The organism is Arsukibacterium tuosuense (assembly GCF_900215315.1).
Lineage (GTDB): Bacteria > Pseudomonadota > Gammaproteobacteria > Enterobacterales > Alteromonadaceae > Alishewanella > Alishewanella tuosuense.
The window spans coordinates 288,357-346,027 of the sequence record NZ_OBEB01000003.1 but is presented as its reverse complement, the minus strand read 5'-3'; the positions used below and the strand labels follow the sequence as shown (position 1 = coordinate 346,027).

48 protein-coding genes and 4 tRNA genes (2 of these 52 cut by a window edge) are annotated in these 57,671 nt (G+C 47.3%); 16 read left to right on the top strand and 36 right to left on the bottom strand.

What is annotated here, in order from left to right; translation table 11 throughout:
- On the top strand, nucleotides 1-247 hold the 3' end of the coding sequence (locus CRO03_RS08435; RefSeq protein WP_245861543.1) for an FAD-binding oxidoreductase. The gene continues 1,439 nt to the left of window position 1, outside the view; the window shows 247 of its 1,686 coding nt (coding positions 1,440-1,686); the start codon falls outside the window, past its left edge; the stop codon is at nucleotides 245-247.
- 53 nt (nucleotides 248-300) lie between these two features.
- On the opposite strand, the gene CRO03_RS08430 is transcribed toward CRO03_RS08435, so the two are convergent.
- The 4 genes from CRO03_RS08430 to CRO03_RS08415 form a co-directional block, all read right to left on the bottom strand.
- A complete protein-coding gene (locus CRO03_RS08430; protein ID WP_097111175.1) occupies nucleotides 301-1,077 on the bottom strand; it encodes a PEP-CTERM sorting domain-containing protein in 777 nt (258 codons plus the stop codon).
- A 248-nt stretch (nucleotides 1,078-1,325) separates the two neighbouring features.
- Nucleotides 1,326-4,088 (bottom strand): XrtA/PEP-CTERM system TPR-repeat protein PrsT, encoded by a 2,763-nt coding sequence (prsT, locus tag CRO03_RS08425; RefSeq protein ID WP_097111174.1) that lies wholly within the window; start codon nucleotides 4,086-4,088, stop codon nucleotides 1,326-1,328.
- 91 nt (nucleotides 4,089-4,179) lie between these two features.
- Nucleotides 4,180-5,424: a UDP-N-acetyl-D-mannosamine dehydrogenase gene (wecC, locus tag CRO03_RS08420; protein WP_097111173.1), complete on the bottom strand. Its 1,245-nt coding sequence runs from the start codon at nucleotides 5,422-5,424 to the stop codon at nucleotides 4,180-4,182.
- A 30-nt stretch (nucleotides 5,425-5,454) separates the two neighbouring features.
- The gene (locus tag CRO03_RS08415) at nucleotides 5,455-5,697 is read right to left on the bottom strand and encodes an acyl carrier protein (protein ID WP_097111172.1); all 243 of its coding nucleotides are present in this window, start codon (nucleotides 5,695-5,697) and stop codon (nucleotides 5,455-5,457) included.
- Nucleotides 5,698-5,859: 162 nt separating this feature from the next.
- Here CRO03_RS08415 and CRO03_RS08410 point away from each other — a divergent pair, with 162 nt between their 5' ends.
- The 3 genes from CRO03_RS08410 to CRO03_RS08400 are packed head-to-tail and all read left to right on the top strand — an operon-like array spanning nucleotide 5,860 to nucleotide 9,597.
- On the top strand, nucleotides 5,860-7,476 hold the full coding sequence (locus CRO03_RS08410) for an acyl-CoA ligase (AMP-forming), exosortase A system-associated (protein WP_097111171.1): 1,617 nt from the start codon (nucleotides 5,860-5,862) through the stop codon (nucleotides 7,474-7,476).
- Nucleotides 7,473-8,747 carry a pyridoxal-dependent decarboxylase, exosortase A system-associated gene (locus tag CRO03_RS08405; RefSeq protein ID WP_097111170.1) on the top strand — a complete coding sequence of 425 codons (1,275 nt, stop codon included), beginning with the start codon at nucleotides 7,473-7,475 and terminating at the stop codon, nucleotides 8,745-8,747. The genes CRO03_RS08410 and CRO03_RS08405 overlap by 4 nt, the downstream gene beginning before the upstream one ends.
- Nucleotides 8,748-8,796: 49 nt before the next feature.
- Nucleotides 8,797-9,597: a Stf0 family sulfotransferase gene (locus CRO03_RS08400; RefSeq protein WP_097111169.1), complete on the top strand. Its 801-nt coding sequence runs from the start codon at nucleotides 8,797-8,799 to the stop codon at nucleotides 9,595-9,597.
- 17 nt (nucleotides 9,598-9,614) lie between these two features.
- Here CRO03_RS08400 and CRO03_RS08395 read toward each other — a convergent pair whose 3' ends face one another.
- From CRO03_RS08395 to CRO03_RS08365, 7 genes are read right to left on the bottom strand one after another with little or no spacing between them, the layout of a single operon-like run.
- Nucleotides 9,615-10,502, bottom strand: a complete 888-nt coding sequence (locus CRO03_RS08395; RefSeq protein WP_097111168.1) for a hydrolase 1, exosortase A system-associated — start codon at nucleotides 10,500-10,502, stop codon at nucleotides 9,615-9,617.
- Nucleotides 10,495-11,319, bottom strand: a complete 825-nt coding sequence (locus CRO03_RS08390; protein WP_097111167.1) for an alpha/beta hydrolase family protein — start codon at nucleotides 11,317-11,319, stop codon at nucleotides 10,495-10,497. Before CRO03_RS08390 ends, CRO03_RS08395 begins: the two co-directional genes overlap by 8 nt.
- A complete protein-coding gene (locus tag CRO03_RS08385; RefSeq protein WP_097111166.1) occupies nucleotides 11,312-12,013 on the bottom strand; it encodes a hypothetical protein in 702 nt (233 codons plus the stop codon). Before CRO03_RS08385 ends, CRO03_RS08390 begins: the two co-directional genes overlap by 8 nt.
- 12 nt (nucleotides 12,014-12,025) lie before the next feature.
- Nucleotides 12,026-12,967, bottom strand: a complete 942-nt coding sequence (locus CRO03_RS08380; RefSeq protein WP_097111165.1) for a polysaccharide deacetylase family protein — start codon at nucleotides 12,965-12,967, stop codon at nucleotides 12,026-12,028.
- Nucleotides 12,957-14,780: an asparagine synthetase B family protein gene (locus tag CRO03_RS08375; RefSeq protein WP_097111164.1), complete on the bottom strand. Its 1,824-nt coding sequence runs from the start codon at nucleotides 14,778-14,780 to the stop codon at nucleotides 12,957-12,959. The genes CRO03_RS08380 and CRO03_RS08375 overlap by 11 nt, the downstream gene beginning before the upstream one ends.
- Nucleotides 14,781-14,808: 28 nt before the next feature.
- Nucleotides 14,809-15,777 (bottom strand): glycosyltransferase family 2 protein, encoded by a 969-nt coding sequence (locus CRO03_RS08370; protein WP_212682388.1) that lies wholly within the window; start codon nucleotides 15,775-15,777, stop codon nucleotides 14,809-14,811.
- Nucleotide 15,778: 1 nt separating this feature from the next.
- A complete protein-coding gene (locus CRO03_RS08365) occupies nucleotides 15,779-16,684 on the bottom strand; it encodes a polysaccharide pyruvyl transferase family protein (RefSeq protein ID WP_097111163.1) in 906 nt (301 codons plus the stop codon).
- A 270-nt stretch (nucleotides 16,685-16,954) separates the two neighbouring features.
- On the opposite strand from CRO03_RS08365, the gene CRO03_RS08360 reads away from it, so the two are divergent.
- Complete coding sequence (locus CRO03_RS08360; protein ID WP_097111162.1) at nucleotides 16,955-17,665, top strand: tetratricopeptide repeat protein; 711 nt, start codon at nucleotides 16,955-16,957, stop codon at nucleotides 17,663-17,665.
- 58 nt (nucleotides 17,666-17,723) lie between these two features.
- On the top strand, nucleotides 17,724-18,881 hold the full coding sequence (locus CRO03_RS08355; RefSeq protein ID WP_097111161.1) for a sugar-transfer associated ATP-grasp domain-containing protein: 1,158 nt from the start codon (nucleotides 17,724-17,726) through the stop codon (nucleotides 18,879-18,881).
- A gap of 27 nt (nucleotides 18,882-18,908) precedes the next feature.
- Here the strand turns inward: CRO03_RS08355 and CRO03_RS08350 are convergent, their stop codons facing one another.
- The 21 genes from CRO03_RS08350 to CRO03_RS08250 all read right to left on the bottom strand — a co-directional run bounded on the left by CRO03_RS08350 (nucleotide 18,909) and on the right by CRO03_RS08250 (nucleotide 45,784).
- On the bottom strand, nucleotides 18,909-19,979 hold the full coding sequence (locus CRO03_RS08350; protein WP_097111160.1) for a sugar-transfer associated ATP-grasp domain-containing protein: 1,071 nt from the start codon (nucleotides 19,977-19,979) through the stop codon (nucleotides 18,909-18,911).
- A 251-nt stretch (nucleotides 19,980-20,230) separates the two neighbouring features.
- Nucleotides 20,231-21,304: a sugar-transfer associated ATP-grasp domain-containing protein gene (locus tag CRO03_RS08345; RefSeq protein ID WP_170948972.1), complete on the bottom strand. Its 1,074-nt coding sequence runs from the start codon at nucleotides 21,302-21,304 to the stop codon at nucleotides 20,231-20,233.
- Nucleotides 21,294-22,388 carry a sugar-transfer associated ATP-grasp domain-containing protein gene (locus CRO03_RS08340; RefSeq protein WP_097111158.1) on the bottom strand — a complete coding sequence of 365 codons (1,095 nt, stop codon included), beginning with the start codon at nucleotides 22,386-22,388 and terminating at the stop codon, nucleotides 21,294-21,296. Before CRO03_RS08340 ends, CRO03_RS08345 begins: the two co-directional genes overlap by 11 nt.
- Nucleotides 22,388-23,395 (bottom strand): polysaccharide deacetylase family protein, encoded by a 1,008-nt coding sequence (locus CRO03_RS08335; protein WP_097111157.1) that lies wholly within the window; start codon nucleotides 23,393-23,395, stop codon nucleotides 22,388-22,390. The genes CRO03_RS08340 and CRO03_RS08335 overlap by 1 nt, the downstream gene beginning before the upstream one ends.
- Complete coding sequence (locus CRO03_RS08330) at nucleotides 23,395-24,300, bottom strand: hypothetical protein (RefSeq protein ID WP_097111156.1); 906 nt, start codon at nucleotides 24,298-24,300, stop codon at nucleotides 23,395-23,397. The genes CRO03_RS08335 and CRO03_RS08330 overlap by 1 nt, the downstream gene beginning before the upstream one ends.
- Complete coding sequence (locus CRO03_RS08325; RefSeq protein WP_097111155.1) at nucleotides 24,297-25,820, bottom strand: lipopolysaccharide biosynthesis protein; 1,524 nt, start codon at nucleotides 25,818-25,820, stop codon at nucleotides 24,297-24,299. Before CRO03_RS08325 ends, CRO03_RS08330 begins: the two co-directional genes overlap by 4 nt.
- A gap of 108 nt (nucleotides 25,821-25,928) precedes the next feature.
- Entirely contained in the window at nucleotides 25,929-27,374 is a 1,446-nt protein-coding gene (locus tag CRO03_RS08320; RefSeq protein ID WP_141397741.1) for a polysaccharide lyase, read from the bottom strand.
- Complete coding sequence (locus CRO03_RS08315) at nucleotides 27,349-28,716, bottom strand: phenylacetate--CoA ligase family protein (protein WP_245861541.1); 1,368 nt, start codon at nucleotides 28,714-28,716, stop codon at nucleotides 27,349-27,351. The genes CRO03_RS08320 and CRO03_RS08315 overlap by 26 nt, the downstream gene beginning before the upstream one ends.
- On the bottom strand, nucleotides 28,709-30,061 hold the full coding sequence (locus tag CRO03_RS08310; RefSeq protein WP_170948971.1) for a putative O-glycosylation ligase, exosortase A system-associated: 1,353 nt from the start codon (nucleotides 30,059-30,061) through the stop codon (nucleotides 28,709-28,711). Before CRO03_RS08310 ends, CRO03_RS08315 begins: the two co-directional genes overlap by 8 nt.
- The gene (locus CRO03_RS08305; protein ID WP_245861540.1) at nucleotides 30,054-31,169 is read right to left on the bottom strand and encodes a glycosyltransferase family 4 protein; all 1,116 of its coding nucleotides are present in this window, start codon (nucleotides 31,167-31,169) and stop codon (nucleotides 30,054-30,056) included. The genes CRO03_RS08310 and CRO03_RS08305 overlap by 8 nt, the downstream gene beginning before the upstream one ends.
- Nucleotides 31,156-32,409 (bottom strand): TIGR04063 family PEP-CTERM/XrtA system glycosyltransferase, encoded by a 1,254-nt coding sequence (locus tag CRO03_RS08300; protein ID WP_097111281.1) that lies wholly within the window; start codon nucleotides 32,407-32,409, stop codon nucleotides 31,156-31,158. The genes CRO03_RS08305 and CRO03_RS08300 overlap by 14 nt, the downstream gene beginning before the upstream one ends.
- A gap of 34 nt (nucleotides 32,410-32,443) precedes the next feature.
- Nucleotides 32,444-33,448, bottom strand: coding sequence for a hypothetical protein (locus tag CRO03_RS08295; RefSeq protein WP_141397740.1), 1,005 nt, complete (start codon nucleotides 33,446-33,448; stop codon nucleotides 32,444-32,446).
- Complete coding sequence (locus CRO03_RS08290; protein ID WP_097111151.1) at nucleotides 33,445-34,761, bottom strand: nucleotide sugar dehydrogenase; 1,317 nt, start codon at nucleotides 34,759-34,761, stop codon at nucleotides 33,445-33,447. Before CRO03_RS08290 ends, CRO03_RS08295 begins: the two co-directional genes overlap by 4 nt.
- Nucleotides 34,758-35,984, bottom strand: a complete 1,227-nt coding sequence (locus tag CRO03_RS08285) for a TIGR03087 family PEP-CTERM/XrtA system glycosyltransferase (RefSeq protein WP_097111150.1) — start codon at nucleotides 35,982-35,984, stop codon at nucleotides 34,758-34,760. The genes CRO03_RS08290 and CRO03_RS08285 overlap by 4 nt, the downstream gene beginning before the upstream one ends.
- A complete protein-coding gene (asnB, locus tag CRO03_RS08280) occupies nucleotides 35,981-37,900 on the bottom strand; it encodes an asparagine synthase (glutamine-hydrolyzing) (protein WP_097111149.1) in 1,920 nt (639 codons plus the stop codon). Before asnB ends, CRO03_RS08285 begins: the two co-directional genes overlap by 4 nt.
- A gap of 2 nt (nucleotides 37,901-37,902) precedes the next feature.
- Entirely contained in the window at nucleotides 37,903-39,801 is a 1,899-nt protein-coding gene (locus CRO03_RS08275; RefSeq protein WP_097111148.1) for an XrtA/PEP-CTERM system amidotransferase, read from the bottom strand.
- A 4-nt stretch (nucleotides 39,802-39,805) separates the two neighbouring features.
- Nucleotides 39,806-40,948, bottom strand: coding sequence for a TIGR03088 family PEP-CTERM/XrtA system glycosyltransferase (locus tag CRO03_RS08270; protein ID WP_097111147.1), 1,143 nt, complete (start codon nucleotides 40,946-40,948; stop codon nucleotides 39,806-39,808).
- Nucleotides 40,945-42,474, bottom strand: coding sequence for an exosortase A (gene xrtA / locus CRO03_RS08265; RefSeq protein ID WP_097111146.1), 1,530 nt, complete (start codon nucleotides 42,472-42,474; stop codon nucleotides 40,945-40,947). The genes CRO03_RS08270 and xrtA overlap by 4 nt, the downstream gene beginning before the upstream one ends.
- Before the next feature lie 6 nt (nucleotides 42,475-42,480).
- Nucleotides 42,481-43,509: a FemAB family XrtA/PEP-CTERM system-associated protein gene (locus CRO03_RS08260; protein ID WP_097111145.1), complete on the bottom strand. Its 1,029-nt coding sequence runs from the start codon at nucleotides 43,507-43,509 to the stop codon at nucleotides 42,481-42,483.
- A gap of 8 nt (nucleotides 43,510-43,517) precedes the next feature.
- Nucleotides 43,518-44,369 carry an XrtA system polysaccharide deacetylase gene (locus CRO03_RS08255; RefSeq protein ID WP_097111144.1) on the bottom strand — a complete coding sequence of 284 codons (852 nt, stop codon included), beginning with the start codon at nucleotides 44,367-44,369 and terminating at the stop codon, nucleotides 43,518-43,520.
- Nucleotides 44,370-44,374: 5 nt separating this feature from the next.
- A complete protein-coding gene (locus CRO03_RS08250) occupies nucleotides 44,375-45,784 on the bottom strand; it encodes a TIGR03013 family XrtA/PEP-CTERM system glycosyltransferase (protein WP_097111143.1) in 1,410 nt (469 codons plus the stop codon).
- 183 nt (nucleotides 45,785-45,967) lie between these two features.
- On the opposite strand from CRO03_RS08250, the gene CRO03_RS08245 reads away from it, so the two are divergent.
- From CRO03_RS08245 to CRO03_RS08230, 4 genes are read left to right on the top strand one after another with little or no spacing between them, the layout of a single operon-like run.
- Nucleotides 45,968-46,603: an XrtA/PEP-CTERM system exopolysaccharide export protein gene (locus CRO03_RS08245; RefSeq protein WP_097111142.1), complete on the top strand. Its 636-nt coding sequence runs from the start codon at nucleotides 45,968-45,970 to the stop codon at nucleotides 46,601-46,603.
- 46 nt (nucleotides 46,604-46,649) lie between these two features.
- Complete coding sequence (locus CRO03_RS08240; RefSeq protein ID WP_097111141.1) at nucleotides 46,650-48,242, top strand: XrtA system polysaccharide chain length determinant; 1,593 nt, start codon at nucleotides 46,650-46,652, stop codon at nucleotides 48,240-48,242.
- Nucleotides 48,239-49,129 carry an XrtA-associated tyrosine autokinase gene (locus CRO03_RS08235; protein WP_097111140.1) on the top strand — a complete coding sequence of 297 codons (891 nt, stop codon included), beginning with the start codon at nucleotides 48,239-48,241 and terminating at the stop codon, nucleotides 49,127-49,129. Before CRO03_RS08240 ends, CRO03_RS08235 begins: the two co-directional genes overlap by 4 nt.
- Nucleotides 49,104-50,720, top strand: a complete 1,617-nt coding sequence (locus tag CRO03_RS08230) for a TIGR03016 family PEP-CTERM system-associated outer membrane protein (RefSeq protein ID WP_170948970.1) — start codon at nucleotides 49,104-49,106, stop codon at nucleotides 50,718-50,720. The genes CRO03_RS08235 and CRO03_RS08230 overlap by 26 nt, the downstream gene beginning before the upstream one ends.
- 27 nt (nucleotides 50,721-50,747) lie before the next feature.
- Here CRO03_RS08230 and CRO03_RS08225 read toward each other — a convergent pair whose 3' ends face one another.
- A complete protein-coding gene (locus tag CRO03_RS08225; protein ID WP_097111138.1) occupies nucleotides 50,748-51,740 on the bottom strand; it encodes an XrtA/PEP-CTERM system-associated ATPase in 993 nt (330 codons plus the stop codon).
- Between the two features lie 376 nt (nucleotides 51,741-52,116).
- Here CRO03_RS08225 and CRO03_RS08220 point away from each other — a divergent pair.
- The 4 genes from CRO03_RS08220 (at nucleotide 52,117) to CRO03_RS08205 (ending at nucleotide 52,509) form a co-directional block, all read left to right on the top strand.
- A tRNA-Ala gene (locus CRO03_RS08220) sits at nucleotides 52,117-52,192 on the top strand.
- A gap of 13 nt (nucleotides 52,193-52,205) precedes the next feature.
- Nucleotides 52,206-52,281: transfer RNA gene (locus CRO03_RS08215), tRNA-Glu, on the top strand.
- A gap of 31 nt (nucleotides 52,282-52,312) precedes the next feature.
- Nucleotides 52,313-52,388: transfer RNA gene (locus tag CRO03_RS08210), tRNA-Glu, on the top strand.
- Between the two features lie 45 nt (nucleotides 52,389-52,433).
- Nucleotides 52,434-52,509, top strand: a tRNA-Glu gene (locus tag CRO03_RS08205).
- A 301-nt stretch (nucleotides 52,510-52,810) separates the two neighbouring features.
- Here CRO03_RS08205 and CRO03_RS08200 read toward each other — a convergent pair.
- Nucleotides 52,811-53,404 (bottom strand): arylesterase, encoded by a 594-nt coding sequence (locus CRO03_RS08200; protein ID WP_097111137.1) that lies wholly within the window; start codon nucleotides 53,402-53,404, stop codon nucleotides 52,811-52,813.
- Between CRO03_RS08200 and CRO03_RS08195 the strand changes: the two genes are divergently transcribed.
- Together CRO03_RS08195 and CRO03_RS08190 are read left to right on the top strand one after the other, a co-directional pair.
- A complete protein-coding gene (locus tag CRO03_RS08195; RefSeq protein ID WP_097111136.1) occupies nucleotides 53,403-54,119 on the top strand; it encodes an ABC transporter ATP-binding protein in 717 nt (238 codons plus the stop codon). The genes CRO03_RS08200 and CRO03_RS08195 overlap by 2 nt on opposite strands.
- Entirely contained in the window at nucleotides 54,109-56,595 is a 2,487-nt protein-coding gene (locus CRO03_RS08190; RefSeq protein ID WP_097111135.1) for an ABC transporter permease, read from the top strand. Before CRO03_RS08195 ends, CRO03_RS08190 begins: the two co-directional genes overlap by 11 nt.
- Before the next feature lie 52 nt (nucleotides 56,596-56,647).
- Here CRO03_RS08190 and CRO03_RS08185 read toward each other — a convergent pair whose 3' ends face one another.
- The gene (locus tag CRO03_RS08185) at nucleotides 56,648-57,541 is read right to left on the bottom strand and encodes a TIGR01777 family oxidoreductase (protein ID WP_245861538.1); all 894 of its coding nucleotides are present in this window, start codon (nucleotides 57,539-57,541) and stop codon (nucleotides 56,648-56,650) included.
- Nucleotides 57,542-57,609: 68 nt separating this feature from the next.
- Nucleotides 57,610-57,671: the final stretch of a dihydroneopterin triphosphate 2'-epimerase gene (folX, locus tag CRO03_RS08180; protein ID WP_097111133.1), read on the bottom strand. The gene runs 301 nt beyond the window's last position; only the last 62 of its 363 coding nucleotides appear in the window; its start codon lies off the right edge, out of view; it ends in the stop codon at nucleotides 57,610-57,612.

The window sequence follows — 57,671 nt, the reverse complement described above, 5'->3', positions numbered from 1 at the left end:
GGCCGATCCTGCCGCGGTGACGCAGGCACATGCCTGTCTGGAAGAGTTAGTCAGTGCGGGGTTAACACAAGGCTGGGTGCCATACCGGCTAAACCTGGCGCAACAAGCCAACTTACTTGAACCCGGCACCTCATTCTGGCAAATAAGCAGTAAAATTAAACAGGCGTTAGACCCTGACAATATTATCAGCCCCGGCCGGTATCAGCCCCGGCCGTTATCAGCCAAAGTACAACTGCCCGAAGCCTGATCCGCAGCCATAAAAAAACCTCCGTTAAGGAGGTTTTTATCAGACGCTACTGTTTACGCTTTACGACGACGTGACAGTGCACCCATACCAAGTAAACCTAAGCCCAGAATAGCCAGTGAAGCGGGTTCTGGTACAGTTACCGCGTTCATAGTTAAATTCTCTGGAGTGGCACGTACGCCAAAACGTGATGTCACCCGGGCATCAGCACCGAATAATTGAGAGTCCAGATCAAAATTACCAAAAGCAGCACCGCCCGTAGCATCTAAGAATGCCAAACCGGTACCATTGATAATTTCGTCAAACAGAATTGTACCCGTATCAGGATCATAGGCAATCCAGGCATTCGCAGTTAAGCTTGGACCAAATCCGGTATTTGGCGTCATAGACAGCCATAAATCACCGTTAGTTGAAGATGCGAAACTGGTATCAAAGTCAGGAGTATTATCTACCCAAAAATTAGCAAAACCGCCAGCAAACTGGAAGTCTATGTTAATTACCCAACCTGTTGATGAAAATAACGAGTCAGGATTGGTGTTACTTATTACACCTGGTGAAACACTACTGGCGTTAAAACCTCCAAACTCAAAGGTCAATTCACAACCAGAACAAAAACCGCTATTGGCATTCACTGAACCGATTTTACCCCAACCAGACAGTGTATCACCTGGGTTATTGATAATGCTCTGGGTGAAAAAGTCGGTATCTGCAGCAAAACTCAGTGGGCTAGAGGGATCCCAGGTTACGCCATTGATATTGACTGGTGCAGCTGAAGCGGCAAAAGCAGATAATGCAAATACTGATGCGCCTAATAGAGAGGTTAACTTCTTCATACTTCATTCCTTGTAGTTACTACGATAATTCGCAACTTACAACTATGGTTGCATTAATCGTGCCGAAACTCATATGTATTTATCTTGTTGAAATATATAGTGAAAAATTAATTGTTTAATATGGTTAGATAAATGTGTAAAAAAAACAGACAAAAAAGCCGGGTATCCCCGGCTTTTTTACAAAAGCAATGTCAGCTATTCTGACACTGAGTATTATCCCCATGACATCCGGGGTTAAGGTAAAGCCGCTATTGGTCCAACTGTTGTTGTATGGTTTTCGCCCGTTCCAGATACTCAATATTGTCAGTTTTAACGGTAGCCAGAATCTCACCGGCCTGTTGCTGCTCACCGTTGTTAATCAGCGCTTGTGCCAGGTTTAGCTGAACTTCAGGATGGCCCGGCCGTAATGCCAGCGATTGTTCAAACTGGGCTTTTGCTTTCGCAGGCTCACCTTGCTCAAGCAAGACTCTGCCGTAGGTATCCAGTACATCCGGATTACGGTCATTTATTTTTAAAGCCTGTTCAGCGTAAGTTTTAGCCTCAGCCACATTGCCAGCCTCTAATAGCACCCAGGCGTAATTATTTAAGGCGATAAGGTTATCCGGGGCTTGTTGCACAATCTCAGCGTATACGGTAACAGCTTTATTGACATCATCTTCAATCAATAGGTTGGCGTAGAAAGCATGCAGGTCAGTATTGTTTTTGCCGTGTTTAGCAAAATGCTCTTCAATAAAAGTGACCGCCCGGCGATACGACACATCTTTGGCATAAGCCCCGGCTATGGCGATGGCCGTTGCGGCATGGGGCGTAATACTGTAAGACTTATTCAGGGTGTCCAGGCCGGGACTGATTTGTTTATTCAGAATCTGAATGCGGCCTTTGTGGTACAACATTTCAGCGCTGTTGGCGATGTCTTCAGGCAATAGCTGATAGGTTGCCAGCGCGCCTTTATGATCGCCATTTTCCGACTGTGCCGCAATTTTGGTTCGCAATAAAACCGGCTCCTCTGGATGAACTTTAAGTTGTTTATCCAGCACGGCTATCGCATCTTTAAAGCGACGGGCATTGGCCAGCAGGTTCGAATAGGCTAAGCCTGCCCTGATATTTTTTTCATCCGAATTGAACCAGCGCTCCGCCAGAGTCAGCGCCTGATCGGCCTGGTTGGTTCTGACATACGCATTAACCATCAGGTTATAGAATGCCGGGGTGAACTGCTGCTGGGTATCGCTGATAGGTTTCAGAACATTGATCACTTCTGCAAAGTTATTGCGGCTTTGAAACAGGTTAGCCAGCAACATTCTGATCTGATTATTGTCCGGATGGGCTTTATGCGATCGCTCAACAACATCAAGCGCCACTTGCGGTGTACCTTGCTGCTGCATCGAGTTAAAATAGGCAATTAATGCTGGCACATAGTCAGAACGCAGTTCAATCGCCTGCTGCAATAACGCATCACTTTTCGCAATGTCGTCTTCATCACGGGCAACGGCGGCCAGCATATACAGGGTAAACACATTTTCATTGTCAGCTTTTTGTGCTTCCGCCAGCATTAATTTGCCGTTTTCCAGGTCTTGCTGTAATAAATAGGTCAGTGCTTTCAGGTTATAACCGGCATTGCGGGTTTCATCGGTTTTCAGCCATTCATCAGCTAATGCTGCCGCCTTGTCAAATTGCTTTTGTCTGATGTAGCTACCGGCTAAAACCAGGCGGGTATCATGTAAACCCGGGTCCATCATCAACGCCTGTTCAAGATTCTTAATGCCTTCAGCATTACGCTCTGGCAAGCCCAGTTTAATACTACCTAAGGTACTAAGTGACCTGCCATCCTGTGGCACCACCATATTCTCATATCGACTGACAATTTCTGCTGCCAGGCTCTCATCACCCTGGCTTATCAGCTTAAAAGCAGTACCTGCAACCAGCGATAAATCCTGCTCGGTAAGCTCGGCGCTACTCAGACTGCTTGCTGCATCGGCTGTTTCACCGGCGCGCAGTTGCAACAATGAATACAGGCGTTGCGCGGGTGGGTAAGTATGCAGACTGTTTTTAACAGCGCTGAGGTGGCTCAGGGCTTGCGATTCCAGCCCCAGCTGATGACTGACGATGCCTGCCAGAATACGGCTTGGTGTATTAGTAAAGCGGGCGCTTATGGCTTTATCGATATGCTCTTTTGCTTTAGCATAATCTTGCTTCTGGTATTCGATAGTGGCTTTAAGGTAGTTACTCAGGCCGTGTTCCGGTGCCCGCTTTAAAATAAAGCCGAGCTGTTCATCTGCCTCGGCAAATTTCTGCTGCTGCACATAAGTTTGCGCCAGCAACAACCTTACTTTTAACGCTCCAGGCACCTGCTCAATATATTGCTGCAAATTGGCTATGGCATTATCTGTTTGTTTATCAAGCAACTGCAGTTGGGCCGTTAACAACAGCGCTTCCTTGGCGATCTGGCTGTCTGGTGCTATCTGTTGCACCTTGCTCAGCGCGTCGGCGACGTTACGGGCGTTCAGCAGCAAAGCCGCTTCAGCGTAAGCTGCTAAATCCTGATATTCGCTGTTTACCAGTTCATCAAAAATCACAACGGCATTGTCGGCGGCACCGAGTTCAACCTCAGCCAGCGCCCGGTAGAACTTCAGGTAATTTTGCGTTTTCGGACTCAGCCCTTCCGTTTCACTAAACAGGCTTAACACATTTTGATGGTTCTCGGCCAGGTAGCTGGTTTGAATAACCTCTACGGCGATGGTTTCCGGATCTGCACCATTTCGTAGGGCACGATCAAATTCTTTTTCTGCAGATACACTATCACCGGCTTTCAGATAAACTCTGGCCAGCAATAAGCGGTAGTCGATATTTTCCGGCGCCTGAGAAATGGCAGACTTCAGTTCAATGACAGCCGCATTGTATTCATTGTTCTGGCTGTATTTAAGCGCGTCGTTATAATGTTCAGCGGCGTCTTTGCCGCCGCAACCGCTAAGTGCGGCTAACAGAATTACGGCAGTTAATGAGATTTTTTTCATGTTACTACACTCCTTTGCTGTGACAATGCTGGCTGTGGCAATTTATACAGTGACAGGCGATAAGCTGTCACTGCTTATAATGTAATGTTACTCAGCCAAAAATACCCCGGGTATCAATTACAACTTTTGTGGTGACATCTGCTGGCTGTAAGGTTTTAAATTGTTTATGGTCTACCAGTACCACTAAAATATTGGCTTTTTCCAACGCCTGGTTCAACGTGGTCAGTTCAGCGTTGTATTTGGCCAGTTTAGCAGGTAGTTGCTTAATATTCGGTTCTACTAATAAAATTTCACCAATATTTTCACTTAGCAGCTGTTTGGCAATATCCAGCGCCGGGCTTTCCCGTAAATCATCAATGTCAGCTTTAAAAGCCAACCCCAGGCAGGCAATAACCGGCTTTTTAAACTGATCAGCAGCCTGGCGTATTTTTTCAACCACATATAACGGCTTGTTATCGTTAATTTCCCGGGCCTTACGAATAATTTGCGCCTGTTCCGGGGCCGAGTCAACAATAAACCAGGGATCAACTGCAATACAATGGCCGCCAACGCCCGGGCCCGGGCTTAAAATATTTACCCGTGGGTGGCGGTTAGCCAGTTTAATCAGCTCCCAGACATTAATTTTCAGGGTATCGCAAATCACCGACAACTCATTGGCAAAGGCGATATTGACATCCCGAAAAGCATTTTCAGTCAGTTTCGCCATTTCAGCCGTGCGGGCGGTGGTACGCAGGCATTCGCCGCGGACAAACAACTGGTACAGCTCAATTGCCCGTTCAGCACAGCGGGGCGTAATACCGCCGATAATCCGGTCGTTGCTGACCAGTTCCTGCAATACCCGGCCTGGCAACACCCGCTCCGGGCAATGGGCAATAAATAAGTCCGCTTGTTCGCCCTCGTTGTGGGGCAGTTTTAAATCAGGCCGCATGTCGGCCAGCCACCGGGAAATCTGTTCAGTAGTTCCTACCGGAGAAGTTGACTCCAGCACAATTAAATTACCTTTTACCAGCACCGGCGCAATGGTTTCTAAAGCGGCTTTTATATAACTGAGATCAGGGCTTTTATTTTCCTTAAACGGCGTCGGTACCGCTATCATAAAGGCATCGGCGGGCTCTGGGGTAAGTGATGCTTTTAATTTGCCGGTGGTAACCGCCGCCTGCACCAGCATATCCAGGTCGGGTTCAACAATATGCACCTTACCCTGATTAATGGTGTTAACGGCGTGCTCTGAAACATCAACACCTAATACCTCAACGCCCCGTGAGGCGATAACGGCAGCGGTGGGCAAGCCGATATAACCTAAACCAATCACAGATACCCGGTTAAATGGCAACATAGTAAATCCTTTTTAAAATCAGGGGTTGCTTCAGGCAGCTTGTTTTTCAGCAACGAAAGCACTGAGCTGGCCAAAAGTCTCAAAAATTTCCGCTGAGATTTCATCGTCGTCAAACCCGATGCCAAGCTGATCTTCCAGTTCGGTAATAACGGCAATAATTGCCATCGAATCAAATTCCGGAATGGCACCCAGCAGCGGGGTGTCGGCGCTGAAATCTTTATCTATCTGTAGTACAGTGCGTAAAATGTCGGCGAGTAGTTGTTGATTGGGCATGCAGTGCGTCCTTTTAATACCTATATCCCGGCTGAGGTTAAACTCAGTTTGCGCTTGGCAAACCAAAAATTAATAACAACCTCAATTTTCTATCGGTTTTTTTATAAAACTGTTTTATTATTGCACACAAAGGGATTAAAAGTGAAAGGTCTAGAGGACACAATGACCAAAAATCTATATCAACTGCTGCAACAGGCTCAACAAACATTTCCTCAGCATACTGCGCTGTACTTTAAAGACAAAAGCTTAAGTTACACTGAACTGTATCAGCAGGTAAATGTGGTTGCCAGAACGCTGCAACAACACGGCATAAAGCGGTTTGACCGGGTAGCGGTATATTTACCGAAGCAGTTTGAAACGATTTACAGCATCTGGGGTACTAACGCCTGCGGCGGGGTGTTTGTGCCGGTTAATCCGGCGCTTAAAGCCGTGCAGGTGCAGCATATTCTACAGGACTGTAATGTCCGGCTGCTGGTCACCAGTAAAGACCGTTTAGCCACCTTAACTGAGGTATTGGCCGATTGTCCGGATTTACATACTATTTTATTAACCGATGAGGCGGAGCCAGGCCAGGTGGTTGGCCATCTGGCCATTAAGCCATTAATGCCGGCTACCAGCCAGAGCGAGCTTAGTGATGCTAAGCTGCAGGCTGCAGTAACTGACAGTGACATGGCGGCGATTCTTTATACCTCAGGCAGTACCGGTAAGCCGAAAGGTGTAGTGTTATCGCAGCGCAATATGCTGGTTGGTGCCAGTAGTGTGGCAAGTTATCTGCAAAACCGCTCAGACGATATCATTCTGGCGTTATTGCCGTTAAGTTTTGACTATGGCTTAAGCCAACTGACTACCGCCTTTTTAAGCGGGGCCAGTGTGGTACTACTGGACTTTTTCCTGGTGCAGGATGTGGTCAGAGCGGTAGCTCGGCACAAGGTAACCGGCATTGCCGCAGTGCCGCCATTATGGGCGCAACTTGCCAAAGCAAAATGGCCTGATGACAGCGCCGCGACTGTCCGTTATTTAACCAACTCGGGTGGCGCTATGCCGCAAGCGTTACTCAGCCAGTTACAAAGTATTTTCAGTAACGCTGCGCCTTACCTGATGTATGGCTTAACCGAAGCATTCCGCTCTACCTACCTGCCGCCAGCTGATTTAGCCCGCAAACCCGGTTCTATAGGCAAAGCCATCCCGAATGCTGAAATTTTAGTGGTACGTGAAGATGGCAGCCTGTGCGGGCCCAATGAGCCGGGCGAGCTGGTCCATCGCGGGCCGCTGGTCAGCCTGGGTTACTGGAATGCTCCGGAGAAAACCGCAGAACGTTTTAAGTTTGACCCGATAACCCCAGATGGCATTCAGATCACCAGTCCGGCAGTATGGTCGGGCGATACCGTCAAGGCCGATGAAGAGGGCTACTTATACTTTATTGGCCGGCGCGATGAGATGATTAAAACCTCGGGTTACCGGGTTAGTCCGACAGAGGTAGAAGAAGCGGTATACCGGCTGGACCCGGCGTTAGTCGATGTGGCAGCAATGGGTGTTTACGATGGCGTCGATCAGGCTATTTTAGTGGTGGTCGCGACATCGGGGTCAGCTCCGGATGTTAACAGCTGGCAAACCCAGCTAAAACGTAGTTTGCCGAACTTTATGCAACCCAGAACGATTTTAGTGCTGGATAGCTTACCGAAAAATGCCAACGGTAAAATTGATCGTAAAACCCTGGCCAGCCAGTATCAGGATTACTTTCTTGACAGTAATAACAGCATGACAGGATTGTCAACATGACCAGTACCAGCGCGGACAATACCAGCACTAACTTTAACAAGAATAGTGCGCCGCAACATGAACAAATGAGTCAGTTCAGGGTAAAACAGGGCGAACTGGTGGCGGCCGGTTACAGCATGACTGAAATCAGCCAGTTGTTAAACCGACCGGCATTTTATGTGTATGACCGCAGCGTTATTAATCAGCAGGTCGCCAGTTTCCGACAGCATATTCCGGCGCGGATAAAACTGCATTATGCGGTAAAAGCCAACCCTTACTGGCCAGTGGTTGAACATTTACGGCCGTTAGTCGATGGCTTTGATGTTGCATCCCAAAAGGAAATGTTGCTGGCACTGCAAAGTGGTATGCCGGTTGCCGACATCAGTTTTGCCGGGCCGGGTAAAGGCGATGCCGAGCTGCTGTCAGCCATTATTGCCGGGGTTACCCTGAATGTAGAGTCGCTGGGCGAATTACAGCGTATTTGCCAGCTGGGTGCGCAAACAGCCTATACCCCTCAGGTGGCGTTGCGGGTTAACCCGGCGTTCGAGCTAAAAGCGTCCGGTATGAAAATGGCCGGTGGTGCCAAGCCATTTGGTATCGATGAAGAGTTAGTGCTGGAAACGCTGGCTAAAATTGCCGATATGCCGGTTAGGCTGCGTGGTTTTCATATCTTTTGTGGTTCGCAAAACCTGAAAGCAGAAGCCTTAATCGAAGCCCATCAGCATACTTTCGGCCTGGCGGCGAAACTGGTGGCCGCCTGTCCTTACCGGCCAGAGATGGTTAACCTCGGTGGTGGCTTTGGTATTCCGTATTTTGCCGGTGAGCGCCGGCTCGACTTAGCCCCGGTAGGAGAGTCACTGCAGGGCTTGTTACAAAAGTACGACGATGAACTGGCCGGAATAGAGCTGGTTATTGAGCTGGGCCGTTATATTGTTGCCGAAGCAGGTTTATATGCCTGTCAGGTCGTCGACAAAAAGCAATCCCGTGGCACCACTTATCTGGTGTGTAATGGGGGCTTGCACCATCATTTGGCCAACTCGGGCAACTTTGGCCAGGTGATCCGCAAAAACTATCCGGTGGCCATAGCGAATAAGTTTAACCAGGCAGAGACAGAGCTGGTAACCGTAGTAGGGCCTTTGTGCACGCCTTTGGATATTTTAGCCGACCGCATGGTGCTGCCCAAAGCTGAGGTAGGTGACTGGGTGGTGGTGTATCAGTCAGGTGCTTATGGCCCAACTGCCAGCCCGCAGGATTTTCTGGGTCACCCAAATGTGGCAGAGATTTTACTGTAAATGACATGCCTCTATCTTGGATAAAGTGCATAATAATTAAGGGAATAAGATGAATTTGTATGAAGATCAGTTCTCAACGGAACACGACTTTCCTGTTGTAGAAAAACCGAGTAAAACACTCATCATTGCTTCTACTGGTCGCTGTGGCAGTCATATGCTGGGGCATGCATTATATAAAACCAATAGTTTTGGTTTTCCTTTAGAATATGCCAATGCTGGTAACTTAGCGCGTTGGCAACAACGTTTTGGAACAAACAACTTTGAACAGTTAATGTCTTCTATAATGCAACATCGCACCTCGGCTAATGGGGTGTTTAGCATTAAAATTCACTACCATCACATTCCCCAGTTTGGCGGTTTTAAAAATGTAATGAGTCTGTTCCCAAATGCGCGTTACATCTTACTATCCCGGCATGATGTGCTAAAACAGGCGGTGTCGCTGGCCATAGCCAACCAGACAGGCGTATGGATTGCGGGACAACGGCCGGTAAATGAACATCCTGTGTATGACGCCGCGCAAATAAATTATTGTCTGCGGCAAACAATTCTAAACAATGCGTCCTGGCGCTACACCCTGGCTGCAAGTGGGGTAGATTACGTTGAAATGGATTTTGGTGAGATAAAACAAAACCTTGCGTCCTCTATTTCGAGAATTGCAGAATTTGTAGGTACCGAGGTGTCAACTTTACCGACTAAGCAGGCAACAGAGAAGCAAAGTAACGATTTGAATATTGAGTGGACCCGCCGTTTTCTTGAGGATTTCGATCTTAGTGAAGAGCTACTTTATTCAAAAAAAGAAGCGATATTACCAAAAGTAACTCGCAAATTGCAGCGTATACTGGGACGATAATGTAGTAAGTGCGTATATTATTTCGATTCTAATTTCTTTATAAAATCAATACAGCGCTGCTCTACTTCGCCGCGCCACAAGCCACTGGCAAACGTATGGTTAGCGGCGGCAATATGCTGATGCTGTGCCTGGTGTAAACACTGCTGCCAGTCTTGTCGTTCGCGACATAAATCTAAAAACTCCTGCGCAGTATGATCATTGCCACTGGTGATAACCAGCGTACTGCCAGCAAAGCGCTGCCAGCCTGCCAGCATTTGCTGCACATAGTTTTCTGCAGTTGTATTCTGTACAGCTGTTTGCGTGTTTCTGGCTTGCTGCTTCGCAGCAAGGTTATCGGATTGGTTAGTTTTGCTTGTTTTGTAGGTTTGCAATAATTCTTTTAGGCTTTGCAACGGGTTCAGACCGCCACCCAGCAACTTTCGCCAGAAAGCCTTCGAGCTTAAACGCTGCCAGTAATAATGTTTCAGCATCACCTGGGCGTGACTATGTTGCTGCCGTACCCAGGGGTTTAATAGCACTAAGCCTGCAATCCGGCTATCCGGCTGCTGATAGTTATATAATAGCGCTGCGCTGGCTGCATCACACAAGCCCCAGATCACCACTTTGCTTATGGTAGTATTTTGTTTTATCAGCTCATCGACAGCCAGTTTAATTGCCTGCGCATTGGCGTAAAAAGGCTGTAATTCACCATTACTGTCGCCCATACCACTGAAATCAAAGCGCAGGCTACTAATACCGGCGTCTGCTAATGCTCTGCTGAGTTTCACAAACTGACGATGGCTGCCTACCCGGTACTGCGGGCCGCCCACAACGATAAGCACAGCAACATTATGATCGCCATGGCTGTAAATGCCATGCAGGGCTGTATCCTGCCAAATAAACCGGACAGGTCGTTCATTAAACATGATTTTGCTCCAGCAAACCGGCGCTTATTCTGAGCAAGTCTTCAGCATCGGCTAACTCTGTCGTGTTCCAGAATGGCGCTTCGCCCAGCAATTGGAAATTAACCTGGCTCGTTTGCTGTAACTGATTAAGTTGCTTCTGAACGTTTGCCCCGGGCGCTGCCATTTGTGATATTTCAAGCCAGCTCAGTTTAGCAGCACCACCAGTTAAGCAGCCGGGTACCTGAAAATCGCCAGCCTGGGTACTGCTATAAAATGACTGGCAGATAGGATAACCGGCAATCTCTACTACATCGCCCTCTGCTAACTGCTGCTCTAATTGTTGCTGACTTAGTTTTTCACCCAGTGCCATTTGCTCTGCTATTTTAATCCGGAAAAATTGCTGCCAGAACTTTTTAAGCTCAAAAAACGGCTGCCACAACAGCACCTGCTCTACTGGCAGCGCTATGCTATTTTTATTCAGTAAATCGAACAGCTGCAATGCGCCAAATCTGATGGCTAAAAAACTCACTTGTTTATAACCAGCAGCCGCCAATTGCTCAATTAACAGGACTAAGTCGGCTTGCCACAACGCCAAATCAGCATCATTCAGGTCGCCTTCGCTATCACCGGTGCCAAAGTGATCCATCAAATAACAGCTATAACCCCGCCGGGTCGCCAAGCCGATAAACTTACAGATGATATGGCGGGATTTATTCATTTCATCAGCGAAGGGCGGCAGGATTATCAATGCCTTGTTTGCCTCACCCTTCGAGCTTAATAAAAAATTAAAGCCCCGGGCCATCTGTCTGAACTCTGCGGTAAGCAATGGATTATTCATGGTTACTGCTACCACTGATATATAAAGCGGGAAAGTCGTTCCGGTTAAAGCTTAGCTGGAAAAAGGGCCGGAAATGGCGGCTAAACATCAGTTGCATGCTGCCAAGGTTAATAAAGTATGCAGTGCCGAATACTTTACTGCCCAGCCTTTTATGGGATTGCAGCGAACTAATATTGTAGTAATTAATTCTGCTGTAAACATACTTTACACCGTGGCTATCCATCAGCAGATTGGCATGATCCCACAGTTTGGCAAAAACGTAAGAAAATCGGTTCTTAGGCGTAACAAACACATCATAATCCCAGGCAGCCTGGCCAGTGGGTTGTAAAATATAACGACAGCGCACCTCATCTTCCTGGTATTGATCAAAATTAAGCCATAAATTGCCGGCAAACTGACCTTTTTTGAATGCGGCAAAGCAATGGCCACCATGCAAATACCGTTGTTGTAATGTGGCAGCAGGCCGGTCCATTGTCGCAAGCACCGGGTCATCGCTGGCCAATTGTTTAATTTCAATGTCCAGTGCTTTGGTCGGCGGTACATTGGCACTAGCAGACACTGGCTGGCGGGTAACGTAATACTTATGAAATACTAATTTATTAGAAGAAAGTTTTGATATGGTCTTATCTACGCAATAAAGCAGAGTATCGACAGTGCCAAGTTCACGATATGTCTGCTTAAATTTTGCCAGCATCAATCTTTAACCTCAGTGATGTGTCTGCCGCATATTATTGATCAAGCGGGCATGAAACCTGAATGAGTTAACATCCCAGGGAGTAAAACGATTAAGTTTAAAAAGAGAGGAAGAAGAAGTTGAAACGCCCCATTCAAAAGTTACGGCTGAAATAAAACCAGCTTGTTTAACAAGCTGCACGGTGGCCTCATCAAAATCGCGATTAATAAAACCGTTCGGGTAGGCAAAATGCTTCACTGGCTGTCCAATCCATTGTTCAAGTTGTTGTTTACTTTCAAAAATTTCGGCATATTGTTCAACTTCAGGCAGTACCCCTAAAATAGGGTGGTTAACGGAATGAGCACCAATGGTTACACTCCGTTCTGACAAGGTTTTAATTTGGGCTGGTGACATCATTAATGGCGCTTGCTCAGCAGCCTTATTTTCCTGATACATTTTGTCCACTGCAGCTAAGCGTTGAGCAATCGGTAAATACTTTAGTTTCCTCAGCCACTCCTCAGCCAGTTGCCGTCGATGTAACCAATCACCCAGCTTAAACTGCTCACCTTGCAAGCTTAGCTGCTGACGATCTGTGTCTGTAAACAGATAAATAACCCGGTCATTCCACATATTGGAACCATGGCTGAAAGCGGTAGCAATATAAACTGTTGCCGGGATCTTGTACCTGGCCAGAATGGGTTGCGCGACAGTTAAGTTATTCAGATAACCATCGTCAAAGGTGACACAAACCGCGTTGGCCGGCAGGCTGTTGTGCTGCAGGTGGTGCAAGGCGTCATCCAGCGTCAAGGGCGTAAAATAGTCATGTAATAAGCGCATATGCCAGTCGAAAACCGCTGCTGTGGGCTCACTGGGCCGCATTGGGTCTGGCTCAGCCAATACCTGATGGTAAATAAGAATACTTAGTTTATTGCGCCCCAGCAACTTGCCGGTCAGTTGCAAGGCATTATGTATCATTATTGGCCCCATGCTGTTGCAGCCATAACTCCAACACCACAATAATCCAGACCAACTCGCCATAGTAGCCCGAATGACCTTTTTCAAAGGTATCTATTGCCTGATCAACAAATGACGGCTGTAAAATATTACGTTGTTTGAAGCTTTGCATGGCATCTAAAGCAATATGTTGCAGATCTGGCCGCTGTTTCATCCAGACGCCAAAAGGCAGGCCGAAACCATGCTTACTTTTCGATAGGGTTTCATCCGGCAAAAAGCCACGAAAACTGTTTTTATAAAAATCACGTAATTTCTGGCCAGGTGCTTTCAGGCTGGCAGGTACGGTGCAACTAAAATCGACCACTTCCTTTTCAAACAACGGGAAGCGCACTTCAACTCCTGCCAGCTGACACATCTGGTTCACTTTGACTAAGTCATTGTCGGCCAGCGTGAACTTCCAGTCCAGGTACATCATTTTATCTACTGCATTGTCCGCCGAACAGGCGTTATAACGCTCACGTTTTTGTTGTGCCGGCAGATTCGCATCTACCTGTTGCAATATCTCAGGGCTAAACATCTGTCTTAAATCGAAACGATTTACAAAGTTATAACTGTCCAGCCGGTCTGGTAATGGCACTTTGGCCTGACGCACATAACTGCTGGCCTTTTTCACGCCAGGCATTTTATCGGCAACAGGGTTATCCAGCGCCAAGTTTAACAACGCCTGTAAAGGGCTGGGTAGGGCGTTATAGCGCTCAAATACTTTTTGTTTAAAGTAGCGCTCGTTACCGGCAAAAATTTCATCGCCGCCATCGCCTGCCAGCAACACTTTAATACCATCTTGCTGCGCTACTTTGGCACAAATATAGGCCGCCATGGCAGAAGAGTTGCCAAAGGGTTCATTAAAATAACCGGCCACCTCAGTAAAGTGGCTGGCAATTTCTTCCGGCTGCAAATAGTGCACCTTATGCTCGGTATTAAAGTGGCGGGCCGTCAGTAGGGCATATTCTGTTTCATCGTAGCCTTTAGCTTCAAAGCCTACAGAGTAAGTTATCGCCTTGCGCCCATTTGCCTTATTATGCTTCGCAAGCATACCCGCCACTGTAGAACTATCCAGGCCGCCACTTAAAAATGCGGCGCAATCATCACTGATATTGCGCCGCACCGCTTCCGAGATAAGGTCACGGCATTTTGCCATTAATTGCTGCTCATCCTGCTCTGATGTCTGCTCTGTGCCGGTAAAAGCAGGGTTATAATAGCGTTGCTGAGTTAACATGCCGCTGCGGTCAAAAGAAGCAATCACCCCAGGTTCCAGCTTACTGATACCCTTATAAATACTATGCGGTGATGGAATGCAATGAAAAAACAAATAATTGAAGATGGCCTGCGGGTTTAGCTCGGTATTGGCAGCTCCCACTTGCAGCGATGCCATATTGTTGCTGATCCGCAATTCAGTTTTTTTACGCTGGTCAATGTAGCAGGGTATGCTGCCAACATGATCATTGACAATCCGCACTGTGCCAGCAGTTTTATCCAGGATTATCAGCAGAAAAAAACCGGCAATATGTGAGCAAAAGTCAGTGGGTTCACGTTGATAAAGATCCAAAAACCACTGGGCGGCGTTTCCGGACATATAATCCTGGTCGTATGGGCGTAAACGTCCGGATATACAAACAAGCGAATTTTCATTCTCTGCAACATCAATTTTAGAAAAACTACTTAATTCAACTTCTTCTGGAAAACCCGGAATTTTATTTTTCAGGTTGAACTTAACTAAGGTAGCATCCTTATCGTTGTCTGGATTGTAGGTGCTTATTCCATTTTGACACCACATTAAACTATTCCCTTATAAATTGATTCTGTTAACTAGTTTTTTGCACGGTATTTTTGTGATGCAAAAAAAAACTATAAAGTGGCTTTATCGTACATATTAGAGCAAAGATAGTTGCCTTGAAAAGTTTGTAACGACATTTGATGCAACCTTTGAACGAGTCAAGTGCTTTGTTTCTTTCACCTTTCACTAAAGCATTGTATCCGTAGCTAAAATGTCGCTCGCCAATATATTCATTTAACAGTTTTTCAGATATTTGTTCACCTGATGGACATGTGAGTCCAAAATTGGTAATTGCAGATTGTAAAACTAACAAACTAAAATTCTGTTTTTGAACACTTTTTGTAATACTATCCGGATTGTTACGATATACGGCATAAACATTTTTTAGTTTTGTTATGCGGTATTTAAACGAGATACGAAGCCAAAGATCATGATCTTCGCCAATCCTATAATTAGTGTTAAACAAGCCAACTTCTTCAAGAACATCCCGCCTCAACATAACTGTAATGGTTGGTATCACCGATTTTTCTAGTAATTTCAGGTATAGCCAGCCTGTAAAATTCTGTTCGGTTTGCATTGGCAAATATGTTGTGGCAAAGCGTTCAATCATTTCTGCACTTGTCACCTCATGTTCACATACAGCCCACTGGCAATAGCACAAACCGGTTTCTGGATGCTGTTCTAAATAGTTAACTTGAGCAGTGATTTTACCGGGCAGCCAAATGTCGTCACTGTCTAAAAAAGCTATATATTGCCCTCTAGCTGTTTCAAGGCCATTATTTCTTGCTGCTGCTGCGCCCAAGTTTTTTTGCTGGATAATTGTGATTCTGTCACCAAACCGTTGAAGCTCAACAAAACTGCCATCAGTAGATCCGTCATCAACTACAATTACTTCAAAATTTGGATAATCCTGTAAAAGTACACTTTCAACTGCGGCTTTAACAAAGCTCTCATTGTTATAGCATGGCATAATTACACTAACTAAAGGACAAGACATCTCAGATCCCATGGTCTTTTTTAAATAGGTCAACTTTCTCTATTAATTTTGATGTGTTGCGGTCGAACACATGCTGTGCACTTAGTTTTGGAACCGAGTTATTAGCAATAGCAATGATCGCTTCAGTTACATCGATTACATGTTGACCGTTGGAAGCTCGTTTTGGAGGCTTATCCCATGTTGAGCGCCATAATGGTGTTTCCTGTAAACGTCGTTTAAGAATGTTTTTTAGCTTTTGCTTTGTAGTGACATTATAATCGCCTCGCCATACAGGCTTCAAAGATGAAAAGTTGGCTTCTACCTGAACCGACTGTAACCAATCCTGCCATTTATATTCTGAAATATGATCGTAAGCTTTGACCGGGATCCAGGGCACCCGAAAAGAATCGGCCAGAATGGCACCGTGCATCGCCTCTGTTAGCAATGTTTCAGATTGTCGGATACCATCAAAGACTTCTAAAAACGGTTTACGTGGGTCTAGATAATTAATGCCTGCTAACTTGCAAACTGTGGCCCAATCGCCAAGCCTGGCGCTTTCACAATGTGGCATAAAACTGATTTTGTATTTTTTCTCTATATCGTGTTTGTGGAACAAAGGTGCCAGAGAAGCAGGATCAGTTATCGCTATTTCAGCAGGAAGGCCAAGTGTCTTTGCAGTCAGTGGACCACGCACGCAATAAAATCTCCAATTGCTGTCTATGCTAGGTAACTGTCCATAACCATGGCCGGAACCAAATATGGTAACTGCTGGTGCTGCAGGAATGCGGTGATTTAGCAGGGTGCCTACACCGACAAATAACTCTTCATCAGAATCGTTAAAAAAATTGGGGAAAAGCTGTTGCCATAACCAAGGGTTAAGGTCGTCGCCAAAATTGCCTTCGTCATCTTTAAAGTAGTACAGCTTCAAAATACATTCCTTGTATCGCTTTAGATATAATATTCCACTACCGTATTTAAACGCGTTGCTGCTGATATTGCAACAACTGAAACTCTAGTAGGTTGCCTATTTTGCTAAACACGAGTCGGTGTATTAGGTCACGAAACCCATCGCTATTTTTAACAATATTTTGAAAAATTATTGCATCTAGCTTAGCTTGTTGCATGCTATAGTTATAGAAATGCTGAAAACTAGTGTGTCGCGGGCCTGACACTAAAATAAAGTAACAAGGAGGTTTAGATGAAATGGCGTCTTACCGCAATATTATGCTTTTTAGCTGCTTCGCCTGTTTACGCTTTTAATTTTACATTGTCTGAAGCTGAATTCAGAGTTTGGGATGACCGCTGCAAAAAAGCTTTTTCAGGGGTTGGTGCTGGACGCGCATCTGGTTATTTTAGGAATATGAGTAAACAAGAGCAGATGGAGGCGTCCAAGTTTGGTGAAGCGGCTGGCGCAGCCTGGCATTATTGTGCTGGTGTAATTTATTTGCAAAGAGCGGCGATCACTGCGGGGCAAGAGCGTGAGGGTAACTTAAAGCGCGCTGTGGCAGAGATGAGTTTTACCATTAATAAAATTGAACCGCATCATTCCTGGTATCCGGAAATGCATATTGATTTTGCCCGTGCGCACTATACGAGTGGGTTAAAAAAAGAAGCTTTTTCAATTCTACAACGTTTAATCGCCACTCATCCGACTCACTCGCTCCCCTATACTGCTCTTGCCTATTACCTGAAGCGTGAAAATCAACTTGAACAAGCTATTGGGGTATTGCAGAAGGCACCAGAGTTGTTATTAAACGAGTCGGCTGAGCTTAACTACTTTTTGGGTTGGTATTTAATGGAAGATGACAAAGCTGAGGCAGCTGTCCCCTATGCAAAACGTGCTTACGCTTTAAATTATCCGGTACCGACGCTTCGCCAGCGGTTGGCAGCGAAAGGGCTAAATTGGTAGTAGCATTTTTTTAGAAGAACTAATTTTGATTGATTTTGAGTAAAGGGAAATTACCAAAATGTCGATATTATTAAAAAAGGCGTCTTCAGCTTTATGCTGTGCTCGCTATGTGAAGCGACATTATAAACGAGGGTGGATTGCACAGGCGCTAGACATAATCACGCTGTATAGACTTAACCCAACTTGTAATATTTCCGATTATTACGTTTATAAAATATTTGCTGAAACACGCGGGTCAGCTTTATATAAAGAGCTTCTTGGTTTTAGTGGACATGAAGCATTTAGCCGTAACTTAAACGCTCGTACCGCTGTAACTCCAGCTTGGGATAAAATGGTTTTTGAGGTCGTCTGTAAAGCATATAATCTGCAAACTCCAGAACTTTTAGCCGTTTACAAGCCTGCTGGACTTATTCCATGCTTTGTTCCCGCTAAGATCTGTAATGCCAAAGAATTAAAAGACTTTTTGGTCCAATATGATGCTCCTGTTTTTGTTAAACCAGTGAAAGGATCTCTGGGGCAGGGCGCATTTTATGTGGCAGAAGTCGCAGAAAATGGTGAGCTGGTAATTGATAAAAACGGTAATGCTATTAGTTTTGATGCGTTTTGCAAGAGAACGATTGGCCTTACTGGTGCGAAACACTACAACCCTGAGTCGGGGTTATTACTGCAAAAACCTATTGTTCAGCACCCGCTTATAACTGAGTTTACTCAGAATGACTCACCTTCCGGCTTCCGTATGTTAGTGATAAATACCGGCCAGGGTCCTTATATTCACAGGGTGGTATGGAAAGTAGTTGTTCCGGGCAATATCAGTGACAACTTTGACAAAGGCGGTTATGGTAATATGCTGGTGCAGGTTAATCCTACCACGGGTAAGTTAAGTGGTGCAGTCAGCAGTTACTGGCCCAAGGCGAAATTGTATTCCCAACATCCGATATCAGGGCGAGACTTTAGTAGTTTTACACTTCCGTTGTGGGAGCAGGTTACTGCAGAAGCGCTGAGGGCAGCAGGTGCTATTAATGGTATGGGAGCGATGCATTGGGATGTGGTAATTACTGAAAAAGGAGCAGTGTTTTTAGAGCTAAACGATATTGGCGGCACAGATATCTTACAATTACACGGTAAAGGGCTGATGGATGAAAACCTTAAAATTGCCTTGCGTCAAAAGCCTTCTGTGCAAAAGGGGAGCCCTTTTGCACGTTTTATAAATAATTAGTTTTTGTTGCGGGCTATCAATTGATTATTACTTGTCAAGCCAGCCTAACAATTGTTCATGACTTGCATTCATTTTTGTTGTGCCGGTAGCAGTTGGTGCAAAATTAAATTCAATAATTACCGGTTGTTCAGGTGTTAATGCAATGTCCAGCCCCACAAACCGGGTATTAGGTAAAATACTGATAACCCGCTCAGCCAGCGCTATAACCTCTTGTTGAAATGGCAGTTGACGTCCAATCATATTCTCACCACTGTCAGGATGGTTATGATAACAGTGATCGTTATTATCTGGTGGTAAAAGCATTGTAGTTTTAAAGCTGTTTATGTCAATTGAGACACCGAAGCCACCAGCCGTTTTATTGTCAATCAGTTTACCACTGCGGCCAACACGCAAATAAATTGCAATAATCTTCGGGGTGCCGTCAGTTGCTTTACCTACCCAGACTCTTAATGTATTTAAACTGCTGGGGTTAAATGCCGCCAGAGCAGGGTGTTGCTGCAAATATTTCTCGATAATGTAGTCACAATTCTTGTGTGACGTCAGCGACTGATTAAGAAAGTCGGCAATAGGTATAGATGTTGATTTACCAAGCTCCCGAAAAAAAATGCCATTGGAACGTTCTATTTCAACCGCACAAAAGCCTTCACCACCCGAGCCGTTGATTGGTTTAAAACAGATTTTATCCAAGTCTGAGCGCTGTTGCAGCAAGGCAGCTAATTGCTCGGCATTATTTAAAGGTGAACCATCGGTTTTAAAGCCACCAGTGGTTGACAGGTAACCAAGATATTCTGCGTCCGGTATGTTGTAAAACTTCAGTATCGCTTTGGCCATCACTTTATTGCGGGCCAGCATTCGATAATTTAAAGGGTTAACCTTATTTAAAAAGCGGTAGTACTTTTGATCATGCCAGTACCCCAGCTTTTGTTGCCATGGCATATTTTTTTGCCACAACAGATATTTATGATAGTTGCCGGGGCCAAAACCGATCATTATCTGCAGCAGTAGCATTTCTTTAAGTTGCCGGATAAAGGGCAATGCATCTTGGTCAGAGCGAAGCGCCCATGAACGTTTAATCGCGTTGCATAATGTACTTAGCATGGCAATCACGCGTGTGAAAATAAAATTGCTGCAAAGAGATGTAAATTAGCAGAGCGTAATACCATAGCGGTTTCTATTCCTTTAGAAAGTAAGCGTCTTAAATTAGCAGATACAACTGATAACCAAAATGCTATTGCCGCTATAATTTTAGTGATGAGGTAAAGTGAAGTGAAGTGTAGTTGGCTTAGCTTAAATTTACAAATATGTAATAAAAAATTCTAAATTATTTTTGAGAGAACTTCATAGTTTAGTTACTCCTCTAACCAGCCTAAGAGCTGCTGATGACTCATATTCATAGCAGAAGCACCAATAGCACTTGGCGCCAGGTTAACTTCGATAATGACCGGTTGCTCAGGGGTAAAAGCGATATCTAAACCGACGAAACGTGTTTTTGGTAAAATATCTGTAACTTTTTCTGCCAGATCAATAACATGCTGTTGGAAAGGGAGTTGTCGCCTTGTTATGTCGTAACCACTATCCGGATGGTTCCTAAAGCATGAACCACTTGTTTCTAGAGGTACTATGTGAGTTGTTGTAAAGCTTTGTGGGTCAATTGCAATAACTAAACCACCCCACATAGTGTTGTCTACTAAACTACCAGCACGACCAACTCTCAAAAATATGCCGATGATCTTCGGCGTCCCAGCTTTTGTTTTACCTACCCAAACCCTTAGAGTATTTAAACTGCTGGGGTTAAACACTGCTAAATCAGCATGCTGTTCCAAGTAATTCTCGATGAGGTAGTCGCACCCCTTATTATTAATTAGCAGCTGATTAATATAATCAGCGATTGGTAAATTTATGTCTTTGCCTAGCTCTTGAAAATAAAATGTCGTGTTATCACGTACGATCTTTACTGCACAAAAGCCCACACCGCCTGAGCCGTCAACTAATTTAAAGCAGATTTTATTAAGGTCGGGTCGCTGCTGTAGCAGATTGCTTAATTCTTCTGCGGTGTTTAGTGGCAAACCATCTGTGCTAAAACTACCTTTTGCAGATAAGTAACCCAGGTATTCGGCGTCAGGAATTTTGTAAAAATTTAATATTGCCTTGGCGATGACTTTGTTGCGTGCCAGCATCCGATAGTTTAGTGGGTTTACTCTGTTTAAAAAGCGGTAGTATTTCTGGTCATGCCAATAGCCGAGTTTCTGTTGCCAAGGCATATCTTTTTGCCACAAGCGGTATTTATGATAATTACCTGGCCCAAATCCTGTTATTAACTTGAGCAAAAGCATTTCTTTAAATTGCTGCAGAAACGAAAGTGTATTTTCTTCATGTTGATTTAGCCAGGATAGCCTTAGTGCTTTAACAAGATTATTTAACACACAGATTCCTGGCAGCATATCGCAATTTTATGGAAGGAATGTTGCCATGTGCGGCACCATCTTTATCGGGTGCTACATTGGATTCAATCAGCAACGGGCCTTGTTCGGTCATTGTAATATCCAGCCCGGCAAAGCGGGTATGAGGCAGTGATAACAAAACCTTTTCAGCAAACTGTTTAATTGACTGCCATTGCTCCAGCAAAACTCCGGCAAGGAGAGCGCCATGATCAGGGTGCTGACAGATTTCGTCGCGATGCGGGGTTTTCTTTATCAGTCCCGGCTGTAGTTCACCTGTTTCAAGATCAACCGGGCACATGATGCCGCCGGCAGAAGCATTATCGATAACCTTGCCGGCCCGGCCAATCCGTAAGTAGCCACCAATCACCTCAGCCTTATGGGGTGTAGTTTCCAGCACCCATAACCGCAACGTATTTAAGCTGGAGGAGTTAAAACTGGCGAACTGAGCAGATTGCTGAATATAGGCTTCCAGCATAAACTCTGGCTGCCGGCCTTTCTGCTGATAGGCACTTATAAGCTTCTCCACGCTATATGGTCGCTGCTCACCGACAGATTGCAGTTGCAGTGCTTCGCCATCAGAACGGATGGCAATGGCCAGTACCCCTGCGCCACCAAAGCCTTCCAGTGGCTTTACCATCACTGTACTACCAATATGCTGCTGCAGAAACTGTTGCAGTGACTCAACTGTTTGTAACGCATCGCCGCTATTGGTAACACCGACAATTGGATGAAAATAGCCAAGCATGGGTGCGGTGGGTATATGTAGCAGCTGATATAATGCTTTTTCCGACAATTTGCTTTGGGTAATTTTGCGATAAAGCGGTGGGTTAAGTATATCCAAGGCGTTGTAATACTTGCTGGCAGAAATATGCAGCCACTTATCGGCTTCTTTAAAGTTTTTTCTGGCCATTCCTGCTACTACAAAATAGCGGGGCCCCAGCCTGGTTTTCAGGCAGAACCAGCAGGTTTGCCAAACCATTTTTGGAAAGGAAATGCCGGCCAGTTGCGCTTCTTTTTTTAGCATTGCCAGGGTGTCGTTTAATCTGTTGATATAACCGGCTATCATCAACTGCCTCGTTTAAACAGGGACGCAACTGAGCGCAACAGGGTCATCACACCTGTAACCTCAGCTTCAAATTCCAGATCACTGATAATATCACTATCAACCAGACGTGGTAGTGTCAGGAGGGGAGTGCGATAGTTGATCAAGCCAATTTCGGTCGTGGTAGCCGTTTTTATTTTCATCTCACGAAGCACATTTAACTGCTCCGGCCGGTGGTTGCCGCTTGGGTAACAAAAATGTTGTGCTTTTTTGCCAGTAAGCTGAGTTATCAACTGTTGATTATCGTTTAGCTCTGCACACATTTCAGATGAGGTCAGTTTAAAAAACTTATGGCGGTGTGTGTGTAGCTCGATGGCCAGACCTTGTTCAGCCAGTGCAGTTACTTTCTCTGGAGAAAGAAACATTAATTTACCGTTATGCTGCCAGCTTGAAAGGTCTTCACCAAAATAAGAGGCCAGCTCTTCTAAAATGGGCTGCTCGTAGGCTGAATCCAGTTCTGCTGCCAGCGACAGCACGTCATTCAAATCTAACTGCTGTAATGTGGTATAAGGCGATAAACAGCTTGTTTCTGCCGGGAGAAAAAGCCCTTTATGTTTCCAGAATAAGTAACTAGCAGCCAGGTTAAATACCGGCCGCTGATTTTTAACAAAATACGTGCATAAATATAAGGTTGCGACAAACTGATACTTTTTAAGAGAGGGCAACATACCTTGCTCAATACCAGCCCAGCCATCGTCGATGGTAATAACCAGGGTATCTTTGCAATATTGGCCAGCCTGATGTTGCCGGTATAACTCATCCAGCGATACCGGCTTATAACGCCATTTCGCAAGCAGTGCCATCCGTCTGGCAAAGGTATCGCTTCGCATAAACAGCCCGGGTGAGAACTGATATTCGTCATCTACCGCAATGCCGTGGTAACACAAAATGCGTGGTTGTCGGGCAGTTATTATTTTTGCCAGACTAAACAAACCAAGCCAGCGGAACAAGGTTAAAATAAAGGTTTTCATCAGACCGTCTGCCTTTTATACCAGGCAAGCAGCCGGCTTCTGGGGATAAAAATAACATAGTTTTTCGGCTGGTACTGGCCAGTAATAAACGCTTGCTTGCGTGTTGCTGAGCGACTAAAGGCGCCACTTTTCCCACCCTCTTTATGAGAATAAAACCAGCTGGCCTGCATTTCCCTGAGTAGCTCGCTGATAAATGCCAGATGCGGGCTAATGTCAGGCAGCGCCGGATCATAAAACCAACAGGCACCAACCACCCCTTTTAGTTGTGGATTAAGTAGTAGTAGCTCAGCCAGCTGCAGGCATGTCTGGTGCCAGCCGGCGGCGGTTAACTGGTTTATTTCTGATAAATGAATATGCAGCCGGCACACTGGCTTATTGCCTCTGGCGTCGATTAACGCCCGAATAAAGCCCGCCGCCTGCACAATGCCATTGCTGTACAGTAACGAACGTTGAATAGCAGAACAGGGTTCAACTACCCGTTCAGCGCAGGGCAGCAGCGCACCGGTTAATAAGCCAATATCTTTAAGAAACCTGTCATCCGTTGCTGGCAATTGGGTTTCTGAGGCGTTGGCCCAAAGCTGAAAAATACGCTGTAAGCTGCGCTGGTAGTTATTACTTATCTCGCTTGTCATGTTAAGCGGTAAAGGTTGCAATGAAAAATCTGCAATCAGTTTCAGCATCAGCAATCTGGCCAGTTGATCCTTAGCACAACTAAGTTGCGCCGGCAAGGTAGCTAAGTTTGTCAGTAAGTCAGGTCGCTGGTTATATGCCTGATAAGGTTCTGCTGCAGAACAGTGCTGTTGCAGCTGTTGCAATGCCATATTGACTGCGTTGTCCAGCAACAACGGGCTAAGTTGTAATTGCTGTAGCGCAGCTTGCTGAGTGCTCACCAGAGTATCAGTCATGGCAAGGGCCCAGCGGATTTTGGCGGAAAGTTTTTTAAGCGCAGCCTGCTGAAAATATTATGCTCAAAGCCTTCCGGGTAGCCCTGCAAATGCCAGATAAGTAATGTAACCAGGCTGTAACTAACGACGCCAGTCAGGGTTTCCAGCAATAGCTGGAGCAGCGTTATGCTTAACATAACAGACGATTGCACCGCCCACACCGCCAATGCCATAGTTAAACCGGCTGCAACCGGTCGGATAAATGCCCTAAGCAGGTCGCGCAGTGGCAACTTTAAAAACCGCATAATTGCTGCCTGTACCAGCAGCACCATTATCAGAGTAGAGCCAAGCCGGGCCTGGCCTATACCAATTAAACCGTTATAGTCCAGCAATGGAATAAATAGTGCAAAAAATACCGCTAACCGGCTGAAGTTAATTATGAAGGAGATATGAGGCTTGCCTGCTGCCAGATAAATATAACTATTGTTAGAAGTAATACTAAAAAACATATTAGCGAGCGCCAGTAATTGCAGTAGCGGCACCATGCTTACCCATTGCTCGCCCAGTAACACGCTAACCAGTAATGGCGCGACCAAGGCAATGCCAATGGAGGACGGAATGGTCAGGCTGGCCGTTAACGCCGCAGTATTTAGGTAGGCCTTTTTTAACTCGACCGGATTATCCTGAAAGCGGGAGTAGACCGGGAATGTAGCAATATTAATAGGCACAGCCATATGCGATGTGGGTAACTGGCCAATTTCTTTACTTAGCGAGAAAAAACCGAGGGCAGCGGGTGACAGCGCCTTACCGACGATTAACTGACTTACTTTATCGTTGATAAAGTGCACTACATTGTTAAGCAGCAGCCAGCGGGAAAATTTAAATAACTTATTAAAAGATTTAAAACAAACGCCTGGCCGGAACGGATGCATTATAAAACTATAAGTCGTTACAACTAACTGATTACATAAAACCCCGAAAACCAGTGCCCAATAATTACGCAATATAAAGGCCAGGCTTAAAGTAATAACAAAACTGATTATCTTAGGCACCAGTTGCAGTTGCAATTCCTTGCGGAAATTTAAGTTACGTCTGAAATCAATAACCCCGATATTGTGCAGGCCAGACAAAATACTGACAAAAGCCAGCACGTAAATCACTGGCTGTAACCGCGGGTCCTGATAAAAGTTGGCGACTACAGGTGCGATTAATACCAGACAAGTCGCCGCGACAAAGCCAAACAACACATTAAATGTCCAGGCACTATTGTAGTCGTCCGGTGTATTGTTTTTTTGCTGAATTAAAGCCGTGCCCAATGCCAGGGCACCAAACAATTCAATAAAAGCATAGATTGCTACGGTAATGGCCACCAGGCCAAAATCTTCTGGTGTCAGTAGCCGGGCCAGAAATATTGTGCTGACTATTCCAAGCGATTTAATGCTTAAACGGGTAATCAACATAAAAACTGAACCAGAATAGACTTTATTCTGGTTATGTTTATTTTGCTGTTCCTGGCTATCCTGGCCGGATGAGGAGGGCATTACAAAAAATCCATTTTATTGAGTAAATTACAGTGCATTTATACCAATAAAGCGCCGCAATAGCCAGTAGCCCGGCTAAACTGACTGCTGTTTTCGTCGTTAAAATACTTATTCGGTCGCCAGTATTACATTATCGATATATAGCTCCATTTGCTGGATGGGCTTGGCCACGCCACCATGGTAAAAATTCAGCCATAAACGTTCTATTTTAAGATCGCTGGTATCACGAAAACGAATATTGCTGCGTTCAAACACCTGCTGCTGATCCACCCAGGCTTTTAGCACGCCGTTTGGCTTACCGGGGGTATTGAGCTTTACGTACTGGGTGATCCGGTACCATTCTCCGGGTTTTATCGGGTTGCTGCCGGTATTCCAGTACATGGCAGCACCATGGTTCTGGCCATTGTCCGGATAATAGGCATAAAACCCCAGTGGGGTGCTGTTGTTAAACTTATCATCGCTTTTTACGGTATCGCCAAACTGACCGCGGGCCGACCAGCCATTTGTGCCATCAGCAGAGCGGCCGCCCCAGCCTGCTCTATTATAAGTACCGGCTAAGCCGGGGAATTTTCCGCCACCTTTAGTTGCCAGCCAGTTGTCATTCAGATATAAATCATATTGAAAATATAAGGCTTCCGGCTCTGCATCCTGGATAGATTTAAGCAACAAAACCAGATTAAGCGCCGTATTTTGTGATGGGTTAAATTCGACTTTCAGCGCAGTATTATCGGGCCGCTGCGGCGCTGTTGCCTGCTCAGCCAGGCTGCGCCGGTCAAGGCTACTCCAGTTTGCAGCCCAGTTACTATCAGAAAAATCTTCTTTAAAAATGATCTGACGCGATTCAAAATCTGCCAGCTGATCTGGCTTTTCTGCCTGGTTTGCTAACCAGAATACCCCGATATTACCGGAGCCATATTGCTTTTTTACGGTTAGACGTAGTTCTGCTGAAACAATGTCTTCATTGGCTGTAAGCTTTGGTTTCCTGAACTGGAGTAACGTGACGTTCTGGCTTCCTGCCTTTAAGTTTTTACTGTGGCCAAGCGAACGGTAGGTGCTGCTATCCAGATAGGTATCCATTACTGCGCTGGATTCAATAATATTACCGGTTGATGTGGTAATGGTAAGTGTTGGCGCTTTACTGTCAGCCGACTCTTTGCTGTGAAATACACTATTACCCTTACTATTCTGACCATGCAACAGCAAGTCGATAGTAGGCAATTCAGTTCTGCCAATACGCTTGACCAGCTCAGTTACCGGCCAGTTCAGACTCTTGCCTGTATGTGCGCTGCTGACTTGCAGCTCGGCAAAGGGGTGCTCACCGAGAAAAGTCATATTCTTGTCTATCCAGACGCCCATCTTATCAGTTGGCCAGCTGATATAAGCCGCGGCATAACTGTAGCTACGACCGGCACCAGACAGTTGTTTATCGCCTTCATGCCAGTCAACGGCCGTTATCTGTTCAGTTGTCAGCGGGGTTGCTTGTACGGCACCTATTGCTATCAGGCAACATAGCGCCAGGTAAGCTGTTTTAATAATCCATTTTAGATTCAACATAACGATGTTTTCCATTTCGCAGGCTGGCAATCGTATCCAGCTGCTTAAGTGTGATATTGCAGTCAGCCCCCAGGCGCTGCTTAAACTGGCTGATAATTTGTTCAGCCAACGACGAGGAGAGCGGGGCGACGGCAACCAGCTGTACTTCAACGTCTGTCAGGCTGTGCTGGATAATTTTAAACTGTCTGATTTCTTCTAAATCGCGCAGCACATAAATCAGCGATAAGGCATGCAGTTTATCGCCGGCTGTGGTCAGCATAAAGTCGGTTGTTCTGCCGCTAACCTGGGCTAATACCGGTAGCCCGCGACCACATTGACACGGTTCGCTACTCAGGCGTCCCATATCGCCGGTACGGTAGCGGACAAAGGGGAACGCCTGAGTTTGCAGATGAGTAATTACAATTTCACCGCTTTCACCCACCGGCAGTACCTGGTCATTGTCGCCAATTATCTCGACGATAATATCTTCAGCACTGATATGCAAACTGCCGGCCGGGCATTGATGGGCAATAAAACCGGCGTCACGGGCGCCATAACCATTGGCAACCGGACAAGCGAATACCCGCTCAATAACCTGACGCTGATGTTCAAACAGCATTTCCGAAGTGACAAATACCACTTTAATACCAAGTTGCGCCAACGACAGCTGGCGCGCTTCCGCTGCCAGGGCTAACTGATGAATAACCGACGGGTAACCAAACAGCATTTTCGGTTTTAGCTGCTGCAATTGTTGCAGATAGGCCTCGATATGGGCCGGGGTAAACTCAAATGCCGGTAGCAGGTATGAGCGAAACAGGCTATCGCGGATTTTTTTAATCCGGTCCTGTTTACCCAGCTCAATCGGCGAGCCCCACAGCACCACTTCCGGGTCACCAATATCTACATCCCACCAGCGGGTGGCTCTGAGCTTGGCGGCAACATCATGACTGACCCGCTGTTTGCCCATATAAAAAATTAATGGCACGCCGCTGGAGCCGCCAGTATTGTAACGCTGCAGCTGCTGTTGCGGCCCACTGCACAGGGCCTGTTGATTATCAGTAATAAGTTGCTTGGTTAAAAACGGCAGTTTCTGCAGATCGGCGACGGTGTTGATATCACTGGCAGTAAGCCCCCGGGTTTTCAGCAGCTGCTGATAGTAGGGTGACTTATGGCTAATCTCAGAAATAAATGCCTGGAGCCGGCGTTGCTGCTCATTGGCTATCTGTTCTGCCGTTAACCATTGGCTTTGTTCCAGCCTGGCCAGCATGGCGTAAGTGCTATGGCCTTTTAAGCGCTCATGTAGCCGGAACAAGACGTTACTTACCAGTTGGGTATAGAAGCTAGTCATAACTGGCTTATTCATAACTGTTGGGGGCCTGTACTTTAAAGCGGTCAGGGTGCGGTTGTCCTGCTTCGGCTAACCGCTGGTCTTGCTGCTGCTTTTTCTCAGCCGCTTCCGCCGCTAATTGCTTTTTAACCACTACCTGCAGCGCGACCACGGTGACAACCAGATGGTAAGGCAAATCGAAATAAGCTAAACCGAGAAATGCGCCGCCGGATGCGTAGGCAATTAAACTGCACTGCAGCATTTTGGCCAGCAACGCTGCCCATTTTAAGTCGTCCCGTTTATTGGTTAACTTGATGGTTTTTTTGGCGCTACGCCAGGTACTGAGATAAATCGCCAGCCATAAGGCGAAGCCAATAAAGCCATGATGGCCCATTACCTGAAAATAAATGCTATGTGAGTCGTGCTGGCGATTCGGTTCAGGGGCATACAGGTAAAAGTGCTCAGCTTTAAAACCATTTAAACCGCCACCAAAAGGCCGGTCTTTGGCCATATTATAAGCCATTTCCCAGGCGTTAAAGCGGCCTTTAACCGAGCCATCATAGCTTTCCCGATCGGGTTCTATAATGGTGGCCATCCGGTCATGCCAGCGATCGGGCATAAACTGATAGACCACCGGAGTAGCGAGCAGGATAACCAGCGCTACTGCCAGCTTATTCGGGCCTTTTAACCAGAGAAAAACGCCAACACAAATACAGGCAACCAGGCCGCCGCGGCTTTGGGTGCCTAATGCTGCTAAAACAGACAATCCCATAACCGCTAATAAGCCTAACTTTAACCAGCGCATATTTGCCGGCACCAGATAGCGTAAATAAAACAAAATAGGTACGATAATCAGCAAGGTCAGGGCCAGTTCATTATTGCCGTAAAAGAAGCCGCCGGTTGGTCCCCAGACCCGACCACCACCAGCGGTTTGAATGGTATAAATGCCGCCTTTCACCCCGTAAAAACCGATACTAAGCGCGACTACCCATAGTGCTTGCTCAATTCGCTGGCGGCTGGTAAGCAATGCCAGAATGATCAGGGTAAAAAACTGAATTTTCATGATTTTTTCAAATTGTGATAATACGTAGGGATCTTTCACACTCATAATAAAGGTGATCACCATCCAGATATTAAACAGCAGTAGAAAGACAATAGGGCTGTGTAGCGGGATCCGCTTCGGTTCTTTACTGAATAAATAACTGACTAAAAAAACCAGGCCAATAATGGCGGCAATAGGCAGAGTTTGAATAAAGCCCCAGCCTAGGCGGTGCGGTACCATATAGCTTATCCAGCACCAGACTAAAACACCAAAAAACGGCCGGCGCAAGGTAAGTGGGATACAGGCAATAATAACAAGTAGGATTAGATAATCACGCATTTGCACACCTGAAATGTTCATAAAGAGCTAACCAGCCCGGCAGTACCTGCGCTGGCTGATATTGAGTTACTTTTGCCTGTGCATGCGCCGCAAGTTGCTTAGCCAGTTCCGGCCTGGCAACCAGAGTTAACACTGCCGCTGCCATTTGCTCAGGGGCTGCGGCTGCTACCAGCAAGGCATCTCGCTGGTGCTCCACCATATACGGGATGCCACCGACATCAGTAGAGACCACCAGTACGCTTGCTGCCATCGCTTCCAGCAGCGAGTTCGGCATATTATCGGCGGTGCTCGGGTTTAACATGATATCAGCACTGGCATACAGCTCCGCCATTTGTGGCCGGTCTAACTTACCACAAAAGGTTACCTGGCTGTCGAGTTGTAACTGCTGCACCAGCGCGACCAGCGCCGGCCGTTCCGGGCCGCTGCCGGCAATACTTAGCCGCGCCTGTGGCAGCTGTTTGCTGATAATTGCAAAAGCACGGATTGCGGTGGCGATATCGTAAATAGCTTCCAGATTGCGGGTAACCACCAAATGTGGCGCAGTGGCTAAACTGGCTTTCAGAGTGCCATGGAAAATAGCGGTATCAACGATATTGGGAATGATTTGGCACTTCAGCTGATAGTGCGCAAAGACGCCCTGCAAAAAAGCGCTGGGGGTAACAATAGCGCTGGCCCGGCGCAGTGAAGGCAACACCCAGCGCCGCTGCCTGGCTAAAAAGTCTGCCGCCAGACCGCCGCGATAATTAACGATAACCGGCACCTTATGCCAGTGAGCAATCCAGATAGCCGGTGCAGCAAACAGATGCCAGGCCCAGCCGGAATTGGCCATTAAATGGATAACATCGCTGTGCTTGCAGGCCTTATGCAACTGCCAGAAGTAGGGGAGCAGCCGGAACAGCGCCCTTAACACCGGAATGTTAGCAACCCAATGTGGCTGGTAGGGCGGGTTTACTGCAATCAGCTTTACATTCAGCTGGTTAGTGTCAGTCAGCAAGCGCAGTAACTGCGCTGTTTGCATCGCCATACCGCCAGCGGGAGGGGGCACCGGCCCCACCAGGGTTACTGCCAGTGGTTTAGGCACAGCGCCGTTGTTGTTAGCGTCGATCACTTAACACCTGCTGATAAACCGGCAGAATTGCTGCCACCGTATGCTGCCAGGTTCGCTCTTGTGCCACAAAGTTGCGACCATTTTGCTTTATTCTGGGCCAGTCTTCACGATTGCTTAACAGCTCAGCTAATACCCTGGCCAGTTGCGCCGGGTTGTCCGGTTCAAATAAAATACCGGTGTCATTGTGGCGGATCAGTTCACGGTGGCCACCGATATCAGAGGCGACAACCAGCCCTTGCTGGGCCATGGCTTCCAGCGGTTTTAGCGGCGTTACCATCTCGGTTAAGCGAATGGCCTGGCGCGGATAAATAAACATATCTGCCAGGCTGTAATAGCGGCTGATAGTATGGTGGTCGACCCGGCCGGTAAAAATAATGTAGTCACTGATGTTTAACTCTTTTGCCTGCGCTCTGAGCGCGGCCTCCTGTAAGCCGCCACCCACTAGTAACAACCGCAAGTCCGGGTGCTGCGGCTGCAAACGCGCAAAGGCATCAAGCAGGATGTGCAGCCCCTCATAGCGGTAAAATGAGCCAAGAAAGCCCAGTACCGTTTTACCCTGTAAATTCAGGCTGTGTTCCAGCTGCTGATCTTTACAGAGCACCGGATTAAAAGCGCTGATATCAACCGCGTTAGCGACAACGGTGATCCGATCTCTGGCCACACCCCATTGGGCAATTTGATCAGCTAAACCCTGGCAAATAGTAACGACGTAATCGGCGCTTCTCAGCGCCTTTTTTTCCAGGTACTGGCCAATCCGGTAGCGCAAATCGCCTTCTTTACAACTGCCGTGACTGACTGCTGCATCTTCCCAGGAGGCGCGCATTTCATACACCAGCGGAATATTAAATCGTCTGGCAACTTTAGCCGCCGCCAGGGCATTGAGGGAAGGCGAGTGGGCATGAATGATATCTGGCTTTTGTTGCTGTACCATCTTAGTCAGTTGGCGTTCCAGCTGGTTGATCACGTCCAGCTGACTGAGCACCGGTAGTTTTGCCAGCAGACCGGGCTGAGTGCGTTGAAAAGTTAAACCGGCTACCTGTTCTTCAGCTGGCCCTGCCAAATAATGTTTGCTGCTGGTCAGCTGCCGGGTGCTGATATTGAGCCGCTGTTGCTGTTGTAAAATCGCCAGGCTGCGAAATGCATAGCCACTGTGCAGAGGCACCGAATGGTCAAAAACATGCAAAACCTGTAACGGTGCTGGTTGCGCCAGCTCCTGTTGTGCAGCTTCTTGTTGCGCCATATTTTGTTTCGCAAGATTATCCTGTTGCGACATACTACGTCTTCCTTGAGCGTCGGGTAAAAAGTGTAATCAGCATTGCCAGTAACAACAGCGCCAGCAATACCTGATAAAAGAATAGTACCCAGAGCATAATTTTCAGCCGCTGCATATTGTTGATCATATGCAGGTTGTCAGGTTCTGCTATTGCCATTAATTGCGGGAACTGGCCGCTGATTATCGCCACCATTTGCTCCAGGTGAGGGGAGACGTTGGCAGCAAGTTTAATCAGGGGGTGCTCGTCATAACTGATATTGTTATTGGCCCACCACAGGTAAAATTGATGGCGGCCATTGTAATAATAATCGAGCGCCATAGCGTCGTCTTTAAAACCAAAGGTCTGATCTGATAATCTGACCAGTGTGATCTGGCTGCGATCTGCAATCAGTTGCTGTTTAAACTCCAGTACCGACATCGGCTGCCGTTGCTGGTTTACCGGATAAAAGCCGTTAAACACGTCCAGCATAATCCAGCGCTGCGCCTGTTGGTCCCATATTTCATTGATAGCGTGGCCGTGGCCGCCAAAACCATCAAACGCCAGCGCCCATTCCCGTACCGGAATATCCAGTGCATGGCCAAATACATTAATAATTTCAGTGTAGTCGGCACAGTAGCCGCGTTGCTGCTGAATTTGTGCCAGGGTGGTGCTGACATCGGCCTGAATAGCGCCACCACGACGACGCTGATCCAGATTTAACACCGCGGCTTGTTGTAACATTAACGCCAACGGATCGCTGGTCTGTTGCTGGTTGCCAGGCATTTTCTGATTGATGATTACCTTAGCTATAGCATCAGGCAGCAGCGCTTTTTCCTGTTTAAACGAAGCAGGGAACTGATCGCCGGGCCACTGGCTCTGCTCAGTGCTGATGACATTAAATACCATGGCATTACGCAGCCGCACCAGTTCAGTACCCGAATGGAAGTTTGCCACCAGCAGTGCCACCGGCAAGACCATCATCGTCACAATTATCAGGCAGCTGCGCCAGCTGATTAACCTGTTCACCAGCATAGTCCGATATAGCGGGCGCGCACATCGGCGATTTGCTTCAAATGAACCAAATCGACCAGAATATGCTCCTGTGTCAGTCCTGCTAATACCTGTTCAACGATATGTTTGTCGTTTAACCCCAGGACGATTACCTTATTATTTGCCAGCAGCTGTTCAATATCGCTGGTCATTAACTGGCCGATATGGGGAATAGATTCTTCAATAAAGCGTTTATTGGCGCCAAGCAGGCGTGACAGGTTTACTTCCGGGTCGAAAATACTTAAATGCATGCCTTTACCGATAAGGTGTTCGGCTAAGTCGACCAGCGGGCTTTCCCGCAAGTCATCGGTGCCTGATTTAAAGCTCAGACCGATCATGCCAACATCCCTTGAGCCCAGCGCCAGGATTTTTTTATAGGCCTGCTGCAAATGCACCTGATTAGATGACAATACCTGGGATAACATCGGAATTTCGATATCTGCCTGTTTGGCAACATATTGCATGGCCCTTAAATCTTTTGGTAAGCAGGAGCCACCAAAGGCAAAGCCCGGTTTTAGATAGGCCGGTGAAATATTCAGCTGCTTGTCCGCACAGACTAAGTCCATGACTTTAAACGGGTCAACCGTCAGGCCTTCACATAACCTGGCGACTTCATTGGCAAAAGTAATTTTCAGGGCGTGAAAAATATTACAGAAATACTTGACGGTTTCAGCCGTTTTCACATCTGTGCGGTGATACTGACCAGGCAAATGGCCAAATAATCGCTGCATTTGCAGGTGTGCTGCCTCGTTATTAGCTCCCACGATAGTAAACGGCGGGTTGTCGTAATCTTTTATCGAGCTGCCTTCGCGCAGGAATTCTGGTTGAAAACAAATGTCAAAATCTACCCCGTCCTGTTTGCCGGAATATTGCTCTAACAAACTTTTTAAACTGCCTTCTACCGTGCCGGGCAGCAAGGTGGAACGAAATACAATAGTATGACGGTTGCTTTTACTGGCTAGCGCTTTACCTAATTGCTCGGCCAGGCGCAGCACGGCGGTTTGATCCTGGCTGCCATTAGTTTGTGACGGTGTACCAACACAAATAAATGAAACGTCGCTATTATCAATGGCATGCTGTACGTCCTGCGACACGCTGACCCGGCCACTGGCCGCCATTGCTGCCATGAGCTCTGGCATACCTTCTTCAATTACCGGCGACTGGCCGCTTTTAATCAGTTCCAGTTTCACCGGGTCAATATCGACCCCAATAACCTGATTGCCGTCGCGCGCCAGACACGCCAGCGACACGGCGCCAACATAACCTAATCCAAAAATACTGATATTCATATTTGCACTTCCCGTTGTGTCAGCTGTTTTTCCTGATGCAAGTTTATACATTGTTGCACTATGCTGTCTAATTGTTGCATTGATAAGTGCCATTGGTGATGCGTCAGCATCCGTTGCCGGCCAGCGTCAGCAAGTTGTTGCCGGAAAGCGGCGTTGCGCATCAGTTTTACCAGGGCATTGGCATACTCTGCCGGGGTATCGGCAATTAAAAAGTGTTGATTGGCAATGGCGTCAATGCCGCCTGCCGCCTGGCTGCTGCTGACGACCGGTACCGCCATTGCCATGGCTTCCAGAATTTTGTTCTGAGTGCCCCGGGCGATATTAAGTGGTGCTACCATTGCTGCGGTGTTAATAATATAGGGCCTGACATCTGGGACCGAGCCGGTAACAATAACGCCGGGTAAGTTGGCCAGCGCCCGGATTGCGGCGCTGGGTTCTGCCCCAACGATGTAAAGCTTAACATCAGGGATCTGCTCGCGGATCAGTGGCAGGGTTTGCCGGCAGAACTGCAACATCGCTTCCTGATTGGGGTAGTAATCCATCCGGCCAATAAAGGAAATACTATGGTGCTCATAAGGCGCAGTGCCGGGGGTAAAGTATTCGGTGTCAACGCCGTTCGGAAACCAGGCCGTCGGTACCCGGGTATTATAGCTTTGCAGGGTAGCCAGTTCAGCTTTAGTGGTGCAGCTGCATAAGTCGAAGCGGCTGGCCAGGCGCTTTTCTGCCCGCAGCATTTTTTGGCCTTCCAGGTAATAGCCCAGACTAAGTGGAAAGGGTTTAAAAGCACGGTAGGCTAACCATTTTTGCGAGTCCATATCACCAAAATCAAGCAACTTGGGCGTGTCTTCGACATGACTGACATATTGGGCAACTGACGAGCAATGCACAAAAATCAGATCAAATTTATGCTCTGCCAGTAAGCCTTTAATATGGTTATTTAAATCATGGCTGAAAAAGTAACCCATTGATGATGGCGTCAGTAGGGGCAGGCGCAGGATCATCCGTGCGAACTGCACCGGTTCTTTTACCACGGCAGCGTAGTAATGATGACAATGCTGTCTGATCCCTTCACCGTCTGCCGCTTCTGCCGGATTACGGGCCAGTGATGCTACGTAAACCTGATGACCTTGCTGGCTGAAATGACGGATCATGTTGAACGGGCGAATTTTGCCGCCACGTTTCGGCGGAAAGGGAAAGCGATGACAGACATATAATATTTTCATAACGACGTCCTGATTGTCTCTGATATTTGCCCGGCACTTTGTTTGTCCAGATACAGCCGGCACCAGATTTCCAGATTCATAAGTGCCAGCAAGTGATCGGTGTGATCTTCCTGCTGACTGAAGTGCTGGCTAAGTGTTTGTTCAATAACGGGCCAATTTAATAAGCCCCGCTGTTCAATGGTTTCACGGTTTACAAATAACCGCAACATCGGCGCCAACTCTTGTTTTAGCCAGGCACCTAAGGGTGCACCAAAGCCCCGCTTCGGCCGGTCGAGAATACTGGCCGGTAAAATGTCACTGAGTGACTCCTTCAACAGGTGCTTTAGCCGGCCGTTTTTCATGGTAAGGCTTTGCGGTATTTTTACCGCCAGCTCTACCATCTGATGATCAAGAAAGGGTACCCGGCATTCCAGCGAGGTTGCCATGGTCATTTTATCGGTTAACAACAATAAGTCGTCAGGCAACTGGCTTTGCCGGTCGGTATCAAACATGCGCCATAACCCTTGTTTAGCATGGCTGAACTGATAGTGCTGTTTAATAATACTGATCGGTTTTTCACTACTTAACAGTTGTTCAGTTTGTTGTTGACTGAACACCTGCATATAACGCTGATAGCGTTCAGCGTCGTCAAGCTCTGCCGACTGGATAAAAGCTTTAGTCAGGCGCAGGGTATTCAGCAGTTTCGAGTGGCGGTCACTGGGAAGTTTGCCGGCCAATGGCACTAACAGCTTTTGCCGTACCCAGGCGGGCAGACGCTGATATTTCTGTAAATAGTGTTCCCCCAGATAGCGACGGTAACCGCCAAACAATTCGTCACCACCAACGCCGGACAAAATAACGGTCACATCTTTATGGGCAAATTCTGATACCAGATAGGTGGTTATAAAAGCACTGTCGGCAACCGGCTCGTCCATATGCCACAGGAGCTTAGGCAACAGACTTACCACGTCCGGTTTTACCAGGATCTCCCTGTGTTCGGTGCCAAATTGTTCAGCAACCGCCCGGGCGTAGGGCAATTCGTTGTAAAAGTTAGCGGCGTCACCGGTATCAAAGCCAATGGCGTAAGTTTGCACCGGGCCTTTACTATGTTTCGACATCAGGGCAACAACCGCGCTGGAGTCTACGCCGCCTGACAAAAAGGCCCCTATCGGCACATCACTGACCATTTGCATTGCCACTGAGCTTTCCAGCTGGGTGCGAATTTTTCTGGCCCAGCTTTGCTCGCTGAGTTGCTCGGTCTGAGCAAAGTCTGGCTGCCAGTACTGATGCTGCTGGATACCTTTGTCATCAATTAACAGATAACTGGCCACTTCAAGCTTCTGAATGCCTTTAAACATGGAATAGGGGGCCGGCACATAGCCTAACTGCAAATACTGTTCGAGCGCTTGCGGACAAACCTCTGCTTCGATACCAGGCAATGCCAGAATGGCTTTGCTTTCGGTCGAAAATGCCAGATAGCCATCGTGCTGACACAGGTATAACGGTTTGATGCCAAGTCGATCCCGCGCCAGCAGCAGTTGCTGACGGTTATTATCCCACAGGGCAAAGGCAAACATGCCATTTAAGTGCTGCAGACAATCCACACCATATTGCTGATAGAGCGCCAGAATAACTTCAACATCGGACTGGGTTTTAAACGAGTAGCTGTCTGCCAGTTGCTCCCGCAGCTCGCGGTAGTTGTAGATTTCACCGTTACATACCAACACCAGACTACCATCGTCATTGCTGATAGGTTGCTGGCCCCCCGTTAAATCGATGACCGACAACCGGCGCATACCCAGCGCAATATTGTTATTCAGGTACTTTCCGCTGTCATCGGGGCCGCGGTGGGCCGTGATATCACCCATTGCATCCAGCCATTGTGCCGGAAATTGCTGGGGTCGTTTTAAGGCAACAACGCCGTGAATACCACACATAATTACTGCCCCAACTGCTGGCGATAAAACTGGGAAAACATTAATAAAGTCCAGAGTGCTGAGCTATGGTCACGTTTACCAGTAATATGCTGTTGATATAACTGTTGAATATAGTTTTGATTAAACAAGCCGGAATCGGCCAGGGCTTCTGAATTTAATGCCTGTTGCAGGGTTTGTTTCAGCGGGCCGCGAAACCAGCTGGCCAGTGGTACGGCAAAGCCCATTTTTTTGCGGTACAAAATATCATGCGGTAAATGGGGCTCCAGTGCCTGCTTAAACGCGGCTTTGCCTTCATTACCCACAATATTCATATTGCTGGGCAGCCTGGTGGCCCATTCCACGTATTTGTGATCCAGCAAAGGTACCCTGACCTCAAGTGAGTGGGCCATACTGGCCCGGTCTACTTTGGTAAGAATATCGCCGACCAGGTAGGTTTTCATATCCAGGTATTGCACCAGCTTTAGCGGATCATCGGTATTGGCGTTTGCCGCATGGCGTTTAAATACTTCAACTGACTGGTAACCGGCAAGCTTTTGCTTTAGCTGTGGTGAAAATAAGGCCGCCCGGGCATCTGCCCGCATAATTGACATGGTATTGCAGTAGCCGGAAACCGCATTCATTGCCAGTGACTGAAAGGTGGTTTTGGCTCTGACAAAGCGGGGGGCCCAGTCCAGTTTCGGATAGACCTTGCCCAGGGTACCAAATAACGGCTGGCGGATAGCCTGTGGCATAATGCCGCGCATTTTTTCTTCATGTAACTGGTAACGGTAGCGACGGTAGCCACCAAACAGTTCATCACCACCATCGCCCGACAAGGCAACTGTCACGTGTTTACGAGCTAACTGGCATACCCGGTAGGTTGGCATAGCGGAGCTATCGGCGTAGGGCTCATCGTAAAGGGCGGCCAATTTATCAATTAACGAGAAGTCGTTCCTGTCGACCATGCCACTGCGATGGTTAGTCTGGTATTGTCTGGCGACCTGGCTGGCATAATCACTTTCGTCAAATTGCTGATCATCAAAGCCAATTGAGCAGGTGTTTACCGCCTTATCCTGCTGTAACTGCGCCATCAGGGCAACGATGGCGCTGGAATCGACGCCGCCCGATAAAAAGGCGCCTAATGGTACTTCGGCAATTAAGCGGATATCAACGGCTTCTTTCAGCCGATCTAATAATTCTGATTTTACCTGGTTTTCGGTGAGTACGCTCTGGCTGAAATCGATATCCCAGTAGCGGGTTTGTTTCGGCATTACTGCCCGGGTTTTATCCAGCAGCAAATAATGCCCGGGATTCATTTTATAGGTATTGGCGTAAATGGTATGTGGTTCAGGGATGTAGCCAAAGGTGAAATAGTCTTCAATTCCCTGATAATACAAGCTTTTGTCAAAATCCGGGTGGGCGGTCAGCACTTTTAATTCTGAGCCAAACAGCAACTCGCCACTGGGCAGCAAACTGTAGAATAATGGTTTAATACCCATTCTGTCGCGCGCCAGAAACAGTTGCTGTTTGTTACGATCCCAAATGGCAAAGGCAAACATACCCCGGAAATGCTGCACACAATCTACGCCCCATTCTTCCCAGGCATGGACGATGGTTTCAGTGTCGCCGTGGGTGGCAAAAACGTGGCCCCGGGCTTTCAGCTCGACCGTGAGTTCTGCAAAGTTGTATATTTCACCGTTGAAAACCACAGCGACATCACCGGTTTCATTAAACAGCGGCTGGTGGCTGCCGGCGATATCAATAATTGACAAGCGACGATGAGCCAGGCCAATGCCCGCTTCAAAATGATAACCGTCATCGTCCGGACCCCGATGCGACTGCAGCGTATTCATTACTTTTAACACGCTCTGGTTAACCTGATTGCTGTTGTTTAGCTGTAAAATTCCGGCAATACCGCACATCTGTTTAACCTTCCTGTTGTTTATAACTGTCAAGATACAAGCGCCGATAGGCACTGACCATGGTATCAAGACTAAATTTCTGCTCTGCTGCTGCCCTGGCATTGTCGCCCAGACGCTGCAGCTCAGTCGGAGCTTGCTGACATTGCAGCATTACCTGCTGCAACTGCTTTTTATTATTGCTGCTAAATAGCCAACCTGTTTGTCCGGCAGCTACCAATTCAGCATTACCGCCAACATTACTGGCGATAACGGGCAGGGCGCAGGCCATGGCTTCCAGAATAGTATTGGAAATACCCTCTGCCAGTGATGGCAGTACGAATACCGATAAGCCGGGCAAGATACTGGCAATATCGCTGCGATCACCCGGTAGCCAGCATTGACTAATCAGGCCGGCTGTTGCCAACTGCTGCTGCAATTGTGGTCTGGTCGGACCGTCGCCGATAATGACCAGGGCGGTGCTATTTTTAAATGTTTCTTCTTGCTGACACAGTTCAATATAAGCCGCTACCAGCAACTGTTGGTTTTTAACATCAGCAATACGACCAACGGTCCCGAAAATTATCCGGTCTGAAGCCGCTAACGCTTCGGGCAGGGTACTCTTTAACCGTAAAGCAGGCATGAACCGCCTGGTATCCACCCCATTGCAAATCTGGCTAAGCCGGTCAGCTGCCACGCCAACGTCGTTTTGCAGGTAGTCCCGGCCTTCCCGGGACAAACAGACATAACGATGGATGACTTTTTTAAACAGCCGCTTTAACAATACATATTTTTTATTCTGACCCGCCAGATCAGTCAGATCCCAGCCATGTTCGCCGTGAACCCGCAATGGTATGCGGGCCAGCAAGGCGGCCGCCTGATACTCCATCGCCGCTAAATTGCGGCTATGGCAGATGTCTGGTTTAAGCTGACGTAATAGTTTGAAACAACGCCAGAATGACGGTAAATCATGGCCGGGGCGTTTATTCAGACAGTAAATTTGCACATTGTCGCGAGCTATCCGGGAGAAAAAAGCCTGATCGTAATCAGTTAAGCAGATGATGCTGTGCCGGAATTCGTCTGGCTCAAGCTGGTTAATTAAATTAACCACACCATTTTCCAGGCCACCGGTTCTGAAACTCCATAGCAGATGACAAATGTGCACTGTCATGGCTGCTGAACCTGCTGCGCCAGACTGACTTGTTCCGGCTCAGCCGAATTCGCTGCCGCAATTAAGCTGAACCGTTGTTCCAGGGTTTGTTGCAGTATTCTGCCAGCCTGCACCGGATCGTCTTCATAGTAGACACTTAACGCATAGAAGCTACCATGCTGGCTGAAGTGAAACACCTTACCCATGGCCTGCATTGCGGTAATCAGATATGGATCGGCTGAGAAGTAATTGCCACTGCCATACCAGTACCAGAGCAATCTTTTCTGGCCATTTGAGGCCCGCAGGTCAACTTCCTGTAATGCCAGACTCTGCTGACCGATTTGCAATTTGCGGCGTTGGCTGCTGGCGGGGGTCCAGCTTGCCGTCTGATAGGGCTGGTTGTGCCAGCTAACCAGTTTTTTATCATCAGTATGCTGATAAAAAGCGGCATAAAACCAGATCTCGCGGTTTTCATACTGCCAAATACCGGCTAACTGCGCTGAGCTGTCGCTGAACTGTGGTAATGCCAGCGATTCTGTTACCGGTGTCAGGCTTTGTTCAAGTTGTTTAGTACTATAAAAAGGTTGCTGAGCTAACGGTGGCAATAACAGATTAACCAATAGCGGGATTAGCATAACACTCACACCACTTAACAGCAGTGGCAGCGGCACGGGCTTTATTGCTGCTGGGCTTGCAACGGGTTGTGGCCGCTGTTTATCAGCAAAAAAACCGCCAATAAAAAACATGATAAATATAATAAGACCAAAGAAAATCCAGCCATAAATCAGGTGGTCCACGCCAACAGCATGTTTCATATCTGTCAGCGAAGCGATAAGGACAATGCCATAGGCCCGCACACCATTCGCCAGAATAGGGACGACAACGGCCGCCAGACAGAATACCAGTTGCTTGACTCTGCTGGTGTACGTGAGGTAGGCGTATAGCGTACCGAGCGCTACGGAAGCAATCAGGTAACGAATGCCTGAGCAGGCTTCAGCCACCAGGAATAAACCCGTTGGGGTCGATAAATATAAACCATCCCGGTACACCGGGATTTGGCTTAACTGCAGTGCTGCAACAGTAATGTCTGCGGTAATGTCTTGCAGCCATGGCACCAGGTTGTCACCCATTGGTACAGCAAACAACAAGTACAACAAAGGAAACCGAAGGAGTTTTAAAAGCTGCCAGCCACAACACAACCAGACCAGGACCGGTAGCATCAGCACTACGGCAAGCTGACTGACAACATTAACGGCCACCGCATTAGCAAAGTACCAGACGACGACCAGGGCAAATAACAGCGGTAAGGCTTTAACATCCGGACGCAAGGGGGTGGCTGCGATATGTTGACGCTTGCGCCAGACTAAATACAGGCTGATGGGGAAAATTAATATGCCATGCGCATAGGTGTCAGACCGCAACCAGATAGCAACCATGGACCACAATGTTTCTGAGAAGCAGAGCAGCCAGACAACAATAAATGCGGTTAGCGTCATAGCATAAGAGCGCGCCGGCTTTGATAGTTCAGGCAAGTTAACTTTGCTCATTCATTTTTACCCCAGATACCGTGAAATTTTAGGTCCCAGCCACTGACTGACTGCAAGCGGTAACTTCTGCCACATTTTAATAAATAACTGATATTTGGGGTTGTTAGGGCTGAGGTTTGGCAAAGCAGTGGCATTAATTAACTGGTACTGATAATGAAGTTCTTCCGGCAGCATTCCCCAGTGCTTTTTATAGTTGTAGGCACCTGAATCAAGCTTGCTTCTGCCAAAATCATAACTGTTGCAGTTTTTGTCTGCCCGGGCATGGCACATTAGCTGGTAGTACATAAAGTCATTACTTTTAAGCTCGCGGGCTTCGCTGATGCCGCCGCCATAGTAGGGTAAAACCTGCTGATTATAATAAAAACTGAGCACGCTTGAGACCGCTTTGCCATCTTTGCGTACCGTCAGAATTTCAGCATCGTCACCAAATACCTTGAGCAGGGATTGAAAATAGGCCTTGCTGAAAACCGGCGTTCCAAGGTTGCGGACACTTTCTGAATACGTTTGATAAAAATAATCCAGGCTGTCATCCAGGGTAAAGCTGAGCTGATGATTCAGAGATTGCCGGATCACTGCGCGCTGCTTCTTTTTAATGCCGGCCAGAATGTCAGCATCGTTTTCAGCTAACTGACACTGGAAAGTAGCATGTTGAATACGGGTTGTTAACTGGTTGTTTTGCGGATGGCGGTAACGCAGTTCCAGATGATCAACCCCCAGTTCACCGGCGAGGGTAATTGCGCTCTGCTCCAGATGACGTTTAACGTCGTCCGAACCAACAGCGCCACCATAAACGCAAAAGGGGGTTGAAACCAAAGCATCACCAAACATGCGGCTTTTTACTCTGGCTAGTGGCAATACACCAACAATTTGCTGGTCAAGCGTGGCATACAAATAAAAGCCCTGATGGCCCAGATCTGTCAGTACCTGCTGCCAGCCTGCAAGATGAAAAAAGCTGCCATCAGTACTGTTTTTTACAAATGTGTCCCAATCTGCATTGCGCTTGTCATCCAGCGCTAAGCCTGATACCTGGTACATGCTAATCCTTAGCTTTTAAAATAAGGTTGGTATACTTCGTTTACTGAACGCCAATTAAAATCTTGCAGCAAACAACCTATCTTTGCTTCCATTCTGCTTAAATTAACATAATGCCGGAATCGTGACTTAAGCGGAGCATCAGGGATCCTGGGTTGCTCCGGATCAATTTCCCATGGGTGGCAGTAAAACATGTACGGAATATCTTTCTGCTCTACATAGCGGGAAATAAGACGCCGGGTTAACCAGTAGGGTAGTAACCGGAAATAGCCACCACCTGCAATAGGTAATTGCCGACCCAGCATTGACAGCACCGGCATTGGGCACTCCCAAATGCCTTCTTCACGCAGATAGGGTTGCTGTGGCCAATCGGGCGTACCGTACAAGTCGTGGATGACCGGGTAAGTACTGGAGCTATATTGATAGCCGGCTTGCTTTAACGCTGCAAAAGCCCACTCATTTTGTTTACCAATAGAGAAGCTTGGTGCCCGGTACCCGGTTACCGGGTTACCTGTTTGCTCTTCGAGCAGGTTTTTTGCACGGCTGACATCGTGCAGGAATTCTTCAGGGCTCTGACTGGTGGCTTTACTATGATTGTAACCATGGCTGGCGACTTCATGACCTCGTTGATGAATTTCCCGGACCAGTCCCGGAAAACGCTCTGCTACCCAACCCAGCATAAAAAAAGTGGCTTTTGCCTGATGGGTATCAAAAAGGTCAAGCAACTGATTGGTATTATGCTCTACTCTGACCGGCATATTATCCCAGTCAGCAGGCGCAATATTGCGCTCAAAAGCGGCAACATGAAAATAATCTTCAACATCCACAGTCAGGGCACTGAACACGGAACTACGTTTGTTCATTATTGTTAGCGCCCCTTACCGAATAACACAATTTCAACGGTGCGGATTAGAATCATCAGATCAAGCAACAAACTACGGTGCTTAATGTAGTACAAGTCAAACTTAAGTTTTTCCTGGGCATCTTCAGCCGTTGCACCATAAGGGTATTTAAGCTGAGCCCAACCGGTAAGGCCCGGTTTAACATTGTGGCGCTGACTGTAGTATGGAATATCTTTAACCAGTTCATTAACAAATTCTGGCCGCTCTGGTCTTGGGCCAACAAAGCCCATTTCCCCTTTTAATACGTTCATTAACTGTGGCAGCTCGTCTATCCGGTACTTACGAATGTATTTACCAACCCGGGTGACCCTGTCGTCATCGGCACTGGCCCAGCGGGCACCATTTTTTTCGGCATCAGGTTTCATACTACGGAACTTCAGAATGTAAAAAGGTTTACCATCAAACCCCACCCGGACCTGCCGGTAGAACACTGACGCGCCGGTTTTACGGCCATCTTCAAGATATATCAGCAGGGCGGTAAGCAACATTATGGGCCAGGTAACAGCAAGCAACAGTACAGCCAGTACCAGATTGAGTTTGTAATCGAGGTTAGTTTTGAAACGCTGGTTTAAATCCAGGCCATTACCATAAATTATCCAGCTCGGGTAAATAAGATTTACCGCAATCTGGCCGGTTTCCCGCTCGATAAAATCGAGTATTTCAATGACTTCAATGCCGCGGCTTTTACATTTAAACAGGTGTTCAACCGGCAACATGTTGCGGCGCTCGTCACAGGCGATAACGAGCTGGTCAATACCGTTGTCAATGACATACTGAAACAGATTCTCTTTATAATCGAATGTGATAAGTTTTTCTTCCGGTATGCTGGCTGACCTGTCACCATCAATATGCGCAAAACCAACAATCTCAAAAAAACGCTTGTCGACATTACGGCGCATTCTGCGCTCAATTATGGAGGCACGCTCTCCGGCGCCTAATACCAGAATGCGGCGGCGACTGATCCGGGTAATGTCGTTGTAGTGAAAGAAAGCCCTGAATGCAGTGAGGCTGAACAATGCGATGACTGACGCGACGGCCAGATAAAGTGTGCTGATATGCAAAAACGGAAACAGGTTAAATATAACGCCTTCCAACAACAAGGCACTAAAAAGCAGGGTGATGACAACACGCTTAATTATGCCACCGTGGCTTTCCCTTAATTTCTGGTCGTACAGCCCTACAGAAAGCGCGCACAGCATAACTGTTGCAGCAAACAGAGCCGCATTAATTAATCTGTAATCAAGCGAAATGTGGGGGTTAAGATTATTGTACAGATAACTGGCAACTAAACTTGACAAACATAGCAGCGAAACTTCGCTAATCAGGAACAGCTTGTCAGCGATGGTACTTTTTCCGTGTCGGCGATACGTGCCCATAACGACTTCCTTGTGCGTTTGTTGCTTGTGCAGAGCTTCCAACTACTGCACTGTGAGGTCTAATTTAGCCTAAAATTCGCGCTTTTTCTAGAACAATATATAAATTTAATTTTCAAAAAATGCAGCACAAGAGTAAAGTTTTGCGTTATATTATGCTCGCAGCAAACAAAAGGACGCGTTTTTATGATTGCAAACCGACTCTTAGCGGCACTGGTAATGGTGCTGGTCTCACTAAGTACTATCACGGCTTGTTCCAGTAGCAGGCAACTTCCCCGCGCAACAGTGCAGGAATCCCTTACCACTTCTGTATCAAACTACCAGTATCTGGTGGGTCCCAATGACAGTCTTAGTATTTTTGTCTGGCGTAACCCCGAGTTATCGGGCAGCTTTATTGTCAGGCCTGACGGCAAAATTTCGACGTCGCTGGTGGAAGATGTGCCTGTTAGTGGCAAAACACCGACTCAGGTAGCCCGCGATATGGAACAGATCCTGGGTAAATACATCCGTGATCCGGTAGTAACGGTTTCTGTCTCCAATTTTGTTGGCCCCTACAGCGAACAGGTCAGGGTAATTGGCGAAGCGACTAATCCTCAGGCCGTCAGCTACCGGGAATATATGACAGTGCTGGACCTGATGATAGCAGTTGGCGGCCTGACTGAGTTTGCCGACGGTAATGGCGCTAAATTGGTACGTACCAGCAGTGGCGGCCAGGTTACCTACAGCTTAAGGCTGGACGATTTGATCCGCGATGGCAATATTAGCGCTAACGTTGATATTTTGCCGGGCGATATTGTGATTATCCCTGAAGCATGGTTTTAGTAATTGGTTGACTGGCAGTAATGGATATGTTGTTCACGGAGGATAAATGAGAGAGTTGCAACAGGCGATAGAGCTACTTCATACCTATTTACAAGGTATCTGGTTGCGCCGGCGATATATTGTGATTACTGCCTGGTTGGTATGCCCGGTGGGTTGGTTTTATGTATACAGCTTACCCCCGACATATGAAGCGAATGCCCGATTGTTCGTTGAGACCCGGACCTTTCTGGAACCCCTGCTTCGTGGTCTGGCATTTAGAGGTGATACCAATCAGGAAATTCAGCTGATGGCCAGAACCTTGCTAAGCCGGCCAAATCTGGAAAAGATTGCCAGGGCAACCGATTTGGATATTCAGGCAAAAGACGAGAAGCAATTTGAAGCGTTGATTGATTCGCTGCAAAACAATATCAAAATTGCAGGCTCTGGCCGGGAAAATATATACGTTATTTCATACAGTAATCCGGTACCGCAACGTGCGTTAAGTGTGGTGCAGGAAACCCTGAATACCTTCGTTGAAAACCGTCTTGGTTCCAGCCGGGCTGACTCTCAGGCAGCAGAGAGCTTTCTGAACAGTGAAATTGCAGAATACGAAAGCCGCTTAGTTGAAGCTGAGTTACGCTTATCAGATTTTAAAAAGAACCGGATGGCAATGCTGCAGGGTAATGAAAGTGATTATTACAGCCAGTTGACCCAGGAAAAGCGCCGGCTTGAGGCTGCAAGACTGGAGCTCAGAGAGCAGGAAACACGCTTAGCCTCTGCTAAAAGTCAGTTGACGGGCGAAGAGCCGGTATTTGGGGTGATGCCATTTGCCGGTGGTGGTGGCGGAGTGGCAACCCAATACGATGAACGGATCCGCAGTTTATCTGCACAGTTAGATGGCTTGCTTATTCGTTACACTGAAAACCATCCGGATGTGCAGGAAACTAAACGGCTGCTTGAGCGTTTAGAAACACAGCGGGAAGAAGAGTTACAGTTAGTTGCTAACAGCTCGCCGGAAGGCCGGAGTGGCAGTAGTTATAATCAGAACCCGGTTTATCAGGAATTACGCATTAACGTCGCCAGACTGGAAACTGAAGTAGCCTCAACCCGGGTAAGGGTGCAGGCTTATGCTGACCAGGTCGATGAACTGGAAAGTAAGTTAAACCTTATTCCGGAAATTGAAGCTGAATTTACCGGTCTGAATCGTGATTACCAGATTACAAAGTCGAAGTATGAGGCATTACTGGGTAAGCGCGAGCAAGCTGAGTTATCACGCCGTGCTGAGGCTACCGAACAGGATGTGCAATTTAATATTATTGAACCACCTCGGGTACCCTTGACGCCATCTGGTCCACCCAGAGGGCTGTATTACACTGCTGTGCTACTGTTAGGTGTGGCGGCAGGTGTTGCCATGGCATTTTTACGTAGTCTTATTTCTCCTGTGTTATCCCGCGCATCGCAACTGCAGAGCATTACTGATTTGCCGATATTTGGCGTGGTGTCTCATACCGAGAAAAACGCTATTTTAAAACAGGTGAGGCTGCATTTTGTGTACTTTACTGCGTTAAGTGGCGCTCTGGTATTATGTTACCTGGCATTGCTGAGTAATGAGATGCTGTTTGGACGGTCAGCCGAGTTGTTGTTAAGGGTAATCCGATGAGTACTATTGAAAAAGCAGTAACCAAGTTAAATCGAGATAGCACTGGCCAGGCTGAAAATAACAGGCAGAAGAATTCGCCGCAAATGCAGGCAGACGAGCCTGGCATTTCACAGCAGGGCGCCGGCCAGGAACAGTCTTTTAACCAGGACGCGTCATCGCACCTTGTGCAGCTGGATTTAGCGTTGCTGGAGAAGAAAAACTTTGTTTCTTTGTCGAAAGATCGCCGGCTGATTAATGAAGAGTATCGGGTAATCAAGCGAAAATTGATTAACAATGCGTTCGGTGTTTTAAGTAAAACGCTGCAGCATCCCAATCTGATACTTGTCAGCAGTTCCAGACCGGGTGAGGGGAAAACCTTTTCTGCTATTAATCTGGCGCTGAGTATCGCGCTGGAGCAGGATAAAACTGTGCTGCTGGTTGACGCTGATGTGTTGCGGCCTAATGTCAGTAAAACCCTCAATATTAGTCACAATTTAGGACTGACTGATTATCTGCAATCGCCAGATGTGACAGTGCCAGACATCCTGCTAAGCACCAATGTCGAACGACTTAAGATTATCACCGCGGGTTCGCCACATCATTTATCAACTGAATTGCTCGCCAGTGAGCGCATGTCGCAACTGGTCAATGAGTTTGCCACCCGTTATTCTGACCGGATTGTTATTTTTGATGCACCGCCGCTGTTAGGAGTGAACGAAACCGCGGTAATGGCGGCGATGTGTGGTCAGGCAGTGGTAGTGGTTGAAGAGAACCGTACCCGCCTGGCGGAAATTGAGCAGTCTGTGTCATTGTTGCCAAAAGAAATGGCAGTAGGTTTTCTGATTAATAAAGCACACCGGAACCAGGGAAAAGGTTATGGTTATGGCTATTACTATGGCGCAAGTTAAGCTGCGGTCCGTTGCCACTGCTTCAGGCCTGTTAATATCTGTGCTCGTTGCACTGCCTGCCGTGGCGGTGGATACGCAGATAACGCCACAGTTGCGAACCAGCAGCTATGCGTACCAGATTGATGAATTCGATACTGATGGCACAGACGAAGGTCTGGCGTTAGCGGTATCACCGTCAATTGATTTTTTACTGACCTCTAAAGTACTGCAAACCCGGTTTAGCTGGCAACACGAGTCATTGTTTTACGAAGATAGCCAGCGTAGCAACCGAAGTTACGATGAATTTGATTTCAGTAATGTATTGTCGTTATACAACGACCGGCTTACATGGGGCATTAACGCCCGTAACAGCTATCAGGTTCGCAATAGCCAAAGTGGTATTTTTAACGATAAAATTACTGCCGGAGGCGAGTTAAGTGAAGCAACCTCTTATGGCAGCTTTCTTAATCTTGCTACGGCGTCGTACAGTGATCTGGATGCCGCTCTCAGGCTGGACTATAGCCACAGCGAGTATGACAGACCTGATATTGATGATGGCTTGCCGGCCTTTGACAGTGACAGTTATCGTGCGGGTTTATTACTTGCCAGCCGGGATCGATCCAATACCACTTTCTGGCGACTGGAGGGCAGTGTTAGCAGAACCAATCGCCAGGAGCTTACCGATTACGATAGCAGAGTAGCGCAGGCTTTGTTTGGCTTGCCCCTGTCCTCACGTTTATCAATAATTGGTCGCGGTAGTTACGAATATACCGATAACAATAACTTTTATCAGAATGAGTTTTCCTCATACGGTGGTGGTATTGAACTGAAGTTAGGGCGGGTATCCTGGATAAATGTCTCAATTAACCGTTCAACGACCAGGCGGTTTGAACAAGAAAATGAAGACAATACCTACTGGGCTACAGCGTTTTATCTGGCTCCCAGTCGCCGCACTTCGCTGGAGGGGACTTACGACCGGCGTTACTTTGGCCGGACCGCCAGTTTAGCCGGACAGTATAATATCCGGGCGCTTACTATCCGCTTAAATGTATCTGACTCGGTGCAAACCCAGACTTCTTTAGATCGGGAGCAATTAGATTTGGGCATATTTGTTTGTCCGGATTCTGCGGCAGAAGTTACCGACTGCTTCCGGCCGCCAAACGCTAACTATACGCCACAGCCCGGTGAGTCATTCCAGCAGGTGTTTGATGTTGGCGTTGAACTTGATCAGGAGTTGGTATTGCGCCGCTCAGCCAGTCTGGCACTGGGCTATAATAAGCGGCGCTTAAGTATTAATATGCTGCTGAATGCGACTGATCTTGAATATGTTGAACGAAACAATGAGCAAAGCAGCCGCAGTGTGAGTTTACGCACTGGCTGGCGTTTTTCTGAGCGAAGCAGTATTAATGCCTCACTGCGGGTTTACCAGATTGATTATCAGTTTGCCGACCGGGAAGACGATAATATTCTGATGTCGGTTGGTTATGATATGACGCTCTCTGAGCAGTCAGAAATGTCTTTATCGCTGCGCAGGACAGAGCGAAACTCCAATATAGACAGGTTTAATGGTAGTGAAAACCGGGTATGGCTAACCTATATTTATAGCTTTTAACAGTTAGCCATTCTGTTTTTATTATTGTTAGTTTTCTTTATGTTGGGTATCCAGCAGCTGTTTTTGCTTTTTCAGAAGCTGATCAAGTTCTTTTGCCAGTTTCACTTTCTGCTCTAATGAGCTGTCTAACATTGTGTTGATATCTGACAACACTGTCGGCTTAGTTTCAGCCGCTTTGGGTTCCGTTACCGGTTGCGGGATAACCTGATTAGCGACTTCCTGTGATAATTCAGTGACCACAGCCTGAAGATCTTTCTCACCAATGGTTGTAAGCTCTTCCAGATAGCCATACAGCATTACTCTGTCCATCAACAGATTTATTTTTCTGGGAATACCGCGACTAAATTGCTGGATATGCGGGTAACAATCGTTTTCGATCAGTCCTGCTTTTGCTCCGGCCTGATTAAGCCTGAACTCAATATAGGCTCGTGTCTCGTCAGTTTGTAATGCGGTCAAATTGGAAGAAGCAATAATTCGCTGGCGGAATTGCTCCATGTTAGGCGCCTGAATGATCGGGTTCAGCTCGTTTTGACCCAGTAAAAAGCTTTGCAGCAGTGGCTTGCCATTTACCTGGAAGTTAGACAGCATTCTTAATTCTTCGATTGATTCCAGTGGCAGATTCTGTGCTTCATCTACCAACAGCAGGGCACGCCGATGTTGCGCATGCAAACGCTTCAGATAGCTGTATATGGCATCCAGATAACTGGCTTTGTTCTGCTCGGTAACGACCAGGTTAAAGCTTGAAGCAATCATTCTGATTAAATCATCAGGTGCCAATCTCGACGTAACGATTTGCTTGGCGATAATTTCGTCTTGATTAAGTTGATTAAGTAGCTGATTTGCTATGGTGGTTTTGCCGGTACCAACATCACCGGTAATAACGATAAAGCCTTCACCCTGAGTTAAACCATATTGCAGATAGGCAAGGGCGCGTTTATGCAGTTTACTGGCAAAAAACCAGCTGGGGTTCGGGGTCAGCTGAAAGGGTCGTTCTTTCAAACCATAGTAAGCTTCATACATTGTAATGTCCTTATTAGTCAGTGAGCGGGTAGCGAAACTATAGTCCCTGGTCTCTGCATACAGCTCAGCAGATGCACTATGGTTGCAGTGTATACAAAATCGCAGCTAAAGACGATAACTGTGCCGGGTTTTGTGTTATTTACCAACCAGCTGGAACTAAAAATTACTGTTGGCATTCTGTAGCAACAGAGCATGCTAAGTTGTTGGAAAATCAGTAAGCTGGCTGATATATCGCTTGAATTTTCGCCTGAGAGTTTAAAAAATGGCCGAACAAAATTTTGGCTAGAAAAAACTGTTGACACATTTACGGTGTCACCCTAGAATGCGCCCCGTGTTCAGCGATAACGTTCCGGCGAATTTCTGAATGCTAAAGTGTGGGGCTATAGCTCAGCTGGGAGAGCGCTTGCATGGCATGCAAGAGGTCAGCGGTTCGATCCCGCTTAGCTCCACCAAGATTTCCAGTGCGTCCCCTTCGTCTAGAGGCCTAGGACACCGCCCTTTCACGGCGGTAACAGGGGTTCGAATCCCCTAGGGGACGCCACTTAAATCTGCACACTTTGACTGAATACAGCGTCCCCTTCGTCTAGAGGCCTAGGACACCGCCCTTTCACGGCGGTAACAGGGGTTCGAATCCCCTAGGGGACGCCACTTTAGTCACTGATTCATTACGTTGTTGTGTTGTTGTACTGTTATGTCCCCTTCGTCTAGAGGCCTAGGACACCGCCCTTTCACGGCGGTAACAGGGGTTCGAATCCCCTAGGGGACGCCATCCAATTCCGAGTTCACTCCCATATTATTTGTTCTATCGCCGTGAAGGCGATGTAGGGACACCGCGCTAAACACTTTGGCACGGCGGTAACAGGGGTTCGAATCCCCTAGGGGACGCCATCCAATTCCGAGTTCACTCCTATGTTAGTTGTTCTATCGCCGTGAGGGCGGTGTAGGGACACCGCGCTAAACACTTTGGCACGGCGGTAACAGGGGTTCGAATCCCCTAGGGGACGCCATCCAATTTTCAATTAACTCCTACTTTTTCTTCACTAGCCACGTCGGCGGTGTATTAACCATTTTTATTTATCGCTGGTCTCTAAGTCTTTCAGCAAATCTGCTACAAAATCGTTAATCATCGGTTGTGCTGCTACATTCGGATGAATACCATCTGCCATCATTAAATCACTGTCAATCGCAATACTGTCCATAAAAAACGGCCACAAGGTAACATTATGTCTTTCGGCCAGCTGCGGATAGAGCGCGGTAAATTGTCTGACGTATCGTGGTCCATAGTTGGGCGGGATCCGTATTTGCATTAGTAGTGGCTGAGCATTATGCTGCTTAACCAGTGTAATGATTTTACTGAGGTTTGCCTGAATAAGCTCAACTGAGAACCCTCGCAAACCATCGTTGCCTCCCAGTACAATCAGCACGACATCCGGTTGATGCTCTGTAAGCAGGGCAGGGAGGCGGGCCAGACCACCAGAGGTGGTCTCACCACTGATACTGGCATTAATAAGCTGCCATTCGGTATTTTTCTGTAGCAACGCTGGCCAGCCCTGATGTTGTTGCATGCCGTATGCGGCGCTCAGGCTATCACCTAAGATAAGTAATTTGTCAGCATAGGTGCTGTGACTGATTAAACTGATTAATAACAAAAAGATGATGCGCATGAATAAAACACCTGAATTACATATTAAAGCGATAAACCTTGCTAAACGCGTCAAGGTCCCTGAGGGATCACTAACTATCCTGCATGATATCAGCCTGACAATCAATCGTGGCGAAACGGTAGCGATAGTTGGCGCCTCAGGTTCAGGTAAGTCAACCTTGCTGAGCTTGCTGGCTGGGCTGGATACGCCCAGTGAAGGTGAAATCTATATGGCTGGCCAACCTTTGCATCAGCTATCAGAAGACGAGCGGGCCGGGGTAAGGGCGCGGGACGTGGGCTTTGTATTTCAGTCTTTTTTACTGTTACCCAGTTTAACTGCGCTGGAGAATGTGACGTTACCTGCTGAACTGTCGGGAGACCGGAAGGCGCGTGAGCGGGGCCTGGCATTACTTGAGCAGGTTGGATTAACTGCCCGGGCCGACTTTTTTCCATCACAATTATCCGGTGGCGAACAGCAACGGGTTGCTATTGCCAGAGCTTTTATTACCAAGCCGGCTATTCTGTTTGCCGATGAGCCGTCAGCAAATCTGGATGCAGTGACCGGTAAAATGATCGAAGACCTGCTATTTGAACTGAATGATAGTCAGGGCACGACATTAGTATTGGTGACGCATAACAATGAGCTGGCACAACGCTGTCAGCGCCAGCATAAGATGCGCTCAGGCAGTTTTGTCACATCTGACGCGGCAACTGAGGAAACAGCGAATGTGGGCTAGTATTGCAGGCCGCTTGTTCTGGCGCGAGTTAAAGCGTGGTGAGTTATGGGTTATTGCTTTTGCGTTGTTTCTGGCAGTAGGTTCAGTTGTTAGCTTAAGCGGTATTACCCAAAGTGTTAAAAGCGCCCTGCAACAGCGCAGTGCTCAGTTTACTGCTGCTGACAGGGTATTGGGGTCAAGTCAGCCGTTTGACAACAGTTTTTTTGAGGTGGCGAGCGGGCTTGATGTTGTCTCTGCCCGGCAAATGCAATTTGATTCGATGTTGTTTGCCGGTGAGCAGATGCAGCTTGCTACGATTAAAGCGGTCAGTGACAGCTATCCGCTGCGCGGCAATTTAGTGTTACATCGCTCGGCGAGTATTACGTCCGGGCCGGCCGGGCAATTAACCCCGGGAGAAGTCTGGTTTGAAGCCAGATTACTGGACCTATTGCAGGTTAAGCCGGGTGATACCGTTGAACTGGGGGAATCCCGGCTGGTTGTTGCTGGGGTAATCGTCAATGAACCTGATGCACCGCTGAGTGTATTTGGAGGGTCGCCCCGGGTCATAATGCATCTGGATGATGTCGCTGCAACGAATATTGTGCAGCCTGGCAGCCGGATAAGCTATCGTTATTTGTTTGCTGGCAGTACCACGGCGCTGGATAACCTTACCGCAGCCCTGGAACCGATGCTGACCGTACATCAGCGTTGGCGTAATCTCGACCGGGAATCTGCCATTGGTAGTGCGCTGGAGCGGGCAGAGCGCTTTTTGCTGTTGGCAGGACTGCTAGGGATAGTGCTGGCCGCTTGCGCTGCCGCTGTGGCGGCCAGTCGTTATAGTCAGCGTCATACCCAGGCGGTTGCTATTATTAAGGCGCTTGGTGCTACCACAGCTAAAGCAAGGTTGCTATACAGCAGTCATCTACTGTTAGTGGTGCTGTTTAGTCTGGTGTTAGGGTTGCTGGGTGGCCAGTTGGCAATTTTTGCTGCAGAGCTGGGCATAAGCCATTATATCAGTGATTACCGGACTGAATTCAGTGTCAGACCTCTGCTGCTGGGCACCATCACCTGTATTGTCTGCGCGTTATTGTTTGCTGCCCGACCATTATGGCAACTGGCTAAAACACCCGCTATCGAAGTATTAAAACAACCTGCAGCAGCAATTAACCTGGATAAGTGGCAGCTGATATTCGGTGCCGCGGCTATCTGGGGTTTAATGTGGCTATTCAGCGGCGAGTTACTGATTAGTGTCGGCCTGTTTTTACTTTGCGCATTGTTTGCCGCTATTTTACTGGGGTTCGCTGCTGTTATGGTTAAGCTTGCCAAGCCGGTTGCGGCCGGGCAAAGCAGTGCCGGCAGGCTGGCATTAGCGAATTTACGCCGCCGGCTTTGGCCAAATAGTTTTCAGTTAATTACCTTTAGTCTGGCTATTTTCCTGACCTTATTGTTGTATTTTCTGCGGGCTGAACTGATTGGTCAGTGGCAGCAACAAATTCCGGAGGGTGCACCAAATCATTTTCTGGTAAATGTCAGTGCTGATCAGCGCGCTAAGGTGACTGCGTTTACCGAGGCAAATAGTTTACGGCCAGAGCCGTTTTATCCGGTAGTGCGTGGCCGGTTAATCAGTATTAACAGTGAACAGCTGCAGCAGGAAGCTTCTAAGGAAGATCGTAGCGAGCAGCGCGTTGGCGTAGGCCGCGAACTGAACCTGACCTGGCTGGCAGAAATACCGGCCAATAACAAGGTGATTACCGGGCAATGGTTTGGTGCCGATACCAGTGCTGAAGTCTCAGTTGAGCAGGAAATTGCCGAGCGGTTACAAGTAACGCTGGGCGATAAACTTGATTTTTCAATTGGTGGCCAACAAGTTAATGCTACGGTAACCAGTATTCGTCAGGTTGACTGGAACAGCTTACAACCTAACTTTTATATGATATTGAGCCCTGACGTGCTGGCGACGTTTCCAGCAACCTACATAACGGCTTTTTACCTTGAGCAAAATAGTGGCAATCTGATTAATCAGTTGGCCCGGCAAATGCCTACCGTAACGGTTATCAGCGTTGATGCCATTATTAATCAGGTGAATGATATTATTGCTCAGGTAACAATTGCCCTGAGTTTTATTCTGGTCATTATTGCCCTGGCAGCAGCGTTAGTGTTGGTAGCTCAGGTACAGGCGACACTGGAGCAACGGGAGCAAGAGCTGGCCATTTTGCGTACGCTTGGGGCCAAGTATGCATTTTTACGAAATGCCTTATTGCTTGAGTTTGCGTTCCTGGGTGCTCTGGCAGGTTTGTTTGCCACTGTGCTGGCAGAGCTGTTATTGATGGTACTGCAACAACGGGTTTTTGAAATGCCGTTTCAGTTCCATTTCGCGCTGTGGTGGATGGGTCCCGTTATCGGTATTGTCTCCGTCAGTTTACTGGGTTGGTGGCAATTACGTCGCTTGTTACAGATACCGGGTGCCATTCTGATCAGACGGGTTATTCAGAGTTAATGGGCTGAGGTTATAAATCTGAGTTTATAAAACTGGATCTATAAAACTGGATCTATAAATCTAAGTCTGCCAGCGCAGCTGGCAGCTTTGGATACTGGAATTTAAAGCCTGCATCCAGTGCTTTCTGGGGCACTACCCGTTGGCCGTATAACAAAATATCTGCCATTTCACCAAACAATAGCCTTACCATAAAGGCTGGCATTGTCAGTTTGGCTGGTCGGTTTAACCGCTCTGCCAGCGCCTGACTAAATTGCTTATTGGTAACGGCTTTTGGTGCGACGGCATTAAAGGGGCCTTGCAGGGTCGGGGATTGCAGTAAGAAGTCTATTAATTTAACGATGTCATCAATATGGATCCACGACATATATTGCTGACCATTACCAATAGGGCCTCCCAGGCCAAAGCGAAATGCCGGCAACATTTTTGCCAGAGCACCGCCCTGATCAGACAATACAATGCCGGTTCGCAACAGACAGACCCGGGTTTTATCGCTGCCAGCCCGAAGTGCCAGATTTTCCCAGCGGGCACAAATGTCATGACTGAATTCAGGATAAAAAGCACTGTGTTCTTCACAGATAAATTCAGTACCCTGTCGACCATAATAGCCAACTGCAGACCCACTGATCAGGCAGGTCGGAGGCGTTTTGGCAGCCTGAATGCACTCACTTAGCTGTTCAGTAAGCTGCCAGCGGCTGTCACAGATACGTTGTTTTTGTTTGTCAGTCCATCTTTTGTTGGCAATGGGTTCACCGGCCAGGTTAACAACCGCATCAAGGTGGTTAAAGTCAACTTGTTGCAGCGTGTTAACGTAGGTCAGGGAGGCAGTTTGCTGCAGGCGGGCGACAGGTTGACGGGTTAACACCGTTATCTGATGTTGATAGCGCCAGTATTTAAGCAGGGCAGAACCAATAAGACCTGTTCCACCGGTGACTAAAATACGCATCATGTGCTCCTGTTCATCCGCAAATTGCTGCCAAGTATTGCTGCTTAGTATAGACGGTTGTGCCTGGTTTATTATTTGTTTACTGATAAGGTTAGTGACACTGAGTCGGCAAACCTCAATGCATGCGGTTTAT

Excerpts from the sequence above, each read along its gene's own strand:
- CRO03_RS08300 (WP_097111281.1), bottom strand. The coding sequence starts at position 32,409 with ATGGCGCAACAAGAAGCTGCACAACAGGAGCTGGCGCAACCAGCACCG.
- CRO03_RS08320 (WP_141397741.1), bottom strand. The coding sequence starts at position 27,374 with ATGTTGAATCTAAAATGGATTATTAAAACAGCTTACCTGGCGCTATGT.
- CRO03_RS08275 (WP_097111148.1), bottom strand. The coding sequence starts at position 39,801 with ATGTGCGGTATTGCCGGAATTTTACAGCTAAACAACAGCAATCAGGTT.
- prsT (WP_097111174.1), bottom strand. The coding sequence starts at position 4,088 with ATGAAAAAAATCTCATTAACTGCCGTAATTCTGTTAGCCGCACTTAGC.
- CRO03_RS08255 (WP_097111144.1), bottom strand. The coding sequence starts at position 44,369 with ATGAACAAACGTAGTTCCGTGTTCAGTGCCCTGACTGTGGATGTTGAA.
- CRO03_RS08325 (WP_097111155.1), bottom strand. The coding sequence starts at position 25,820 with ATGCCCTCCTCATCCGGCCAGGATAGCCAGGAACAGCAAAATAAACAT.
- CRO03_RS08185 (WP_245861538.1), bottom strand. The coding sequence starts at position 57,541 with ATGATGCGTATTTTAGTCACCGGTGGAACAGGTCTTATTGGTTCTGCC.
- CRO03_RS08245 (WP_097111142.1), top strand. The coding sequence starts at position 45,968 with ATGATTGCAAACCGACTCTTAGCGGCACTGGTAATGGTGCTGGTCTCA.
- CRO03_RS08260 (WP_097111145.1), bottom strand. The coding sequence starts at position 43,509 with ATGTACCAGGTATCAGGCTTAGCGCTGGATGACAAGCGCAATGCAGAT.
- CRO03_RS08405 (WP_097111170.1), top strand. The coding sequence starts at position 7,473 with ATGACCAGTACCAGCGCGGACAATACCAGCACTAACTTTAACAAGAAT.
- CRO03_RS08285 (WP_097111150.1), bottom strand. The coding sequence starts at position 35,984 with ATGAAAATATTATATGTCTGTCATCGCTTTCCCTTTCCGCCGAAACGT.
- CRO03_RS08310 (WP_170948971.1), bottom strand. The coding sequence starts at position 30,061 with ATGCGTGATTATCTAATCCTACTTGTTATTATTGCCTGTATCCCACTT.
- CRO03_RS08270 (WP_097111147.1), bottom strand. The coding sequence starts at position 40,948 with ATGACAGTGCACATTTGTCATCTGCTATGGAGTTTCAGAACCGGTGGC.
- CRO03_RS08240 (WP_097111141.1), top strand. The coding sequence starts at position 46,650 with ATGAGAGAGTTGCAACAGGCGATAGAGCTACTTCATACCTATTTACAA.
- CRO03_RS08200 (WP_097111137.1), bottom strand. The coding sequence starts at position 53,404 with ATGCGCATCATCTTTTTGTTATTAATCAGTTTAATCAGTCACAGCACC.
- xrtA (WP_097111146.1), bottom strand. The coding sequence starts at position 42,474 with ATGAGCAAAGTTAACTTGCCTGAACTATCAAAGCCGGCGCGCTCTTAT.
- CRO03_RS08360 (WP_097111162.1), top strand. The coding sequence starts at position 16,955 with ATGAAATGGCGTCTTACCGCAATATTATGCTTTTTAGCTGCTTCGCCT.
- CRO03_RS08395 (WP_097111168.1), bottom strand. The coding sequence starts at position 10,502 with ATGTTTAATGAACGACCTGTCCGGTTTATTTGGCAGGATACAGCCCTG.
- CRO03_RS08355 (WP_097111161.1), top strand. The coding sequence starts at position 17,724 with ATGTCGATATTATTAAAAAAGGCGTCTTCAGCTTTATGCTGTGCTCGC.
- CRO03_RS08415 (WP_097111172.1), bottom strand. The coding sequence starts at position 5,697 with ATGCCCAATCAACAACTACTCGCCGACATTTTACGCACTGTACTACAG.
- CRO03_RS08335 (WP_097111157.1), bottom strand. The coding sequence starts at position 23,395 with ATGAAAACCTTTATTTTAACCTTGTTCCGCTGGCTTGGTTTGTTTAGT.
- CRO03_RS08225 (WP_097111138.1), bottom strand. The coding sequence starts at position 51,740 with ATGTATGAAGCTTACTATGGTTTGAAAGAACGACCCTTTCAGCTGACC.
- CRO03_RS08330 (WP_097111156.1), bottom strand. The coding sequence starts at position 24,300 with ATGACTGATACTCTGGTGAGCACTCAGCAAGCTGCGCTACAGCAATTA.
- CRO03_RS08315 (WP_245861541.1), bottom strand. The coding sequence starts at position 28,716 with ATGAATAAGCCAGTTATGACTAGCTTCTATACCCAACTGGTAAGTAAC.
- CRO03_RS08375 (WP_097111164.1), bottom strand. The coding sequence starts at position 14,780 with ATGTGGTGTCAAAATGGAATAAGCACCTACAATCCAGACAACGATAAG.
- CRO03_RS08370 (WP_212682388.1), bottom strand. The coding sequence starts at position 15,777 with ATGTCTTGTCCTTTAGTTAGTGTAATTATGCCATGCTATAACAATGAG.
- wecC (WP_097111173.1), bottom strand. The coding sequence starts at position 5,424 with ATGTTGCCATTTAACCGGGTATCTGTGATTGGTTTAGGTTATATCGGC.
- CRO03_RS08390 (WP_097111167.1), bottom strand. The coding sequence starts at position 11,319 with ATGAATAATCCATTGCTTACCGCAGAGTTCAGACAGATGGCCCGGGGC.
- CRO03_RS08400 (WP_097111169.1), top strand. The coding sequence starts at position 8,797 with ATGAATTTGTATGAAGATCAGTTCTCAACGGAACACGACTTTCCTGTT.
- CRO03_RS08340 (WP_097111158.1), bottom strand. The coding sequence starts at position 22,388 with ATGATAGCCGGTTATATCAACAGATTAAACGACACCCTGGCAATGCTA.
- CRO03_RS08195 (WP_097111136.1), top strand. The coding sequence starts at position 53,403 with ATGAATAAAACACCTGAATTACATATTAAAGCGATAAACCTTGCTAAA.
- CRO03_RS08190 (WP_097111135.1), top strand. The coding sequence starts at position 54,109 with ATGTGGGCTAGTATTGCAGGCCGCTTGTTCTGGCGCGAGTTAAAGCGT.
- CRO03_RS08350 (WP_097111160.1), bottom strand. The coding sequence starts at position 19,979 with ATGCTAAGTACATTATGCAACGCGATTAAACGTTCATGGGCGCTTCGC.
- asnB (WP_097111149.1), bottom strand. The coding sequence starts at position 37,900 with ATGTGTGGTATTCACGGCGTTGTTGCCTTAAAACGACCCCAGCAATTT.
- CRO03_RS08410 (WP_097111171.1), top strand. The coding sequence starts at position 5,860 with ATGACCAAAAATCTATATCAACTGCTGCAACAGGCTCAACAAACATTT.
- CRO03_RS08230 (WP_170948970.1), top strand. The coding sequence starts at position 49,104 with ATGGCTATTACTATGGCGCAAGTTAAGCTGCGGTCCGTTGCCACTGCT.
- CRO03_RS08380 (WP_097111165.1), bottom strand. The coding sequence starts at position 12,967 with ATGATACATAATGCCTTGCAACTGACCGGCAAGTTGCTGGGGCGCAAT.
- CRO03_RS08250 (WP_097111143.1), bottom strand. The coding sequence starts at position 45,784 with ATGGGCACGTATCGCCGACACGGAAAAAGTACCATCGCTGACAAGCTG.
- CRO03_RS08235 (WP_097111140.1), top strand. The coding sequence starts at position 48,239 with ATGAGTACTATTGAAAAAGCAGTAACCAAGTTAAATCGAGATAGCACT.
- CRO03_RS08430 (WP_097111175.1), bottom strand. The coding sequence starts at position 1,077 with ATGAAGAAGTTAACCTCTCTATTAGGCGCATCAGTATTTGCATTATCT.
- CRO03_RS08385 (WP_097111166.1), bottom strand. The coding sequence starts at position 12,013 with ATGCTGGCAAAATTTAAGCAGACATATCGTGAACTTGGCACTGTCGAT.
- CRO03_RS08290 (WP_097111151.1), bottom strand. The coding sequence starts at position 34,761 with ATGAATATCAGTATTTTTGGATTAGGTTATGTTGGCGCCGTGTCGCTG.